This is a genomic window from Pseudomonas danubii, from assembly GCF_042980055.1.
Taxonomy (GTDB): Bacteria; Pseudomonadota; Gammaproteobacteria; order Pseudomonadales; family Pseudomonadaceae; genus Aquipseudomonas; species Aquipseudomonas danubii.
The window spans coordinates 3,881,670-3,937,769 of record NZ_CP116502.1 but is presented as its reverse complement, the minus strand read 5'-3'; the positions used below and the strand labels follow the sequence as shown (position 1 = coordinate 3,937,769).

Below are 56,100 nucleotides of genomic sequence, written 5' to 3'. Positions count from 1 at the left end.
AGGTGGTGGACGACCTGTGGCATGAATTCATCCTGCATACCCGGGACTACCAGGCGTTCTGCAACAAGGCCTTCGGCCAGTTCCTCCATCACACCCCCGCTGCGGTGCTCGGCCAGAATGCCGAGCAAAAGAGCGACAACGGCCTGCGCCGGGTCTGGCGCCAGGCCTGCCTGGAAGAAAACATCAACCCGGCCCAACCCAGCCGCCTGCCGCTGCTGTTCGCCCTGGATGCCAAGCTGAAGATCGCCCGGGGCTTTCACTACGTCGCTGACTGCCAATCCCTGCGGCGCCTGACGGATAACGGCAGCACGGCCGCGGTGGTGCACTGCGGCAGCGACCTGCACAGCAGCTCCTTCGACAGCGATTCCTCCAGCAGCAGCTCTGACAGCGACAACTCGCGTTTGAGCGGCGACGCAGACAGTGGCGGCAGCGATGGCAGCGGTTGTGGGGGTGGCGGTTGCGGCGGCGGGGGTGGTGACTGACGTTCAGTGAAGAGCGGCGCCTTGGCGCCGCTCCCGTCACACAGCGTTGATCAGGCGATGATGTCGGTGACGGCCGCCTGGCCCACGGTGCCCACGGCGAAGTCCACCGCGCCATGGCCGGTCAGGTCGATCATCAGGCTGGTCTGGTTGGTCTCGGCGAAGTAGGTGAGGATCGCATCGCCGGCGTGGCCAGTGAAGCCGCTGACGAAGTTCAGGGTGGCGCCGGTGGAGGCAAACAGGCCGCTGAGGTCGATCTTGTCCTCGCCACTGGCGAAATCCATGATCCAGTCCGGGGCGTCGAAGGTCGAATCCGCAGCCGCGCCGTAGACGAAGGTGTCGGCCCCCGCCCCACCCCACAGGCTATCGCCGCCGCCACCGCCGTAGAGGATGTCGTTGCCGGCACCGCCTTCGAGGATGTTTGCCGCAGCGTTGCCGATCAGCAGGTCATTACCGGAGCCGCCGATGGCGTTTTCCACGGTCACGCCATGGGCGATGGAGACGTTGCCCACCAGGCCGCCGACATCGGAGAAACCACCCTCGTTGAGGTTGATTTTCTGGTTCTGGGTGAAGCCGGAGAAGTCCAGGGTATCGTTGCCGCCACCGTCCCAGACCGCGAACACCAGCTTGTCGGAGGCGCTATGGGCGCTGTAGAAATCCCGCTCGGTGTTGGAGTTGAAGCCATAGACCGTGTTGTCGGCACGGGTCTCGTGGTTGGCGCCATAGAGCTTCTGCACCGCGACGATATCGTCCAGCAACGGCGCCGAGGCGTAGGCACCGCCGCCGTCCTTGCTGAAGTTCTGCCCGGTGTGGCTCTCGCTCCAGTAGCTCATCAGGCTGTAGCCGCGGGTGTCCTGGGCGTAGGTGACGTCGTTGTAGGTCGGGCTGCCGCTGCCGGCGTTGTATACACCCGGATGGGACAGGCCCAGGCTGTGGCCGATCTCGTGGGTCAGGGTCTGGCGACCATAGTTGCCATTGCCCGGAGTTTCGTTGACCCGGTACTGGTCGTTGATCAGGTACCAGGACTGGCCGTCATAGCTGCTGCCGGACGGCAGGTAGGCGAAGGCCGCGCCGCCGGTGCTGACGTTGTAGTTGCCGAAGCTCAGGTGGCCGTCACCGCCCTTGGCGGACTCGCTGAAGGTGATGTTGGCCACGTCCGACCAGGACTGCAGGGCCAGGAAGGCCTGAGCCTTCTGCAGCGCGCTGAACTCGCTGAAACTGCCCAGGGCCGGGTTGTAGTTGGCCGGTTTGTCAGTGAGGAAGCTGTAGCTCAGGTCGATCTTGCCGTCGCCATTCTGGTCGTGCCAGGACAGGCCCTTGCGCAGGATCGAGTCGGCGGCCTGGTCGGCGGTGAACGATGGCTTGCCGTTCACCAGTTCGCTGCCGCCCCGGTCATACAGATGGCTGAAGGCGTGGACCTGCTGGTAGGCATTACTGCCCGCTGCGAGCGGGTCGATCCCGTAACCGATGGTTTCAGGAAGTGCTTTGGATAGTGCGTTTGACATTGTTACGTCCTTGTTCCAGACAAAAAATTTCCGATAGAACAGCCACGACCCCGCCTGCGAGATCGTCCTATCACTCGCCCATTGAGGCCCTGGAAACCTGACACAGTCGTCAACGGCGAGTCCACGGTTTTTTTTGTCCGACAAAAGCCCGAAAACCGCTCTGCCCCGGGGTAAATATTCCACTCGCGCACAGCTCTGGCAGCCGATAGGCTAAGCCCCCATCCGGGGTTGCAAAGGGCCGCTCAGGCCTCTGCCTCCAGGCTGTTCCACGAGGAGTCCGCGATGCGCAAAATCCTGCTGCTGGGCACTTTGATGATGTTCACCGGCGCCGCCCACGCCGAAGCTGTACCGCTGTTCAACGTCTCCTGCCCCGGCAATCTGGCCGTCAGCGCCGACCAGGGCGGTCCGATTTACATCAACGGCAAAGTGGTCAAGAGCCGCGCTGTGGATGACCGGCATTTCCAGGTCAAGACGCCGGAAACGAACCTGACCATCAGCGTCGAGGACGACGACTCAGTGAGCGTGAAGTACAGCGACAAACACGGTGCCAGTGGCCTGTGCGAAGCCGTGGACGACTGAGGCGCCTCAGAACAGGCCCATCTGCCCGCCCACCAGGGTGCTGAAGTCGTCCTGCACGAACGGCAGGATGGCGTCTGCCACCGGCTGCAGTTGCCGGGTCAGGTAGTGCTCGTAGTCGATGGCCGCGCGGCGGTTTTCCAGGGGCTCGGGGCCGGCCAGGGTGATCACGTAGCTGATCCAGCCACCGTTCTGGTACTGCAGGGGCCGGCCCTGCTCGCGGTTGTACTCGTCCGCCAGGCGCGCCGCGCGCACATGGGGTGGCACGTTGCGCTCGTAGTCGTCCAGGGGACGGCGCAGGCGCTTGCGGTAGATCAGCAAATCGTCCAGTTGCCCGGCCAGGGTGCGTTGCACGTAGTCGCGCACATAGTCCTGGTAGGGCTGGCGGTGGAAGATGCGCTGGTACAGCTCCTGCTGGAATTCCCGGGCCAGGGGCGACCAGTCGGTGCGCACGGTCTCCAGGCCCTTGTAGACCATCTCCTGGCTGCCATCGGCGCGCTGCACCAGCCCGGCGTAACGCTTCTTGCTGCCCTCCTCGGCACCGCGGATGGTGGGCATCAGAAAGCGTTTGTAGTGGGTTTCAAACTGCAACTCCAGGGCGCTTTCCAGGCCGTACTCTTGCTGCAGATGCTCGCGCCACCACTGGTTGACGTGGGCCACCAGGCCGCGGCCGATCAGCGCCGCCTGCTCCTCGTCATGCAGGCTGCCGAGCCAGACGAAGGTGGAGTCGGTATCGCCATAGATCACTTGATGGCCCTGGGCTTCGATCAACTGCCGGGTACGGGCCATGATCTCGTGGCCACGCAAGGTGATGGATGACGCCAGGCGTGGATCGAAGAAGCGGCAGCCGCTGGAGCCGAGCACGCCGTAGAAGGCGTTCATGATGATCTTCAGGGCCTGGGACAATGGCGCGTTGTGCTCGCGCTTGGCCACTTCGCGGCCCTCGGCGACCCGGGTCACGATCGAGGGCAGGCAATGTCGGGTACGGGAGAAGCGCGCGCCGCGAAAGCCTGCCACCGAGTGCTGGTCATCCGGTTGACGCAGGCCCTCCACCAGCCCCACCGGGTCGATCAGGAAACTGCGGATGATCGAGGGGTACAGGCTCTTGTAGTCCAGCACCAGCACCGACTCGTAGAACCCGGGCCGCGAATCCATGACAAAACCACCGGGGCTGGCCTGGGGCGGCAGCTCACCGAGATTGGGCGCGACAAAGCCCTGGCGATGCATCAGCGGCATGTACAGGTGAGTGAAGGCCGCCACCGAGCCACCGCTGCGGTCGGCGGGCAGGCCGGTGACCGTGGCCCGCTCCAGGAGAAAGGTCAGCAGCTCGGTCTTGGCGAAGATCCGCGTCACCAGCTCGCAGTCCTTGAGGTTGTAGCGGGCCAGGGCCGGCTTGTCCTCGGCGAACATGCGGTTGATTTCGTCCATGCGCTGGTACGGGTTGTCGATGGACTTGCCCTCCCCCAGCAGCGTCTGGGCCACGTTCTCCAGGCTGAAGGACGGGAAACTCCAGGTCGCCGAACGCAATGCCTCGATACCGTCGATGATCAAGCGCCCGGCGGCCGAGGCAAAGTAATGGGTGCGGCTGCCGTGCTCGCGCCATTGCATTTCCTCGCCACCACGCCCCAGGCGCAGGGGCACGGCCAGGCGCCGGGCATGTTCGTGAAGCACCCGCAGGTCGAACTGCACCAGGTTCCAGCCGATGATTGCGTCAGGGTCGTGCTCGGCCAGCCATTGGTTGAGTTTCTCCAGCAACTGCTCGCGGCTGGCGCAGAACTCCAGGTCGAAGTCCACCGGGCTGTCGTCCTCCCGGGCCTTGCCGAGCATGTACACCTGGCGCTGGCCACACCCCTCCAGCGCAATGGAGTACAACTCACCGCGCTCGCTGGTTTCGATGTCCAGGGACACCAGCTTGAGGGTCGGGCGGTAGTCCGGCGCCGGCTTCATCTGCGCCTCAAGCAACAGGCCGTCGGGCCCTGGCTGGCCGCCAAAGGACACCGGCGCGGTAATGAAACGCTCCATCAGGTAGCGCTCGGGCGGACGAACGTCGCCCTCGAACACCTCGACACCGGCACGGCGCAGGGTCTTGTCCAGGCGCATCAGTTGATTGTGCTGCGGGCAGTACATGCCCAGCACCGGGCGCTGGTGGAAGTCCCGCAACTGCAAGGGGCGCAGCTGGACATCCGGGTCGTCGGCCAGCAAACGCTCGGCCTGGGCCCGCTGGGCCGCCGGAACGAAGGCCACGGACGTTTGCAACGGCAAGCGGATACGGCGCGGCCCCTGATCGGTGGCCAGCCAGAATTCGACTTCCGTGCCCGCCGGCGTGTCGCGCCAGTGCCGGGTCAGGACGAAGCCTTGTTGTACATCCACCGCTGCAACCTCAGAACATTTCAAGGCGCCGATTCTACCTGCCCTGACCGGCATTGGGGGGCCTGGGTGATGGCTTTTCGGCTTTTGTCAGACAATATGTAGTGCCTTAAAATTTTCACTACAAAACCGTTGACGAGAGGATTTCGCCCTTGCATGATGCAGGCGTCCCCCCGATCGGGGGACGAGGCAAAGGTGTTATGAGCAAGCTCGTCTGACCGCCGAGCTGTGACCCGGATGTGTACTGCCCACAAGGCAGATTGATGAAACTGACCTGGCATTGACCGTCCAGTACCAAGACGGGAAGCCGGCGAAAACTCTTCAAGATGCTTGTGGCCGATGGTGGGAATGTCGGCAGCTTCATCCAGGTTTACGCTGCTTCTCTTCGTTGTGACGCTATTGCGTAGCAGTTAATCAAGGCAACTACACGCATCAGGCTCTGGGCCTTATCTGTATCCGACAGACACCCTCTGTCGCCCTGTTTCCGGTATCAGGGTTCAACTTACCGACGTAGCAAGATGAATTAGCGAATCAACTTAGATAGATCGATAAATGGTCAAGGGGGCTACAAATGAATCTTAATAATCAACCCACTATTGATGAATTGGCACGTATGTTCGCCGCACAGAAAGACAGCCACGACAGCCACATCCTGTGGATTGCCAAGTCGGGCCAAGTGCATATCGACTGCCTGTCGCCCCATAGCCATGAAGCAGAGTTCGACCAGAACAACCAGGAACTGGCGGCCCGCCTGAAGATGTACCGCCGCGGCCAGGGCTACGTCGGCAAGAAAGCCGCCGCCGACAAAGACTTCATCGGTCGGGTCCTGGAGACCCTGAAAGCCGAATGGCAATCGCTGCGGGACAAGTCGGAAGTTCGGGTGATTGATCGGTTTTGTTGAGTACCTTGTGTGATCAACGGGTTGAACACCCGTTGATCCACCCTCTTCCTGGAACAACTGCAACACGGCACATAACCAACTACCAACTTCTGCGTGTTGCAGCCACCTCTAGCAACTTTCACTCCCCTCATGACTTGCCACAGCGTTGCAACAAGTGGCTCGGAACTTCCCTGACGCGCCTGTTTCTCGAGCATTCGATCCGGCACCTGGGCATGCTCTTCGAGCACAGCGGCCTTACTTGCCAGTGAGCGACGCCGGAGGGACGAAATACACATCGCGGCGCTTTAGCCCATAGTTGCCCATGCGCAGGTAACGCTCGTTCATGTTCATGAAGGGCTTGATCATCGGCGCGATGATCAATAGAAACGCGATGGTGCCGATGCCGAATGGCCCGCCCATGAACCAGCCGAGGACAAAGACCGAAATCTCCAGAACCATCTTCGCCAGGGTGAAGGACCAACCGAGTTTGTTCATCATGCTGATCACCAGTAAATCGATGACCCGGATGCCGATCCCGCTCATGATGATCAGCGCCGAGGAATAAGCGCACAACCCCAAGCCAATGGCGAGCAGCACATAAGGCCCCAGGGCCGCCGCCAACACCTCGTCAAACTCCAGAAACAGCCAGAGATCGATGAACAGTCCGGTCAGGGTCGTGGTCACAAAGGGACTGATCGGCGGCCACTGCCTGTTCCACAGTGCCCACCAGAGCAACAAGCCCACCGAGAACAATGCAGAACAAGCCCCCAGTCCCACCTGCAGATGATTGTTCAAGGCGATGACAAACACATCCAGTGGATCGGTGCCCAATCGGCTGACAATAAAGAACAGTGCCCCCAGCGAAAAGATCATCACGCCTATCAAGTACATCGCCAGCCGACTCGGCGTCAGCCAGGCACGCACAGAGGCGGCCAGGACTTTCTTGAGGCCCTTGGGCTCGTGGATTGGTTCGTTGATCATATCGTTTGCCTTTTCTCAGAATGGATACATCCGTTGTGTCCTGCCATGCGCCCATTCACCTCGAGCTCATGGAGATAAAACTCATGCCGTTGCTGACATGGCGAATGCTGACCCTGGAGTTGTCGATGCCACCTTCGCAAATCTCGTTCTGCACTTCGTGGCTGGCCTGGGCCAGATACAACCCGCCCAGCACCGAGGCTTCGGTGCCCTGGGGGGAATGCATCACCAGGGGCGGATTCAAGGAGGGCTTCAGGTAGCCCGGCTCGCGCAGCAGCATGCCCACCTGATGGGGGATTTCCGGGAAGCGTCCGAGCATGCCCCCGCCAAGGCAGATCACCTCCACCCGGAACAGCTCCACCAGGTTGGCCGTGGCCAGCGCCAGGGCCTGTACCGCCCGCAAGCGCCAGTGGTTAAGCGTGGCCTCATCGGAAAAGCCCATCGAGGCGACAAACTTGTCCAGTGAACGGAACGACGCATAGGCCTGCAGACAACCCGCCCGTCCACAACTGCAGGGCGCTCCTCCGGGCCAGACCAGCAGGTGTCCCAATTCGCGATCGGGCAACATGCGGCCCTGATAGACCACGCCGCCACCAACCCCGGTGCCCAGGGAAAAATGCACCAGGTTGGAGGCACGCATGACCGTGGCATCGCCGAAAGTCGCCGCCGTTCCGTCATCGCACCAGATCACCCGTTCGACCCCCTCGATGCGAAAAGCCGGGCCGATGGCCAGGCCTTCCCAGTCGGGTCGATTGGGCCAGCGAATGATTGTGCCGTCGGCATTGATCGTCGGCGCGCTGGCAATCACCAGGCAATTGATCGGGCCGTACAGCGCTATTTGCTGGCACAACAGGACCACCGCCTGTTCAAGAATGCTTTGCGGAACACAACCGGCCGGAATCTCGATGCGCTCACGCTGCACAACGCGTCCGGCGATGCTGAAGTGAAGGGCCATCTTGCTGCCGCCCAGGTCGATACTTGCGCAATGCATCAGAAACGCCCTCCGCCATCGACCGCGATCACCGCACCGTTGATATAGGAGGCCCGGGCCGAGGCGAGAAAGCCGACCACTGCCGCCACTTCCTCGGGGCGTCCCAAGCGTCGCAGGCCAATACGCTGGCACACCTGCTGTTCCTCGGCGGCGCTGTAATGGGTCGGTGGTCCGGCCACGGCCCCCGGAGCTACCACATTGACGGTGATGCCGAACCCACCGACCTCAAAGGCCAGTGATCGGGCGTAACCATGCAGCGCCGCCTTGGACGCGGCATAAAGGCTTTGCCCGGGCATCCCGCTCTCGCCGGCCAGTGACCCCAGGAGCACCACGCGCCCGGCTCGCTGCCCCAGCATCGGCCGCACAACCTGACGCACCAGGCGGATCGTGGCCTCGACATTGAGTTCGAACAGCGGGTCGCCATCGAGTTGATTGCTGAGCAGGGCAGACTTGCGCAACATCTTCCCGGCACAACACACCAAGGCATGAATCGGCCTTGAGTCAGCGGCCAGGGTGGCCAGCATCCTTGAGGTATCTTCTGCGCATGTCAGGTCGCAAGCGACCGGAATCAGTGTGCCAGGCAGCTCCGCGGTCTCGGCGACCAGGGCTTGCATACGCTCGATGTTGTGTTGATAGACCCCGAAGACCCAAGCGCCTTCGCGGACCAGCTCTTCACATATCGCAGCGCCCAGCACACCTGAAGCCCCTGTGACAAGGCACACCCGTCCATTCAGTTCCAGCATGATTTTCCCTATCTGCAATCGATTTAAACAGGCAGCTGAACCGCTACCCTGTATGACACCCGGTACTGCGTGGTTCCTGCCGTCGCCACAGGAAGCTGGCGAAAGTACTTGTCTTCGAAGCAGCTCAGGCAGGGAGCTCCGTTGTGGTCGTAGGATTCGACAACGCACAGCCTCAACAGCGCGCCCAGCGGTGACCTGTGCAACGGCCATTGATCACAGACAAGCCCCGCCTGCTGTGACAGCAGGCGGATCATCAAGGGGTCCACGGCAATCCACTCACCACAGATCTGCAGTTCGGCCCAGTAATGGCCGGTGGCATAGGGGGAACTGAGCAGCAGGCCGAATACCTGCCTGGCAGGCAAGCCGAGTGCCTTGGCCCGCTCAACCAGCAGTTTCGAGAAGCCACCGCATTCGGCCAGCTTGTGCCGGCTCATGAATTCAAGGTCCCAACGAACTCCGTCATGCAGCATGTAGAACTGCATGCCGGCACTGACCTCTTCGATCAGCTCCCGAAACGGACTCGGCAGGAGCCGCATTTGGCCCGGTATGACTAGGCATTGGCGATAGAAGTCACCGCCCTGCGGTGCCTCCAGCACACACAGGCGCTCCGCGGCGGTCAGCACCTGGATCGGCCCCTGGGGCGGCTGTTTCTCGTTGAGCGTATACACCAGTTCAACCTGTCGCTGACGATCGGACTGGCGAAACGCCGTGGCCCAACTGCGCATGGCCAGTTTGTGCAACGACGGCAAGCGCAGGTGCAGGGACAGGCTGTACAGATCGTCAGGATCGAAGAACTCGTCGTGCTCCTGAATACGCGACACCAGGCCGATGGACTTCAGTGCCTGCAGGTCACTGTCGACAAAGCCATAGAGCCCCGCCTCCCCTGCCGCCACGCTGAACCGGCGATGGTGATCCTCGACCTTGGCCAGGTTATCGAGAACAGCTTGCGCCAACGGCTGCCGAACAAGCGCCAGGCTGGTCATGCGAAGCTCGTCATTTCACATTGGGCAGCCGCCTGACAACCACTCAGCCCGGCGATTGTCGGGGCGATCTGTTGCAGTTGAAGGGGCCCCGGCGCGGCCTTGATCCTGGCCCCATCCAGCAGCACGAAGCCGCAGTCGCGATGCCATCCCGACTGCGCGGTGCGGCGCACGTGGTTGGCCCAGCGCGGATCGCCCAAAGGTGGGCGCTTGGGGTCCGCCGGAGTCACGATCAGGCTCGGGGCCAGGTGAGTATGGGGCCCCTGGTACACCTCCTCCCGGGCACGGACGCTGGCCAGCGCCGGCTGCCCATCGGCAAAGCGGATGTCACTCAGGCATTGCATCACCGCCTGGCGTTGAGCAGCGCTGGCGTGCCCTTCATTGCACAGGTCGGCGCACAACATCACCCCATGGGAACCCTGCACCGTCTCCAGGGCGACGCTGCGCTTGAGGTCAACCTGCCCCTGCTCGTCGAGCACTTGCAGGCCCGCGGCCCGCAAGTGCTGATCGATGGAGAAGAACCCCGCCAGTTCGCCGAAGCCCATTTCGGAAAACACCAGCATCGACTCTGGAGCCAGGGACTGCAGACGCTCGCAGGCACGGTCGATGAAGTCATAAGCGCGCAGAATCTGCGGGCGCTGCGCGGGCTCGGACTCAAGCATTTCGTACCACATGAAATGTGACAGACGATCGGCCAGGGTCAGGTTGACGATCATCACATCCGCCTCTTGCGCAAGCGCCATGGCGCTGTCGAGCTGATGCTCGGCAATCCGGAAGGCCTGGGCTGCGAACCCGTCGAAGGGCTGCCCGGTGTAGAACAGCGAAACGTCATGGGCGTAGCGCACCCCCTGGGCATTCAGGTCGCGCAGCAGGCTGCGCGGGTGGCTGGTATTCATCGAGTTGTGCATCGGGTAGGTAATCAGCGTGCCATTGAGCGGCCGCGGCGGATGGGTGAGCTGCACATTGACCACCGCAAAACGCTGACCGGCCATTTCCGGCCACTCCCAAAGCCGGGGCGCCATGACATCGGTGGTTTCGAGAATCCGCGGAATCTCCCCCGAGCTGTGGGCGCTCCAGTAGGAAAAGCAGCCGTGCCGACCCGGGTTGACCCCCGAGAAAGCGGTCGCCAGGTTGCTTGGCTCATAGGGCACCGGCCCACAATTCAAATGCCGATAAGAGTGCGCGCCCAAGCGCTGCGAGAACCATGGAAGCCGGCCTTTGGCAACTTCGGACTCCAGTACCAGTGGGTCCATCCCTTCGGCAATGACAATCAATGTCTTCATAATATCAATTAGCCTCTTATCATCCCTGAATCCGGCAAACTTAGTGAATACCGAACCAACACTTAGACATGACCGCAAAGTGACAATCCCTTTGCAATGTCGCGAATACCACCCTGTCAAGAAAGCGAATAAAAGGCAGAAAGACACAAACCACTCCTTTATTTAAAAAGGAGAGCTGCATATAAATTCCCAGATATGAAACGACACTTCCTTGACGTCAGCTATTCTTATAAAGCGCGCCTACGCCCGCCACCAACCCACCTCAAAGCCATTCAGAACGGGGGCTTCAGGACAAATCAGCTATTTCCGATTTTTTAACACAGGGATTAATTCGGACACGACAACTGCAACTCCGAGAGTATTTCACAATATTACAAAGGATTACTAAAAATAACCTTGCACCCAGCTTTTAATCCCATGTTATCTTCACGGCGACTCTGAAAATAACAACTAGGGAAGCACCACCCACGAACTACAAAATCTATAGCGCGACACATTTGGCAGCCCAACTACAACTTCAGGAAAGACACTTTAAACACCGGGACTTCTTCCAAAACATCCCGGTAAACATCTGCTTGCCTGTTTATTTATCAACCTTTCCAAGGGAATGGATGTATGACCCTGGCTATTGATGGCGGTACCCCTGTTCGACAAACCCCTTATCCCGGCTGGCCACAGTTTGGCGCCGAAGAGGAAAGCGCTCTGCTGCGCAGCCTGCACCAGGGCCAGTGGTGGCGCATGCAAGGCTGCGAAAACCTGGACTTCGAACAGGCCTTCGCGCAGATGCACGGTGCCCATTCGGCCTTTGCGGTGAGCAACGGCACAGTGGCGATCGAAATCGCCCTGCAAGCCGCAGGCATCGGTGCCGGTGACGAGGTCATAGTGCCGGCGTTCACCTTCATCTCCACCTCGATGGCCTGCCAGCGTATCGGTGCCACCGCGATTGCCGTGGATGTACTGCCCGACACGCTGTGCATCGACCCGGCCGCCGTGCTGGCGAACATCGGCCCCCGCACCCGAGCCATCATTCCAGTACACATGGCTGGGCACATGTGCGACATGCTCAGCCTGTCGAGAATCGCCGACCAGCATCGGCTGGTGATCATCCAGGACGCCGCCCATGCCCACGGCGCGCGGGGCTACGCAGATACCGGGATCGGCGAGTATGGCTCCCTGGCCTGCTTCAGTTTCCAGAACTTCAAGCTGATGACCGCCGGTGAAGGCGGCCTGGTCCTGTGCCCCAACGAAGAGCTGCGCGAGAAGGTCTTCCTGTATGGCAATTGCGGGCGTCCGCTGGGTGATCGCAGCTATCAGCACACCGTGGTCGGCACCAATGCCCGGTTGAGCGAGTTCAGCGCCGCGGTGCTTGGTGTCCAGCTTTCACGCCTGGAGCAACAGACCCGCGTGCGCCAGCACAATGCCCGGCTCCTGAGTGACACCCTGGCCCGCCAGGGACTGGTCACCGCACAGGTGCGCACCCAAGATGCCCACACCCATCCCTATTACATGTTCCTGTTCACCCTCAACGACCTCCCGGGCCAGCGCGCGCTGGATCGCAACCGGGTGGTGGACTGCCTGGTGGCCGAAGGCATCCCGGCGTTCCGCTCCTACCAGGCGCTGTACCGCATTCCCAGCTTCTGGCAGGCTCCGGCACCGACCCGGCAGGACCTGGCCCAATGCATCGCCTCCTGTCCGGTGACCGAGCACATGGCACAACGAGGTATCTGGATCCATCACCGCGCCCTGCTCGGCAACGAACAGGACACCCTGGACATCGCCACGGCCATCGCCAAGGTCCACCAGCATCTGGCCGGCGAACGATGATCGAGCCCCGTATAGCCCTCGTCGGAGCCGGCTGGGTGGTGCGCAATGTCTGGGCACCACTGCTGGTGCAACACAATGCGCACATTGTCTCGGTGATCGATCCACAGACCGATGCGAGTACGGCCTTCCCTGCCATGTCGCCTGGCCCGCGCTGGCATCGCTGCATGAGTGACCAGGCGTTGCACAATTGCAATCTGGCCCTGATCTGCTCGCCCAACGTGCATCACGTGCAGCAGGCCTTGAGGGCCATGGGCCAGGGATTGCACGTGATCCTGGAAAAACCCGCCTGCCTGTCCTCCGCGGATGCCGAACAGTTGATCCGCTGCAGCCGTGAAACCGGTGCCGAACTCCTGGTCAGCGCCGCGGCGGCCCACCGCAGCGACGTTCGCGCCATGGCCGCGGCCCGGGGCGCGCTGGGCACACTGCACTGCATCGATGTCAGCTGGCGTCGGCGCCGTGGGGTGCCGCGCCCGGGCTCCTGGTTCACCCAGGCCAGCCAGGCCCTGGCCGGCTCGGGCGCGGACCTGGGCTGGCACCTGCTGGAGGTGGCTCTGCATGCACTGGACTATCCGTTGATCGACGCGGCCTTGTGCAACCATGTGCCGGCGACCGCCGATGAAGCTCAACAGCAGGCCACCTGGCGTGGCGACCAGGGCCCGGGAGGCGCGATCGAAGTCGAGTCGCAGTCATTCAGTTGCCTGCAGGCCCGGGGCGGCACGCTGGTGCGCATGAGTACTGCCTGGGCCAGCCACCAGGAGCACGATGAAACCCGTATCACCCTGTACGGCAGCGCTGGTGAGCTGTGTTTGCGCACCACCTTCGGCTTCAGCCAGAACCGCATCCAACAGCCGAGCCTGACCCTGACCGTGGACGGCACCCAGACCTCTCTGGCCTTCGCCGCCGAGGACAACCTCGCGCCCTACCGGGACTTCCTCGGCAGCCGCATCGCCAGCCTGGGCACTTGTGCGCAGACCCGCGAACACGAGTACCGCAAGCTGCGCTCGCTGGCCTCGGCGATGTCCGCCCTCTACCCCCATCTCACGCCATCTTGCACCGCCCGGCCAGGTCACTGACCGGGCGCCGCAGCCAGGAGCCACTCCCATGGCCAGTTCCACACCGCTCAAAGACAAGTTGCTGCAACTCTCCAAACTCTCGGGGCCGATCGTCGTGTCGCGCATCGGCTTCCTGTTGCTGTCCCTGGTGGACACCATCATGGTCGGGCGCTATGCCACCGAGTCGCTGGCGGCGATCTCCATCACCCACGCGATTGCCGACACCTACATGCTGATTGCCGCCGGTTTGCTGTTCGGCATCCTGGTCATGGGCTCGATCGCCATCGGCCAGCAGGACCCGCGCGCCGCCGGCCTGGCCGCCCAGCGCGGAGTGGTCCAGGCCCTCGGTCTCGGGCTGGCCTGCGCCCTGGCCAGTGTCGCCAGTCTGCCCTTGCTCGCGCGGTTCGGGGTGCAGGCGGAGCTGGCCGCGGCCATTGCCGAACTGATGGTCATCGTGGCGCTGGGGTTGCCGGCGATCCTGATCTACATCGCCTACTCGTTTTTCCTCGAAGGCATCTCTCGCCCCATGCCCGCCACCCTGGTCATCCTGGGCGGCAACCTGGTCAACGCAGTGCTGTGCTACGCCATGGTCTACGGCGAGTTCGGCCTGCCGGAAATGGGCGCCCTGGGCTCAGCCTGGTGCACCACCATTGTCCGGCTGTTGATGGCACTGGCGATCGTGCTGTATGTGCACCGGATCATGGCTGACCGTGACGATTTCGCGATCAACCAGCGTTTTCGCTGGGCCTGGCCGCAATGGCAGATGCAGCGCCGCATCGGTTACGGCGGCGGCTTGAGCTTCGGCATCGAAGCCCTGGCCTTCATGCTCATCGCGGTCATGGCCGCAGTGGCCTCGCCGTTAATTGCCGCCGCCTGCGCGGTGCTGGTCAATATCCGCTCGATCCTGTTCATGATTCCCATGGGGGTCGGCTTTGCCACCTCGATCCAGGTGGGCATGGCCCACGGCAACCGCGACCTGCCGGACATCAAGCTGTCGACCCGCGCCGGGCTGCTGCTGGGGGTGTCCCTGAGCACCCTCTGCGCCCTGGTCCTGGCGGCCCTGCCGGAACCGTTGCTGGCGCAATACAGCCATGACTCGCAACTGCTGGCCGTGGCCCTGCCGAGCATGCTGCTACTGGCCCTGGCGCTGCCCTTCGATGCCTGGCAGGGAATCATGTCCAATGCCCTGCGCGGACGCGAAGACGCCATGGCCCCCACCCTGATCCATGCCATTGCCTACCTGCTGCTGATGGTGCCCCTGGGCTGGCTGCTGACCCTGCACTGGCAGCGCGGCCTCAATGGTCTGGTGGAAGCCATGCTGATCGGCAACCTGATCGCTGCGGTGCTCATGACCCAGCGCCACCACCAACTGAACCACCAGCCCGGCCAGGCTGGCCCTGCCAGCGACTTGCGCGACGAAGGTGCCTGATGCAGCTCTCCGTGATCATTCCGGTGCATGCCAAGGCCGAGCGCCTGCGCCTGACCCTGGCCAGCCTGCAGCGCCAACAGGCACGCTGTGAATTCGAGACCGTGATCGTCGCCGACGGCGCCCAGCCCGCCGTACTGGCCCTGGTCGAATCCTTGCCGGACGTACGGCTGCTCAGCTCGCCGGGCCTGGGGCGCGCAGCGGCGAGGAATCTTGGGGCCAGTGTCGCCAGGGGTGAGATCCTGCTGTTTCTCGACGATGACATCCTGGTCCAGGACGGTTTCTTCGAGGCCCACCTGCTGGCCCAGCAGGCACACGGCGGCCTGGTACACGGCCGGCTGCGGGAACTGATTGCCCTGGGTCCGGTGAGCGATCCGGCCCTGGGCACCGTCGGCTGCCCACCGATCCTGGTGGAAGACTTGCTGGCCGGGCGCTGGACACCACAGAGCGCGCGGACCCTGGCCAATCCGCTGGAGCAGGCCGCAGAACATCCACGGGCCAGCCAGTGGCCATGGCTGGCCAGTGCCGGGGCGAACATCTCCCTGTCGCGCAGCGCCTGGCGCCAAGTAGGCGGGTTCGATGCGTCCTATGGCCGACGCTGGGGCATGGAAGACCTGGACCTGGGCTACCGCTTGTGGCGGGCCGGGGTCAGGCTGAGCCTGGAACCCCGCGCCTGCGGTTACCACATGTCCCATCACAATCCCCAGCGCTGGGAGGACCATCGGCATAACCTGCAACTGTTCCAGGCCCAGGCACCAATCGCCGAGGCCCTGGCCCTGGACGAACTGCTCTCGCCCACCGGCTCGGTGCAGCGCTACATCGCCCGGGTCGACCAGATCCGGCAGAACGCCGTGTCCCCCTGTACGCGGCAGTGACGCTGCAGGGCCTGGAGAAAACGGCCCTGACCGGCGAACAGCATCAGCACCTGGGAGCGGTAGCACAGCGCCGCCTCGCGCCACGCCGGCCAGGAACAGGCAATATCCCGGGCTTGCAGCTGCAGGCCCAAGGCCCGCACATGCCCCTGCAGCGCCTGCTGCGACAACTGCTCGGCATAGGGAAACTCACTGTAGAAATACACCCGGTTAGGCAGCTCGCGGGCCAGGCGATGGGTCAGGCAATGGTCGACATGCCCCCCGATGGCCAGCGGCGCGCAGACCACATCCTGCGGCCGTAGAAAACCTTGCAGCGCAGCCACCAGGGCAGCCTCCGGGGCTGGCCAGGAGCCCGGGGCGCTGTCCAGGAACAGCGACTGCAGGCTGGCATGCGCAAAACCTCCGCCCTGATCCAGACGCAATGCACCATCCGCTGCCTCCAGGTTCGAACAGCCGTAGCCGAGGACTGCGGCGGCACGCCGATCCTCGGCGCGACGTTGCCCGGGCGTGGAAAAACAGCGCCAGCGCTGCTCCGGCGCACGGGCCCGGGTCAGCCCCGCCGGGGCGTCGCCGGCAAACAGGCTCAACAGCTCAATCTCCTGCCGCGGCGCCCAGCGTGCCAGGCCGCTGCCCAGGGACCAGACCCCATCGTCCGGGTGCGGCGACAGCACCACCACCCGGCCATTGCCGGCCTCACTGGGCATTGGCGGTGCTGCCTGCGTACAACTGGCCCAAGCGCAGGAACCGGGAGATCTCCCGGTCATTGCGCTCCACCACCCGGCAGCGGCCCATCTTCAGGGGCGAGAGCTGGATGTCCGGGAAGTTGCGCATCTGCACCCAGGACAGGTGGGAAAAGGCCTGGTACAGCGCCTGCAGTTCACGCTCGCACGCCTGCACCCGCAACACCGGCGGCACCTCGGCCAGGCGTTGCGCGCTGGCGCTGAAGGCTTCCTCGAAGGCACTGCACACATGGGTTTCGGGACAGGGCACGCAGTAGTCCAGGTACAGACCAAAGCGCAGCAGCGCCTGATGCATCTCGACTTCCTGCCTGACCTGCTCCACTGACAGCACATCGTGACTGCCGAAGTTGAGGTAGCCGCTGCGCATGGCCGGTGGCGCCTTGAGTGCCTGCAAGGCGCGACAGACGAACATCAGCAAGCCTCCCAGGTCCTTGAAACCATTGACCGCAAAGCAGTCGAACTGCCCGACCAGGCTCTGGGGCAAGGGCTGGAAGACATCGTACTGAACCACCTCGATGTTATTGAAACCCTGCTGCGCCGCGACCCGGGCAATGGTCGCCAGCAACTGCGGGTCGATGTCCGCCACGACGATCCGTCGGCGATAACCATGTACCGCGAGGAACAGCGAGAACAACGCGTCATCCCCCAACAGCAACAGCGCCTCGTGATTCAAGTCGCCCAGGCTCTGCATGATCTTGTAACGACGGATCAAGGTTTCGTAGGTCTCGACGGACTGGCTGTACTGGCTCTGCTTGTCACTGATGAGATCGGTGAGGATCTCGCGAAAATGCGGGTTCAGGCGCAGGCTGTCGTCGCCCACCAGATGCAGGCCGCAGCCCGGCAGCGGAGTCTCATCCGGCCCCTCCCGGACAAAGCGCTGCGGCGAGCCTCCCGGCACCACGCGCAGCTGTCCCTCGGCCAGCAGTTGCGCCAGGCACCAGAGCACCTGGCGCACCGTCAGGCGCGACGACAGCAATTGATAGACCCGTTGGGGGGTGGCGAGTTTGGACAGCAGGTCGTCCAGTGCGGCGGGGTCCGCGGGTAAAGCGCTGGGCAGCATCGCCAGTCCTGTCTGTAGATCCGATCGAGTTGCCGCGAGTGTGCGCATGCAGCCTCCTGTATGCCTGGTTGAAGTGAGATGCCGTCAGAGCACGGCGTGCAGAATGTTCCCGGCACAACGGCCGTGAAAGAAGTTGACCCCGACTTCCAGGGTCGCGCCGCGCCGGTCGGAAAACCCCAGCCCGGTGCCGAACAACCCGCGCACCGCTTGGCCGCCCACCGTCAGTTCGTGGCTCTGCGGGTGCTTGCACAGGTTGCCGTCGCGCTGGTCCAGGCGCAGTTGACGGCCCTGGGCATCCAGCAGCCCGGGCAATCGGGGTCGGTAACCGGTGGCATTGATCAACAGCGCACCGCGGGCGAGCCAGGGTTGCGGATCGGTGGAGCCGATGTGCAAGACGACACTGGCGCGCGCGCCAGCCTCGATCTGCAGCAGGGTGTCCTGGGCGGCGCCGCGCAAGCCGCAGAAGCGGTTGACCTCGCCACTGTCCTCATCCACCCGGTCCTGGGCCCCCAATGGCGCGGCAACCCGGGTCGAGGCCGCCCACAATGCCGGGCGGCGACGGCACAGGACCTGGATCGACCCCAGGCCGAGCAGTCCGGTGAAACGCTCAAGCAGGTAGCCGACCACGGAAAAGGCGCTATGACTGCCCCCCAGCACCACCACTGGCCGCCCTTGCTCCAGGGTCTGGCGCAGGATCGGGTCAACCCGCCCCCGCAGCACCCGGTCGGAGCACAGCACCGAAGTGGCCGGCATCGCCTCCTGCGGTTGCAGCTCACGCACCCGGGCGCCACAAGCCAGCACCAGGTAACGGCTGGAACTGTTACCCCAGCCACCACTGACCGTGAAGCCATCCGCCTCGCATCGGACGTCCTCGACCCCGTGGGCAAAATGGATCGCCGCCCTGGGGTGAGCCTGACAGCGCTCGATGATCACCTGCGCCAGTTGACGCAGAAACGCCGAGACCTGCACCAGGGGCACTACCTGCTCCGGAACCTGCAACCAGCGTTGTACCTGGGGTTGATCCAGGCACTGGGCAAACACCCCGTCGCGGCGAATGCCGCCAAGGAAATCGGCAATCGGCGAATTGGCTTCGATTTCGTAGCCCAGGCCATCCCACTGCTCCAGGGAGGCACTGCGCTCATGCACCTGCAACCCGCAGTCGAGCAATTGCTGCAAACGGCCATTGCGATCTGCAGTAATGAACAGACCCAGGGCCGCGGGCCCGAATCCGATGATCTGTAGCAAGGTATCCATGGCGTTATCCCTTTAAGCAATTGCATGGGATCGGCCCGGCGTGCGCCGGTACGATCAGAATGAATAGGAAAGCTCCAACGCCACGTGGGAATCGCTGGCCAGCGCATCCCAGACCACGTCGCTCGCGGAGCTGTTGATCAGCGCCGCGCTGACACCGGCCCGCACTGCATCGCTGAGCCCCAGGTCGAGGGAGGCGCTGAGCATGTTGTTGCGCAGATCGGACGCCTGCGCGGTGTAGCCCAGGAACACCGAGGACAAATGGGCATCGTTGAGTTCCAGACGCGCCCCCAACAGGAACTTGCGATCAAAGATGCTCACCGGGGCCAGGGGCTGGTCACGGTCGTGGTGGTATTCACCGATCAGGCTCAGGTCGGCATCGCGCCAGGCCCGGGTAATCGCGTATTCGAGCCCCACCGACAGCTTGCGCGAGCTGTAGGCATTGTCGCTAACCCGCTGATCCAGGGCCTCGAGCTTGTACAACCATTGTTCCCTGACCCAGATCGCATCCAGCCCCCATTGCGTGACCTCGGTGTACTGGGCCACCAGGCTGTCACCTTCGGCGCGCAATGCCGGCGACCGATTGGTGCCCTTGAAGTAGCTCAGGCCGATGTCCAGGTCGGCCACCGAGACGAAATAACGCGCCGCCAGATCCAGGGAATCCGGATCGGCACCGTGGATGTACTCGGCCGCTGGCTGGACCCGGTAAGCGGCAAACCGCGCCGGCTCGCTGTAGAACTGCACCGGTTCGAAGCCGTCGAGCAGGTACAGGCTCAGATGCCCAGGCCCCAGGGTGCTGCCCAGCTTGATGGCTTTCTGCGAGAGCTTTTCTTCCGGTTGCAGACCGTCGAGGTTGTCGTAGGTGTTGATCACATCCACCAGTTGGCGGGTCTCCATGACGCCCCAATGCTCCTTGATCCGCCCCACTTTCAGCTCACGGTTGTCCTGCTCGAGGAGCACGAACAGCTCATCCCAATAGAAACTCGGCCGCGGGTCCCCGGACCCGCTCTCCAGGTAGCGCGGGTTGACCACCAGGCGCAGGCGCAGGCTGTCCCAGCTCTGCAGGTACTGGTAGTCCAGGCCCAGTTGCGCGGTGCCGGACAGCTGCCCATCGTCAACGCCCTCGGCCGGCGATGAGCTGAAGAAGTAGCGCTTGAGCGCGATCTTCGCCGACAACCCCTGCTCCGCCTCGGCCTGCACCTGGGTGACGCTCCAGCACAGCCCCAGCATCAACGCCTGGAGCCTGCGGTGGACCTTGCCTGGATTCATTGCGTCAGGTTTCCAAGCCTTGCAGGTTCAAAAGCGTCCTCCCGGATGCCGGTGCGAAACTGCACGTCGGAACTGACCAGCACGGTTTGCCGACCGGTGATGTGATTGACCATGGTCATGTTCAGGGCACGCCAGTAGCGCCCCAGGAACAACTGGTAGTCACCCAGGGTCAGGGTCTTGAACTTGCTGCCCTTGCGGTCGTAGTACTCGGTCTTCATCTGCCGGTAGTCGGTCTTGTTGTACCAGACCCAGATCGACGAATAGCCCGAATACGGATACAGCGGCACCTGCTTGACCACCGCGCACTGGAAGTCGCCGCAGGGTTCGTCGCGCAACCATTGGTAGTCGTAGTTGCCGACTTCCATTGAGCCAATGTCCTCGTAGGAAAACTCGCTGCCCGAGAACGACCCGGAACGGTCGGCCGCCGCCACCCGTTTGACCCGCTTGAGGGCCGGCAGGTACAGCCAGACCTGATCGCCTTCCTTGATCTTGGAGTGGATCAGCACCCGGGAATTCTTGATGTTCTCCGGGGCCTCGAAGGTCAGCAGCACCTTGTCGCCCACCGCCGTGCTGGCGGTTTCGAAGCTGTTCATGCGCATGAAGCGGTCGGTGCTGGCGCCCTCCTTCTCCACCAGGGTCAAGCGGATTCTGGCACTGGTGTCCTGGTAGCCCAGGTCACTGTCGCGCCAGTGATGGGCGTATTGCTGCCCCAGTTCCTGCTCCGGGCTGGCCAGCGATGTCCCCTGGTACAGCAGTGCGCAGAGTGACAGGCAGACGCTCGATACGGCATTGCAGTTCATTGTCGATTCCTTCTCTGAATACGGGTCGGGTTCAGGCTTCGCGCGTGGCCAGTCGCGTGGCGGCGCGGCCCCACAGGAAGCGGTCAAAGGTCAGCAGCACCAGGGGCAGGCACAGAGCGTCGAAGATCAGTCCGAGGAAAATCGCGATGACCGCCAGCAGGCCGAAATCGGCGTTCATCGAAAACGGCGACAAGGTCATCACCATGAAGCCCGAGGCGAGAATCACCGCATTGGCGAACACCGACGGCAGCACATGCTGGTAGGTCAGGCGCAGTGCCTCTCGTGGCGGGTGGCCCTGCACCAGGCGCAGCTCCTTGTAGTGGCTCATGATGTGGATCGTGGCCTCGACGATCAGGCCGTAGACCACCACGCAGACATTGATCGCCGCGGTATTGATCTCACCGCGCCACAGGCCCCAGAGGCCGAACATGATGAAGAACGGAAAGACGTTGGGCAGGATGCTGATCAGCCCCAGGCCGGCGTTGCGCAGGAACAGCGCGACCATCAGGGTGATGGTCACCAGTTCGAACAGCAGGCCATTGACCATGTACTCGATGCTGATGTGCGTGAGGTTGGCAAACACCACCGCCTCGCCGGTGCCCAGGCTCGGCACCAGCGCCGCACGATCGGCATGGGTCTGCCACCAGTCATCGGCCCGCTGCTTGATGTCGCGGATCTGCTGGGTGTCGAGCCGGCTCAGGGTCACCACCAGGCGCGTGGCCGACTTGTCGATGTTGATCTGGCTGCCCAGGTCGAGGCCGAACGGCAGCGACATTTCGTACACCAGCAGCATCTGTGCGGCCAACGCCGGGTCGCTGGGCAAGCGGTATTCCGCGGCCTGCCCGCCGTTCATGGTCTGGTTGAGCTTCTTCAGGGCATCACCGAGGGTGGTGACCGAATCGACTTCCGGCTGAATCCTGAGCCACTGGGCGAAACGGTCCAGTTCGACGAGAAAGCCCGGATCGGAAATATCGCCCCTGGCCGAGGTGGCGACATATTCCAGGCGATAGATCCCGGACAGGTTGTCCATGGCGAACTCGGTGGCGTTGCGCACCGGGATGCTGGTGTCGAAGTTCTCCACGATCCGGTCATTGATCAGGTTGTTGCGCGCCGGCTCGATTGCCAGCACGAACAGCACCACAAACCCCAGCAGCCAAAGCTTCGGGTAGCGCAACAACGGCTCCATGTACAGCGAATAGCGCCGGCTGGCGGCCCCCTCAAGCGGCTTGAGCCGCAGCAGCGGGATCAGCACCGCGGCCACCGAAATGGTCACCAGCAACGCCATGACCGCACCGATGGCCGCCAGCACCCCGAACTCCTTGTAGGGCGGCGACGCGGCGAACACCAGGCTATAGAAACCCACGGCATTGGTCGCCGTGCCAATGGCAATCGGCTTGATGGTGTCCTTGATCGCCGCGCAGGCCAGGTCCACCCGGCGCTGGCCATACTCAGCGCTCATCTGCCGCGCGGCGGACAGCACGTGCATGATTTCCGCCACCGAGGTCGCCAGAACAATGGTCGGCAGCAGGCCGGTCAAGGCCGTCGCCTCAAAGCCCAGCCAGCCGCTGGCGCCCAGGGTCGCGGCGGTGGCCATGCTGATGGCGATCAGCACCACCAGCAGGGCGCCAAGACTGCGCAGCATCAGCACGCTCACCAGCAGAATGATCAGGTACATCAACGGCGTGAGCACCGCCATGTCTTGCTGCGCCGCTGCCGGATAGGCCGCCTCCACGGCCGCCAGCCCGGTCAGGTGCACCTGCAGTTGCGGGTTCTTGCGGGCAAAGTCATCCAGCAGGCGCTGGCCTTCGGCGGTGGCGGCCAGCGCCGCATCCAGGGTCTGTGGCGGAAACTGCAGGGTGACCAGCACCCCCAGCGTCTGGCCATCGCTGGACACCAGGCGCTTGACCAGTTCGATGTCATTGCGTCCCAGGCGCTCCATCAACTCGATGTGGGACGGCGTCAGGTCCGTGGGCTCGCGTACCAGGGCCTCGACATGCACCGTGTCGCCTTCGGCGAACACATGCTGGAAGTTGGTTACCGAGTCCACCCGATAAGCGTGGGGAATGTGCCAGGCCTGTTGCGTCAGCTCATGCAACTGCTCTAGGTACTCCCGGGTAAACACCGTGCCCTTGGGGTTCTTGATCACGAACAGCAGGGTGTCGGACTTGCCAAACTGCCGGTGCAAGGCGTCCAGTTGCTCGACGGTTTTTTCGCCCTCGGGAAAAAACGCCCGGTAGTCGGCGGCGAAGCGGATCGAGGTCATCCCCCAGGACAACCCCGCGACCAGCGCCAGCACCAGGGCAAACAGCCAGAAACGGTAACGCTTGAGCACGCGCTCGAAGGTCGAAGTGGCCATCAATGCTGTCCTCCACCGATGCGCCCAATGACTTCCAGCAACTGCCCGACGCCGTCGTCGACACTGCGCCCTGCCGTCTCGATCAGGCACTCGCAGGCCGTCGGCGGCTGGTAGGCACTGTCAATCCCGGTGAACTCCGGCAACAGGCCACTGCGGGCCCTGGCATACAGGCCCTTGGGGTCGCGCGCTTCGCACAAGGCCAGAGCAGTGGCGACGTGCACCTCGATGAACGACGGCGCGGCAAACAACGCCCGCGCCCGCTCGCGGTCTTCAATGAATGGCGAAATCGCACTGACCAGGACGATGTAGCCACTGTCGTAGAACAGCCGGGCAACCTCCCCCAGGCGTCGGATATTCTCCTTGCGGTCGGCGGCGCTGAATTTCAGATCGCTGTTCAACCCGCCACGCAGGTCGTCGCCATCCAAGACCCGCACTCGTGCGCCCAACTGCCCGAGCCGCGCTTCCAGGGCCCTGGCCAGGGTCGACTTGCCGGCCCCCGAAAGGCCGGTGAACCACACACACAACGGTCCATGGACGAACCGGCCGGCCGCCTCGCCGAGGGAGGCGATAGCGCCGGTGTGGCCCTTGCCTGTGTCATCGATATTCACTGTCACGTCTCTCATAAACAGATCCAGTAGGTTCACTCGTACACCGAGCGGATGATTCGGCAGGGATTACCTGCCGCCAGTACCCCGGCCGGGATCGAGCGTGTCACCACGCTGCCGGCGCCGATGACGCTGCCATCGCCGACCTCCACCCCGCCCAACAGCACCGCCCCCGCGCCGATCCACACATCGTTGCCCAGCACAATCGGTGCCGCCCGCTGCACGCACTTGAGGCGAGCGTCGATGCGCACCGTACGTGCCCGGGGGTCCAGGGGGTGGGCGGTGGTCATCAGCTGTACGCCGGGCGAGAGGTAGGTGCGATCGCCGATGAGGATCCGGTTTGCGTCCAGAAAGGTGCAGTTCATGTTGATAAACACCTCATCGCCAATCTCGATATGCACCCCGTAATCACAATAAAAGTTGGGTTCTATCCAACTGTTCAGGCCCACTCGCTTGAGTAACTTCGCCAGCAGGGCCTGCTGTTCCTTGAACGCCAGAACAGAGCAATCGTTAAAGCGTCGTTGCAATGCCTGGGAGCGAAAACGCATGCGCGCAAGTTCCAGATCAGGCGTACAGAACCACTCTCCCGCGAGCATCAACTCGCGGGCCGAACGACTTTCGTCGATCACAATGCGTGGTGATTGAGAAACGTCCATGTCCAACTCCGAAGTTCTGGAAAGTCAGGCCTGGGGCAACTTTTCATAGGTCGATATATGCTTGAACGAGCCCTCGACGAAAGGCGTCTTGTCCCAACTTGACCAGCGCTGCACCAGGCGCATGCCCGCCAGCTCGGCCATCAGGTCCAGTTCCGCCGGCCAGGCATAGCGCAGCTCCACCGGAATCACTTTCACCCCTTGCTCCTGCATGCGGATAAAGCGGCAGCTGACCCGCTGCGCGACGGCATCCAGGCGCGAAGCTTCCAGCAGCACTTCGTTGCGCTCCAGGCCGCCGACATAGACCGGCTGGTCCTTGCCGTAGCGCGACAGGTCCGGATAAAAGGTCTCGATCACCAGGCGTCCATGGTCCTTGAGCAAGGCGCTGGTGGCCTTGAAGCAACTGACCTGGGCGGCCTGGGACAGCAGCAGGAACAATGAACTGAAGGTGCAGAAGGCCAGGCTGAACGGACCGCCCCCGACCCCTTCCAGGGTGGCGAAATCCGCCTCGGTCAGGGGAATGCCGGCCGCACCGGGCTTGGCTCGCAGCTTCTCCAGCATCGACGGTGATGCATCGACGCCATGCACCTGCACACCGCGTGCATGCATCGGCAAGGCGAAACGCCCGGTGCCGATCCCCAGCTCCAGCACCGGCTCGCGGGTGCCGGCCATTGCCACCAGAACCTCGATGGCATTGGCCGGAGCCTCGCCGTACAGGTCGTCATAGATATCGGCCAGGGTTTCGCCGTAAGTGCTGGCATCGTTCATGTGCTCATTCCACTCTGTGGTTTTTTCAGGGCAATAAGGTCCCGTGCGGGGGATATGATCCCCCGCAGGAAACAACCGTTAGTTAGGTGTTCAGTTCAAAAGACTATTGAGTGATTGCTTGCCTTACATAATCAGCAAGATGCTTCTTTTGAACATCCGATACAGCAAACAACTTGATATGCCTGCGAAACTTTCCAGAGCCTTCGAGCACCCCGTGCGGGTCGTCGAACAGATAGCCCTGACCAAACTCCACCGATACATGGTCGGTATAGGCATAGACCCCGCAGAACGGCGCTGCACGGGAAAACATGATGCCCCCGTACTTGACCATTTCCGCGACGCCGCCGCAGGTTTCCTCCACCACCTGGCGCACACGCTGGACGATGTCCAGCAAGGCTCCGTGGGTGCTGCCGATGTCCTCGAGCAACGCCAGGACCGCATCTTCGGTTTTAACCATGACCGCGTACTCCCTGGCAGCCCGCAACCTCAAGCCCGGTGCTCACTGGCCCACCGGAGTGCACAACTCGACCAGGGTTCCGGCCGGGCAACGCACATAGGAAACCACCTGCCCCCAAGGCTTGTGCTGAATGGCGGCGTGCTCGGTGGCGCCGGCGGCCAGGGCCTTGGCATGGGCCTTGGGCACATCATCGGTGACCAGGGCGATCTCGATGCCCAGAGGTTTGTGCTGAGGGCTGCAGAACTGGTAGCCGCCTTCACAATTGGAGTCCGCCAGGCCGCGGCTGGCGAAGGCCAGGGTCGTGGCGCCACTGTCGAGTTCACCGTAATCACCGGACTCGTCGAGGAAACGACGGGAGAAACCGAAGGCGTCCTCGAAGAAACGGATCGAGGCTTCAACATCGGGAACATAAACAATCGTGTATCCAAACTTCACAGTGTCACTCCTTTAATTACCCTGTTTATGAGGCTCCTGGCGCCTGGGTGGCAGCCTTGGAGCCGAGGCGAATTTTCCCGGTTAGCGGGGCGATCCGCCAGTGCAGAATCAGCCTGGAACAGCACTTTCAGACACTCCACATCATGGCCCGCAGCCACTAGTGAGCCGCCTGCCGGGGTGGCCACTGGGCGCGCACGCCTGTGTTCACCAGCGTTCATGTCCCTGCCTGGCGGTCATCCGCCGCGCTGACTTCGCGCACCGCCGCCGCCAGGCTCAGCAAAATCTGCTCCAGGGCCGCCCCGGAAAGAATGCTGTAGTGGTCACCAGCCAGGGTCAGGCAATGGGCGTCCCGGTCCTGTCCGGCCAAGGGACGCAGCCCGCTGGAAGGCTGCTCGACGCTGGCCTGCAGGTGCCAGGTCGGGCAAGCCGGCGCTCGGTAGCGATAATCGAGCAAGGCGGCGTAGTGCCGACAGAACAAGGCAAAGCGTTCCTGGGTGGCGCTCTCGCAGACTTCGGCTACCGCCTGGCCCGTGGCCTGGATCTGGGCGCAATGCTCCAGGTCGTCCTGAAACAGTTGCTGCAACAGGCTCGGCGGCAATTGCACCACGCTGTCCAGCGGCGCGCCCGCATCGAGGGTCACCAGCGCCAGTTGCTGACGGCCGCGGTCACTGAGCAAGCGGGCCATTTCCACCGCCAGCACGCCACCGAACGACCAACCGGCCAGCACCACCGGACGTGCTGCCTGCAGGCTGTCCTGCAATTGCTCCAGGTACTCCAGAGCCTGATCCTCAAGCGTATCGAAACGCTGGCCGGCGTCGGCACACAGGCCAATCACCTGGAAGTCCTCGCGGGTGGCACGAATCATCGGCCAATAGCACGACAACGCCCCGCCCACCGGGTGCACCAGCACCAGCAAGGGTTGCGGCTCACCGCTGCCGGCGCAGAAATCCACCCGGTTGCGGTGCCGCCGGCCCGTGCCCTGCACATGCCCGAGCAAGGCACTGACCGAGGGATAGGCGTAGATGTCCGCCAGGCTCAGGTCCAGCCCCAGCTCAGTGTTCAACCCCAACAGAATGTGCACCGCGTGCAGTGACGAGGCGCCCATGTCGAACCATGAATCAGCCGCGCCACGTACCGCCGGCAACACCCGCTGGACGCAGCTCAGCAGCAGTTCCTGCCGAGCCGAGAAGCCCACCTCCTGCACCGGCTCGCCGGGCTCGCAAAGCCCTGGCAGCAAGGCCACCAGCGCCCCCCGATCCACCTTGCCGTTGGCGCTCAGCGGCATCTGCGCCAGCGCGAACAACTGCACCGGCAGCATGTAGGGATTGAGGTACTGCGCCGCGAAGGCCAGCAACTGCGGGCCACTGGGTGCCGGCTGACCGGCGACGAAAAACCCGTACAAGGCCCCGGCAGCGTCTACACACACCGCCACCTGTTCAACCCCGGGGGCGCGTCCCAGCACCGCATCGATCTCCGCCAGTTCCACACGCATGCCATTGAGCTTGACCTGCAAGTCCTCGCGGCCGAGAAACTCGATCTCCCCGTCCATTCGCAGCCGTCCCATGTCACCGGTGCGGTAGACCCGCTGCTGCAACCCGGGCTCGATGAAGAAGGCCTGCTCGGTCCGTTGCCGATCATGGATGTAACCCGCTGCCAGGCCGTCGCCGGCGATGTACAGCATGCCCTTGACCCCTGGCGGGCAACGCCGGCCCAGCGCGTCGAGAATGTAGAACCGCTGGTTGCTCAGCGGTCGGCCATAGGGAATGCTCGGCCACTCGGGGTGCACTTGCTGGACCTCGAAGCAGTTGGACCAGATGGCCGCCTCGGTGGCGCCCCCCAGGGCCACGAAGCGCGAGCCCGGTGTAAGCTCCCGCAGGCGCTCGGGCAACCCCAGGGCGATCCAGTCGCCGCTGGCCATCCACAGGCGCACACTCGCCGCCGGCGCCGGCAGGCCCACCGCCCTGGCGTAGCCCAGGGCCATTTCCATGATCGCCGGGACCGAGTTCCAGACAGTCGCCCCATGGGTCCGTGCCGCGTCGAGCCAGGCCTGGGGCTCGGCCCGCTCGCCATTGGCCGGCAGGATCAGCGCACAGCCGCACAATGCCGGCATGAACAGGTCGAACACCGACAGGTCGAAGCTGAACTCACTGACCCCCAGCAGCCGGTCCTGGGCGTCGATGGCAAAGCGCTCGCGACAGTCCAGCAGGGTATTGAACGCGGCGCGATGGCTGACCGCCACCCCCTTGGGCGTGCCCGTGGTGCCGGAGGTGAACATCAGGTAGGCCAGGGAACTGTCCACCGCCGGATAAGCCGGTGCGATAGCGGCGCCCTGCGCCTCCGGCGACGCCAGCCAGTGCCGGTAGTCGAGCGACCAGTTCACCGGCGATGCGAGCACCGCCGCGATGTCCGCAGCATCGTCGCCCAGCACCGTGGTGGCCGCTGCCTGGGTGATGATCGAATGCACCCGGCGCACCGGGGAACTCTTGCTCACCGGAACATAGGTCGCCCCGGCCATCAGTACCGCGTAGATCGCCACCACATTGGCGCTGTCCCGACTGCCGCGCACCACCACATGGTCACTGGGCCCCACGCCGTTTTCATTCAGGTGGCTGGCCAGACGACTGGCCAGGCGCAACAGCTCGGCAAAACTCAGACTGCTGCCAGCGCTCAACAGCGCCGGCGCATCCGGGCGCAGCGCCGCTTGCCTGGACAGGCCCTGATGCAGAGCCTGCCGAGGCAGCGGCCGCGTGCAGTGATTGAAGGCATCGACCCGGGCCAGCAGTGACTCAGGCAAGGCCAGCTCGCTCAGCTCCCAGGTCGACGGCTGGTTGGCCAGGCGCTCCAGGGCGCCATGAAAATGCTCGAAGGCCTGGGCGACAAGCCCGGGCTCGAACAAGCCCTCGCGCTCGTCCCAAGACAGGCACAGGCCCGCCTCGCTTGCGAAGGCCTGGGCGTCGATCCAGATCTGCGGCGTCATCATCGCGTGATCGGTCTGTTGCAGCGGTGGCGCCGGCAGGTCCATTTCCAGCAACGAGGAAAACACATAAGGCATCGGCGGCTCGCTGCTGTCGAGACGCTGGTCGTGTTCGCGAATCCATTCGCGGACCACTGACACGCCATCGTAGGCGGCATGCTGCAGCGCACCGTACAGGTCCTGCTGGACCCGCTGGGCGCAGGCGGCAAAGGCCAGGGGTTGGGATGGCAGATCGAGCAGCAGGGTATCGGCGAAATTGCCGATGGTGCGGGCGAACTCCGGCCCCAGCAGCGTCCGGGTGCTGTACATGACGCTGCAGGTCACCGTGGTCCTGCCCGACCAGCGTGCCAGGGTCTGCAGATACACCGTCAGCAGGACCGCATTGAGCGACACCCGGTGATGCCGTGCCGCCGCACTCAGCGCCTGCTGCAGCGCCGGCGTCAGGACCACCCGATGCTCGATAAAGCGCGCCGGTGTTGCACTCGCCTGCCGACGCCGAGCCAGCGGCAGGTCCGGACCCGCAGCCAGTTGGGGAATTTTTTGCAGCCAGTAGTGCCGGGCCTTGAAACGCGCCAGGCGTTGGGCCCGGCTCCACGCCGCGACTTGCGCCGGGGCATAGCCCTGCGCTTGCAGAGGACTGTCTCCGGCGACCAGTGCCAGCAAGTCACCGATAAAAATCTGCACCGCCGGGGCATCGAACAGCGCCAGCCGATAGACCACATGCAAACAGCGCTCATGGGGACCTGCCACCAGCACCAGGCGAAACAGCGGCTGCTCCGCGGTCAACGGCGCAATCGGCATGGCGCTGTCCGCCAGGGCCGTGCAACGCCGTGGGTCCGTCCCCTCTGCAGCGACCTGCTGCTCGACCATCAGTTGCGGTGCGACCAGCGGCTTGAAGCGCGGGGCCTGGGCGTCCAGGGTGTACGCCAGGATCGGGTGCAAGGCCAGCAGGCGGGGCAATGCCGCTTGCAATTGCGCGGCCGTGGGCACCGCGCCGGCATAGACCAGGTGCAGATAGGCAGCACTGCCCTGGCTGAAAGCCGAATGCTCACCCAGCCAGTAGGCCTGGCGCAGCCCGCCAAGGTGAGACGCCAGTGGGTCCGTCGGGGCCAGGTACGCCAGCAGGCGACTCCTCTCATGACCCACTAAATGGCGGATATCTTCAGGCAGTCCGTCTGCGCCGCAGTAGTAGCGCAGGCGCCCGCCATCTTCATAGAGATGCACACCGCGCTGTTCCCAATGCTCGATCAATGTCGCCATCGCCTGGCTCATAGTTCGCCCTCGCAGATTGCCCCGGCACGCCGGCCGGCCGCCCCCTGCAGCACGGCGGCAACAAACTCGCCGAGGGTCGCGGTGCCGACGATCAGGGTCAGGTCAATCCCGTCCTCGCCGCACAGTTGCGGATGCAGTTGTTCGAGCAGTGCACACAGTTGCAGGGCCTGCAACGAGCTGCCCCCGATGGCGAAGAAGTTCTGCCCGGCATGCAACTGCTCCTGCGCCACCTTCAGCAAACGGGCGCAGAGGCCCAGCACGTCGTCCATCACCTGAGTCTGCAGCGGTACCGCCGTTGCACTACACATGGCGGGCTCCCACCAGTGCCGCGGCGGCCAGGGCATAGCCATCAGTGCCCAGACCGGCAATGAAGCCGTGGCACAGGGGCGCCAGCAACGAACTGTGACGGAAGCTCTCGCGGGCAAACAGGTTGGAAATGTGCACCTCCATCCAGCGCCCCGGGTAGTCCTGCAAGGCATCGCGCAGGGCCCAGCCGGACATCATCAGCGCCCCCGGATTGATAATCATCGCCTCGGCCTGATGCTGGCTCTCGATGAAGTCGATCAACTCGCCCTCATGGTTGCTTTGTCGGGCCAGCACCGTCCAGCCACGGGAGGCGGCGACCGCGGTGACCTCAGCGGTGATCTGGTCCAGGGTCTTGGTGCCATAGACCTGCGGTTCGCGCAGCCCCAGGCGCCCCAGGTTGGGGCCGTTAAGCAGGAGTAATGTCGGCATGGCGAGCCACCTCCAGCAAGGCCAGGATCTGGCCTGGCGCAGTCAGTTGATAGGTGCTGGGATAGCGCCGGATCTCCTCGCCGGGATGATCCCAGAGCGCCAGCGCGGTCTGCATGCCCGACGCCTGGCCGCACTGCAGGTCAGCCAGGGCATCGCCCACGAACAGGCAGCTCGCCGGGTCCAGATGCAACTGTTCGACAATCATCCGGGCCATGTCCGGCGCCGGCTTGGGATTGGCCACGTCGTCGCTGCCGACGATGCAGGAGAAATACTTCAGCAGGCCCAGGTACTCGAGAATCGCCACCGTGCGCCCATGGTCCTTGCCCGTGGCGATCGCCATGGGAATGCCCCTGGCATGCAAGCTCGCCAAGAGTCCCCCGACGCCTTCGAACACGCGGATGCGCTGCATTCGCGCGTTGCTTTCACGCATGAACACCGGGTGCATCTGCGCCGGCAGCCCCATGATCTTCATGATCTGCACAAAGCTGCGTCCCAGGTGCTTGCAGTACTCGCTGAACGGTGGTGGCTCGACGTCCGCCCCTACCACCTGGGCATGGGCCGCGTGGTAGGCCTCGCGAATCACTTGCTTGCTGTCGATCAAGGTTCCGTCGAGGTCGAAGATGACTGCACGGATGGGCAATTCAGACATGGCTCACAGCCTCCATCGCCGCTTGATGATTCAGACCTCGATCCACCGTGGCCGCCATCGACTGCACCGCCAGGGGCAAGGGTGAGAGGAATGCCGCAACCCGGGTGAATTCGCCGTCAGGGTCTTGCAGCACCCGTTGATAATCCAGTTCTAGCAGTTGCATGTTCGGCCGCGAACGGACCCATGCCAGCACCTGGGCCACATGCTCGCGATACAGCCGCGCCAGTTCCTCGACCTCCTGCCCTCCCCAGACCTGACCGCTGTGGTGCTCGGCCATGTCTCGCTGGGAACGGATCACCGCATCGATATCACGGTGCATGAACAACACCCGATACCCGTGGGTCGCTGGCAGGTGCTGGAGAAAGCGCGACACCAGCTTGACCGCACGGCCGCGGGCCTGGTCCATCCACCCCAGGTAGCCGTCGCGGGACTTGACCGCTTCCCATTCGAAATAGCCATGGGGATTGCGTTCATCGCCCTGGCGCAGGTTGTCAGTCAGCGGTGCCAGGCCGGCACTGGCCAGGGCACGCATCATCATCGAGGTGCCGCTGCGCGGCAGCCCGGAGACCACGGACACGAAGCCGCCATCGCCAGCAACGCAGTCCGGTACATTCATGCATTCATATTGCTTAAGCATCCCAGCTCCTTACTCGTTCTTTCCCGGCTGCCCGGTATCCCGGACAGCGGCCTGCGGGCTGCACTGGACCAGGCCCAGGCGGTTGCCGAACGGGTCCTCGATCACCGCCTTGTAACTGCCCCACAGGGTCGGCCCTGGCGCCTCGACAAGGGTCACCTGCGGTGGCATCCGGGCAACCAGCGCATCCAGCTCAGGCACCATCAGGTCAAGCATGCTGGCCGGCGACGGTCGGGCCATCAGCGGGTCTTCGATCAGGCCGAGTCCGGCACCGCCCTGCTCGTCCACATCCAGGCTGATCCAGCGGGTCGGGGCAAAGCGCCGGCTGACCTGCAGACCCAGGACCTGCACATAGAAGGCTTCGGCAGCCGCCAGGTCGGGAACCGCCAGGGTGGCGAAACACAGGGTCGATTGATTCAGCATGGCTGGCACTCGCGGGCATCCTCGGACAGCGGCCGGGCACCGACCTGGAACTCGAAACCCACCCGATGGCGAATCAGGGCACACACCACCGAGGCCTCGATGCTCGCCGCCAGCTGTTGCATCAGCGTCGCCAACTGGGCGGCCGGCCAGCCTTCGACTTGCAGTTCAAGCTCGATGTCCTGCAGGTGAACCGGGGTCGGCGCCACTTCACACATGCCGCGGATGTCCACCATGGCCCGCACGTCCAGGTGCACCGCACCCGGCAACTGCTGGCGACGGTTGAGCTGCGCCAGGACATCGGCGGCAATCGCCATCAGCAGGTATTCCTGGGGGTTGGGGCCCCAGTCGATACCGGCCAGCTGCTTGGGCTGGTCGATAGGAAAGCTGCGCAGGTCCTGAGGGTCCTGGTGGACGAAGTCCGCCCGCAGTTGAGTGCCATAGAGCCACTGGCAATCCAGGGACAGGGCCTGGGTCTTGGTCTGGACCGCCGCAGTATCCGCGGGCGCCTGCTCGAAGGCGCAAAACCTGTGCCAGGGACCAGCGCCCTCGGCATCCACCAGGCGTGCCGAAAGCCCCAGGGGCTGGACGAAAGTCTGGTGATTGGGACTGTGGCTCTTCACCGCCTCGATCACTTCCAGGGCTTCGCTGATCTTCTTGTCGGTGCCCGAACGGATCTCGTAGCGCACCTGGGGAGCAGCAGCGGCCGCTTCCTGCAGGATCGCGCTGGTGGTCATGGACAGATGATCGACCGTGGTCCGTCGCGCGGAAAATCCCGACACCGCGGACACCAGGAAACAGCCGGAGAGCGCCGCCAGGGCCAATTCCTGGGGCCAGGCCGGGTCCAGCAGCCCCTGGCATTGCAACGCCGGGCTGGGGCGGATCGGTACTTCGAAATGCCGCGGCGCGCGCAACAGGCCGATCAAGGCCGGAGCCACGCCGGCCAGCATGCCGCCGGCCGGCGAACAGTGCGCATAGGCGGCGTAACGGAAGATCGCCTGGGCCGGCTCTTGCTGGATCTCGTGGACAATCTCACTGAAGCCCGAGATGTTCATTCCGTTTCTCATGGCTGACTCCTTCCTTGGTAGACCTGACGCAACGCCTGCTCGAGATCGGCACACAGGTCATCAGGGTCCTCGATTCCCACCGACAGCCGGACCAGCCCGGGGTTGAGCCCGATCTTTTTCTGCTGCTCGCGAGTCAGGCCGCTGTGGGAGGTGTTGAACGGCAGGCTCACCAGGGACTCGACACCGCCCAGGCTGGTGGCACAGGTGATCAGCTTGAGGTGTTCCAGCAGTTGCAGGGCCGCCGGATCGCCGCCCCGCAGCTCAAAACCGAGCATGCCGCAGGTGGCCTGGGCGGCGTACTGGTACAGATGGGGGTGGGCATACTCCTCGGCGTAGACCGAATGCACCGCGGTCACCTGCGGATGGCGTTCGAGAAAACGCGTCACCTGCCGGGCCCCTGCGGCATGAGCCTGCATGCGCACCGCCAGGGTCTTCATGCCCCGTTCCAGAAGGAAGCACACGAAGGGGTCCAGGTTACCGCCAAAGCGCAACAGCTGTGCCCAGACCCGGTCCACCAGCTTGCGACTGCCCGCAACCGCGCCACAGGTGGCGTCACTGTGCCCGTTGAGGTACTTGGTCGCCGAGTGGATGACGATATCGGCCCCCCACTCCAGGGGACGGCAACTGATGGGTGAAAGGAAGGTGTTGTCCACCACCAGGAGAATGTTCTCCTGCTTGCACAAGGCAGCGATGGCCAGCAGATCGATGGCCTTCATCAGCGGGTTGGACAGCAGCTCGAAAAACATGATCTGGGTCTGCGGGCGGATCGCCCGGCGAATCGCCTGCAGATCCAGCGGGTCGACATAGCTCACCGAGCGCCCGGCCTGGCTGATGTCGGCGTGCAGCAGGCTGTAGCTGCCACCGTAGAGATCGTAGGAAGAGATGATGTGGCCATTGCGGTTGGTCAGGGCGAACAGGGTCGAGGCGATCGCCGCCATGCCCGATGACAGAACCAAGGCACTTTGCGCCCCCTCCATGGCCGCCACCTTCAACTGCACCGACCACTGCCCCGGGTTGCCGTAGCGGCTGTAGGTGGGAATGTCACGCACGTAGCCTTCCAGGAACGACTCGTAGGTGGACTGGCTGAAGCGAAAGGTGGTGCTGGGAAATATCGGCGTGCCCACGGCCCCGGTCACCGGGTCCTCGTAGGTGCCGGCGTGCACGCAGAGTGTCGCCGGGGCCTCGCCTTCGGTCAGCCAGCGATTGTTCTCCATCGCCGGCCCGGCCAGACGCTGGCGGTTGAGCTGGTTGAGCCAGGGCAACTGGGCATCGGTGCCGGGACGATTGGCAAACATTGCCTCAGTCTTTTTTGCATCGTTCACACGAATTCCCTCGTCGTTCGGTTCTTCCGGGCGGCCCGGCGGGCGCCGGGCCGCCCAGGTCGGCGCGCACTGCAAAGCGCGCGGCCGACGTTGGCAAAGAGACACATGCCGTCATCGTCCTCAGACGACCCGGGCCTGGGTCTTGTCGGCGACGAAGGCTTCCAGGCGCTCCAGCGAGTTGACCAGTTCAATGGACAGCTCGTTGTCCTCGATGGAAAAGCCGAACTCGGTTTCCACCTGGATCAGCAACTGCAAGGCGTCGATCGAGTTCAGGCCCAGGGTGCCGATCAGGTCGCCCCCCGAAAGGTCTTCGCGGCTCAGCTCACGGCCCACGGTGCTGGAGAACACTTTGATCAAGCGGTCGGTATCGGTCATTTTCTAGCTCCTGCTGAATAACATCGTGCATTGATAAATCATCGATTCGCGGCGCCAGATTTGCTCGCCGACGAACCCCAGGCGCGCCAGCGCCGCAACCACCTCGTCCTGCCTCGGGTACTGGCAGCCGCCATGGGTCAGCCAATCCACGCCGACAGCTGCCGAGGCCGTGTCGCAAAAGAAAATCTCGTCAATGATCAGCCGGCCACCTGCCCCCAGGCGCTCCAGCAAGGCAGGCAGGGCCTGGGCTACGCTGGGCTGGTGCAAGGTGTTGTCGAGCACGATGACGTCGAACTGGCACTCATCGAGCTCGGCCAATGTCTCCCGGCTGTGCACCGGAATATCCGCCGCCACAGGGTTGAGCCCCCCCAGTGGCACGATCCGGCTGGCGTTGCAGTCAAGGCGTCGGCGACCGAGCAACGCCTGGGTGTACACCGCGCCGGTGGCACAGACATCGAGCAGGCGAATGGCGCCCGTCGTGTGGAGCAAGGCCTTACGCCAGGTCAGTTGCGCGGCCAGTTGCTTGTCCGCCCCGGACACTGCGCGCTGGTAGCGCCGAAGCAATTGCGGATGCTTGGGACTCTGCTCGAAAGCGCGCCGGTCGAGGCCGTCATGCAGCACCGCCAGCAACTCGTCCAGGCGGTTCCAGTGGCGGTTGTTGAAGGCTTCCAGATCGAGCACCGGAGCCAGGGCCTCAAGGTCCTGCGCATGCGCCTCGGCGCCTGCGGCTTCCTGCACCAATCCGTTGGCCTGGGCGGTGTCGAAGGCCACCGCCAGAGTCTGCGCATGCAGCCCGGTACGCTGGGCAATCTGATCGACGCTCAAGCCCTGGGCACTGAGTTGCAAGGCGCCGCAATCCCACAATGCCAACAGCAATTGCGAACGCTTGTAAGCGTGGGCCGCGTCGAGCAATACCCGGCTGGCAGCCGGGCGGTAGCGGCGACTGAGCAGCGGCTTGCCATTACTGCTACGAGCAATCAATGCCGTGCGCTCGAAGCGGTCGGGGACCTTGGCCGACGCCAGGTTCGCCTGACAGTATTCGCGCAGCAGTCCCGGGTTCCAGGGCCGCTCGGCACTCCAGACCACGAAGGCGAAAATATGGTCGTTGCCTGCCCGGGCCGACTTCACTGCCCGCACCGAGCAATCCAGTACGTCGGGGTGGCTGGTCAGTACCGATTCAATCTCAAACGGCGAAATCCAGCGTTCGCCCCGACGGATCGCACTGCTTTCACGACCGACAATGCTGTAGCCGGCCGGACTCTGTTCGGCGATGTCGCCGGTGTCGTAAAGGCGGCCATCCTCCAGTCGCACCTTGAGGGCAAACGGCTGACCCGCCGCCGGCTCCACGACTTCGATCCCCGGCATGGGAAAGCCGATGGACAACGGCGGCAATGGCGCGACGCCGGCAAACACGGCACCGCTTTCGGTACTGCCATAGTTGCGCGACAGTCCGATGCCGAAGGCCTGCTGGAACTGCTGGTCGAGCTGTCCGTCCACCGGGCCGGCGCCGGACATCACCACCTTGAGCTGGGGCGGACGCTCACCCTGGCCAACCCGCTGGGCCATCAGGGTCGCCAGCATCGGCGTGACCACGCAATGGCTGGCGCGCAGACGCAGCGCCTGCAGCGCCGCCCCCAGTTCCGTGGGCTTGCAGATTTCCACCTGGGACCCGGCCAGCAACGCGCCCCACAACCAGCCCAGTGCATAGGCGTGATACACCGGGGCAATGAACAGTACCCGGTCCTCGTGGCTCAGTTGCAACAGCCGGCAATAGCGCAAGCCTTCGTCGCGCCAGCTGTGCAGGTCGCGAAAAACCAGCGAGGGTTCCCCCGTGGTGCCCGACGTCAGCAGATAGATGCCACGCCGGTGTGGCTGCACTGCCGGATCGCCAGGCAGCGCAGCGCCAGGCTCAAGCGATGTCACCCGCAGTTCGCCCTGCTCCAGATGGACGCTGTGGCTGATCGCCCCCTGGGCGGCATAGCGCTGCAGTTCCTGGGGCTTGGCATCGCTGGCCACCAGCAGCGGCGACAAGCCCTGCTCCAGCAGCACCAGCAACAGCGCGGCATGCTCAAGCGTACTGTCGAACACCAGCAGCAGGCGCTGCTGGCCGCTGCTGGCCAGTTCACCAAGCTGCCGGGCCCACTCACTGCGCCGGGTTGCCGGCAGCGAAGCCAGTACCGGCCCCGCGCTCAGTTGGGCAAACCAGCGGTCATCGGTCCGTGACTCAGGCGCCATGTTGATACGCTTCCTTGGCTTGTTCGAGCAGGTTCCTGACGGCCTGGGGCGCGTAGGAAGGCGCACGGCACAACTCGTCCAGGCTGATAGCGTCTTCGAAATACAGGCTCAGGGTGTCCCAGGGCGTGAAGCACCCCTTGCAGGCATCCAGCCGTGGTCGTTCAGCCAGCAGCAACTGATAGAACGGTGAGCGGTTCACCGGCGCCAGAGCCTTGTTCCAGTCCTGTTCCAGCACGTTGCCCATGTTGTGGAACCAGATGTTCGGACAGGGCGTGGCCACGCCGTCGCTGAAGGTCGACAGCACCAGGCGCGGCAGGTGACAGCGCCAGGTGCGCCGCCCCTGGTGATAGAACGAACTGAGGCGGTCCAGGTAGGCCTTGGGTGGCAGGATCTGCGGGTAACGCTCGCGCAGCTCGAACAACGCGTCGATGAACGGATACTGCTCGGGGCGCACCTTGAACTTCTCGCTGTCCGGGCCGCGGACGGGGAACGGAAACAGCTGCGGCGGGTTGTCTGCAAACCCGGAGCACCACTCCACGAACTCGCGCAGATACGGCGCACTGCGGTCATTGAGCACGCCGTAGATTTCCAGCGGCAGGCCGGCCTCCAGGACCATCGCGATACGCTCCATGATCATCTCGTGGATGCGTGGCGACAGGACCCGATAGCTGTTGCCCTGATAGTTGCTGCTGTCGAGTGAAATCTGCACCACGACATTGCCCAGTTGGGCCAGGCGCCGCACTTTGTCCCGGGTCAACGGCAGGCCGTTGGTCTGTACGATCAGCACTTCATGCAGGGGCGACATGCTCTCGATGAAGCTCATGATGCCCTTGATGATGAAAATCTCGCCGCCGGTGAGTTTCAGCAGCGGTGGCTTGAAGGTGCGATTGACCCGCTCGACGATGGTCTGCAGACGCCGGCCCAGGTCACTGTCTTGGCTGTAGACGTCGTGCACCGGCGGCTGGAAGATCAGCTTGCCTTCGTGGGACGACTTCATGTTGCTCTGCCCGGTCAGGCAGTAGGTGCACCCCAGGTTGCAGGAGTCCTCGTTGATGACCAGGTCATTGCCCAGCAACTGGCTGTGACCGAGAAAGTTCACCGGTTCGGCGTTCGTCATGGCTCAAGCCCCTTTGCTGAACTGGATGTCGCGCAGGCTCAGCCCGGCGCGGTGGAGTTGCATGCTGATTCCCAACTGGACCTGGCGCAGCTCGCCGAGCTTGACCCGGTAGAACTGCTCGACCTGGGGTCGCCGTTCATGGGCATAGGCCTCGTCGAGGGTCCCCTGCTCGGCCAGGTCGGTCATCTCGGAAATCAGCGCATAGTTGAAATCGCTCATGAGCCGGCGCAATTCGGCGGCCTTGGCTTCGCCGGCTTCGAGAATCGCCATGCCCCGGGCGTCGCCGAGCACCGCACGCCGCAAGCGCGACATGAAGGTGTGCATGACAATGTCGTAGGTCTCGAACTCGAACACCGCCGGTTCCTTTTCGATGACCATTTCCGAGGCGTACTTCTCGCCGTAGAGCAAGGCACTGATGGTCGACAACTGACGCACTCGCGGGTCTTCGAAGTCGTAGCTCAGGGCATTGAGCGACACATCAAAGTCGTCATGCAGCTTGCCCTCGGCGCGCAGGGTCTCGACCGCCTCCGCCCCGGGATAGAGCTCCAGGCGCACGGTGTAGCGGCGCAGGTTGTAGCCCATGTATTCGCGCAGGAAGAGGTTGTTGTCACGGATCTCCTGGAAGGTCGACCAGGGGTGATAGGCAATGAATCCGAAGGCCACGTAGATGCCGGCACCACGCACCAGCTCGATGGCCCGCTTGTTGTCCTCGACCGTGGACTTCTTCTTCCAGCGGTCCAGGCCGATCTGTGAACCCGACTCGATGCCGATCAGCACCTTCTCCAGGCCGGAGCGGTACAGCAGGTCCAGCAGCGGCTGGTCTTCGGGGTGCCAGTTCTTGGCCTGCATGCAGCAGTTGTAATAGATCTTCAGCCCACGATCGAGCACGCCCTGGGCGATGTCGGCAATCCGCTGCTTGGCGAACGGCGCACCGCCCGGGTCTTCGAAGGTCGAGTCGACGAAGTCGAAGGTGTTGAAGTTGTACTTGTGATAAAGCCGCTCGATTTCATCGACGATATTGTCCGGGGTCCTGGCCCGCCAGAGCTTGCCGGGGTTGATCTTGTTGCCGGCGTGAGGCGCGTTGCAGAAGGTGCAGCGCGCAGTGCAGCCACGGGTGGTGGCCAGGCGCAGGTAGGGCAGCTTGCCGCTGTTGAGCTCGAACTGATCCCGCGCCGGCTCAGGCAGCATGTCCAGCTCCGGCACCGGCTTGCCAATGGGGTTGTCGATGACGAACCCGCCCTCCTCGCGCCAGCTCAGGCTCGGCACCCGGGCGTAGTCGCCGTGATCCCAGAAGGCCTCGACGTAGCGCACCAGCGGCACGTCGCCCTCACCGCGCACCAGGGCGTCAAGGAAGCTCCAGTTGGGGTTGCTCAGCAACTTGGAGCCCAGGAAGGTGGCCAGCGGGCCACCAGCCAGAAACGCCACCTGCTCGGGCAGGGCCGCACGCAATGCCGAACCGAAAGCGGTGGCATGACTGACGGTGACCGTGGTCAGGGAGAAACCAATGAGGTCGGGCTTGAAGGCCACCACTTCAGCAATGGCAATCTCGTCGCCGTGCTGGATCGACTTGACCTCGACCACCTGGCACTCGGCTCCCAGGTCCCGCAGGATCGACACCAGGTAACTGACGCCCAGGTGTTCGGAACTCATCACCAGGTCGCCATCGAGCAACACCGGAAAGCACACGCGCATCGGCTGCGGCTTGCGGAAGTCGACAGTGGAATGCAGCGGATTGGTCGGTGGCGCATCGATCGGCTCAGCCAGGTTGGCGAGCCGAATCAACCCGTCGGCGGCGTTGGTGAACTGCACGGTTTCCATTAAAAATACCCAATTTGTTGTAATTGGCTGTCCATGAAGCGCTGTTCTTCTTCACTCATTCGTTGCCCGCCACAGCCTTTGCGGCCGGGCTCGCGCTGCGGCTCGTGGGCCGGTTCCAGCAACCAGTGGCCTTCCAGCCCTTCAGGGACCGGCAGCCCCAGATGGGCCAGGATCGTCGGGTAGATGTCTTCGATCCGCGCTTGCAGCGCGGCGTTCTCGGGAAAGGTCGAGCCACGGATAAACACGATGCCGTCGGGCCGATGCACGCCACGCTGGGCCGGTGTGCTCCAGACCCGGCCGGTGAGTGCCGGCGTCGGCATGACGCTGAAATCCCTGGGGATCAGCAGGTAGTCGGGAGCGTCCTGCAGGCGTGCGCCGGCATACACCTGATCGGCCTTGACCAGCGTGAACCAGGGGCGCCCCTGTTCGTCGAGCACCTGCGCCAGGGCTTGCTGCAAACGCGCTTCGGCCTCCGGCAACTGCTCGGCGCGCAGCCCCCCCTGGGCCTCGCGCCCCATCAGATTGGCATTGACACCGAAGCAGCCAGGGGTGGGCATGTAGAACTCGGTGCGCGACCAATCCACCACACGTCGGTAGCTTCCGGGGGCGTCGAACCAGGAACGCGCCCCCGGGTCGTCGTGGGAGGCCTCGGCGCCCGAGTCCTGGAGTTCATAGCGGGTCGCCAGCAGGCCCTGTTGTTCGAGGAACTCGTGCACGCTGAAGTCCGCTTCACACAGGCCAAAGCCATGGTCGGAAGCCACCACCACCAGGGTGTCGTCATCGGCCAGGGTCAATACCGTGCCCAGCGCCTGATCGATATCGATATAACACTGTTCCACTACTGAACTTGGCGCCGAGTGATCGCCCCAATAATAGTGACTGACACGATCAACTTCGGTGAAGACTACAAACAGTGCATCCACTGGTCGGGTCCGCTGCAGAAAACAGCAAGTATCGGCACGTCCCTTGATAAACTTTCGCGCCTGCTCACAGTAGTCTTCCTGACCGCGATACATAGTGACAATGTCTGAATGATAGTGCAGTCCCGCCTGCATCAACTCATGCATCAAGTTGGCGGGCGAGGTATATCTCAGGGTTTTGGCCAATGGCCAGCTGATCATATAGCCGCCCTGAAGATCTGCCGGCGGATGAGTCATGGGGATGTTGTAGGCACCGACTTTCAGCCCCTGGCGTTCCAGGGTCAGCCAGCAGGGTTCACGCCCATAGTCGGCAGCGTTCATTGCCCGGAAACGATAGTCCGCAGACTGGGTCGACCAGAACTGGTAGATCCCGTGTTCACCCGGAGAAACCCCGGTAAACATGGAGGCCCAGCCCGGTGCCGTGTGCGGTGGGAAGGTCGATTGCAGTACCCCGTGGGAGGCGCGCCGGCGCAGTGCGCTGAAGTTCGGCAGCAATCCCCGAGCCATCAGTTGCTGGAGGACAGCATGGGACGCCCCGTCGATACCGAAGACCAACAACTTCAACTTCTGATCTTCCATGATCACCCACCTCCGACACTAAAGTTCAACCAGATAAACTTTCATCAACATTGCAGAACAACATTTCAAACAGCAGCGACGTATAAGAAGCGCTATTGCGACGCCATTCGAAAACCAACCGATAAAGTTAGAGACTCACAACTACCAGGCACAGCCGGAACAGCAGCGAAAACAAGCTAACACCGACATCAAACAAAGAACTCCGAAAATAATTTCAGACTTGTAACAAAATCAATCCGAGTATGAATCGATATTTCCAGCAACTAATAAAGGAACAGATTCGCCCCCGGACAGCACGGCGACGCCTGCCGATGGCGATAGCTGAACCGATGAGTGAGTTGATCAAGGCCCATGAATCATTGCCGGTGCCGTGCGCCGCTTTGCTTCGGGGGCCTGCGCGCCAGGTGCTGATCGCTCCGCCAGGGCCTGCGAAACAATTGGTATCAACCTCTTACATACTCAAATAACCCGCCGGCAATTTGCCTGGAAATCGAGTACCGGCTATCCCATCATCGGCGCCTGCAATCAGGCCTGCGCAGCCTGTCACTCACCGACCCGCGCCATCCGTACTGGTGTCGAAACAGGGAAGTCCTATGAACCCGAACGCCAATGCTTTTTTTGGCAGGCACACGCTGGGCGAGCTCTATCAGATCGCCCCCGAAAAGCTCAATGACCTGGATGCCTTGACCCAACTGCTGTGTGCCGCTTCCGCCGAAGCCGGCGCGACGGTCTGTGGCACGCTGACAAAACGCTTCGAGCCACAAGGCGCAACGGTCCTGGTGATGCTGGAGGAGTCCCATGCCTCCTTCCACACCTACCCCGAGCATGGCGCGCTGTTTCTCGACATCTTTACCTGCGGCACAACCTGCGACCCGGTCAAGGCATTCGACTACATCTGTTCGAACCTGGGCTGCGATGTACGGGCGATGAAGATCGTTGAGCGGGGAGCGACGCAAGCATCCCCTAACCTGCCAGCCAGCCATGCAGCGCCGGTGGTACGGCACCAGGCAGAGTCGGTCGATCCCTAGGCTTTGTACGAAGAGCCTTGATACTCGGTGATGCTGCGTGGAAGTTGCCCGGTGTCTGCTGGGGCTCTGTAAAAAAAATCAGACACTTCTGGCAACCAGAAAGCACCGCTCTAGCTCGCACCTCTCCCCGTGGGTGCAGGGCACCCGCCAGGGGACTGGAGCCGTTTACCCCCCTTACATTGGCGGACGGATTCTTGCAGTATTGATCCGCCCTGGGACAACGGCTCCATTGCTCTGCCCCAGCAGCGCCCGGTTCCCATAACCAATAACTACAACGAACTCGACAGCGAGATCACCCGGCGATGTACCCCCTGAGCCCGTTTCACGGATTCGACAGATCAGCTCCCGCGCCCCTGCACAGTGGCCGCGGTGCTGACGTCGACGCTGGGTTCTCGCTGCCCCGCTCGCTCCCCGCCACGCCCCATGAGGTCCATGAGGACCGCGCCGCCGTCATCGGCTTGTACTTGCTGGACAGGCCCTGCCCATGAAACTCCTGGTCAACCTGCCCATGGCCCTGTGCCGCTCCCGTCTGCGCCACTCCTCACGTCCTCCGGATCACTCGCTTCTGGCCTGATCGCGCCCTCCTGCGCGTGCCGCTCCCAGACCTGATTTCTACCCTTGCAACCGCACCGTGCGCGGCGTTGTTGCAGGGCCTGAAAACCTGCGCGCCCCAATGGCGCAAGCGAGAACCCTGATGAAATTTGCCGCCCTCGACGAAGCCCGTGACTTCCTGGCCGCCAACCCCGACATCGACATGATCGAGCTGTTCATCCTCGACGCCAACGGCGTGCCCCGAGGCAAGCTGCTGCACCGCGAAGAACTGCTGGCGGTGTATGAAAGCGGCCGGCCCCTGCCCAGCACCATCCTCGGCCTGACCCTCAACGGCGACGACGTGGAGAACTCCGGCCTGGTGTGGGACGTCGGTGATATCGACTGCCGTGCCTACCCGCTGGCCGGCAGCCTGGTGCGCCTGCCCTGGCGGCAGATCCCCACGGCCGCCGTACAAGTCAGCATGCATCCGCAGGAGGGCATGCCCGCCAGCATCGCCGATCCGCGCCACCTGCTGATCAAGGTGATCGACGGGCTCAAGGCCGAGGGTTACCACCCGGTGATGGCCTGCGAGTTGGAGTTCTACCTGCTGGACGCCAAGCGTGACGGCAACGGCCGACCGCAACCGGCCCTGGACGCCGACGGCGGTCGTCCGCGCAGCACCCAGGTCTACGGTCTGCGCGAGCTGGAGCAGATCGAGCCGTTCCTCGCCGATCTCTACGCCGCCTGCAAACTGCAAGGCATTCCGGCGCGCACGGCGATCTCCGAGTACGCCCCGGGCCAGGTGGAAATCACCCTGGAACACGGCGATGCCCTGGAGGCCATGGACCAGGCGGTGCGCTACAAGCGCCTGGTCAAGGCCGTGGCTCACAAGCACGGGATGCAGGCCACCTTCATGGCCAAGCCCTTCGACCACCTGGCCGGCACCGGCATGCACATGCACGTGAGCATTGCCGACGCTGCGGGCCGCAACCTGTTCGCCTCCGAGGACCCGGCCGGCACCCCGCTGCTGCGCCAGGCGGTGGGCGGCATGCTCGCGTCCCTGCTGGAATCGCTGCTGCTGTTCTGCCCCAACGCCAACTCCTACCGCCGCTTCCAGGCCAACAGCTACGCGCCCCTGGCGCCGACCTGGGGCGTCGACAATCGCACCGTGAGCCTGCGGGTGCCCGGTGGCCCGGCCAACAGTCGGCACATCGAACACCGCATCTGCGGCGCCGACGCCAACCCTTATCTCGCGGCGGCGGCGATCCTCGCCGGCGTCCATCGTGGCCTGCGCGAACAGCTCGATCCGGGCGATCCAGTGCAGGGCAATGGCTACGCCCAGGCCACCGAACTGCTGCCCACCGACTGGCTGACCTCGCTGATCGCCCTGGAGCAATCGGCCTGGGCCCGGGACGCCCTGGGCCGTGAGTTCCTCGGCGTGTACCTGGCGGTCAAGCGTGCCGAATACCGCCAGTTCATGGCCGAAGTCGGCGAGCAGGACTGGCGCTGGTACCTGACCCAGGCCTGAGCCGCAGAAACGATCTGCGGTGCTGGACTCATGGGCAAGGCGGCCTGAAACCGCTTTGCCGGACCTGAGCTGCGCCCGGCAGATCATCGACAGTTGCTGAAGCGCTGGCCGCTGCCCCCACGCAGCAGCCGGTTGTTTTTTCCACGAGGATTTTTCAATGACAGCCGCCTTCGATCCGCGGACCCCGGCAGCCGAGCGCTGCCCCAGCTACTACAGCGCCACCCTGAATCAGGAAACCCACTACCCGACCCTGCAAGGCAGCCATCAGGTGGATGTGGTGATCATCGGCGGCGGCTTCACCGGCGTTGCCAGCGCGGTGGAATTGGCCGAGCGCGGCCTGAAAGTCGCCATCGTCGAAAGCCACAAGATCGGCTGGGGCGCCACCGGGCGCAACGGTGGCCAGGTCACCGGCAGCCTTTCCGGCGATGCGGCCATGCGCAAGCAGATGCGCCGCGAACTGGGCGACGAGGTCGACGATTTCATCTGGAACCTGCGCTGGCGCGGGCACCGGATCATCCAGCAACGGGTGGAGAAATACGCCATCGCCTGCGACCTCAAGCACGGCCACCTGCACGCCGCCTACAAGCCCAGCCACCTGCCCGACCTGCGCGCCGACTATGAAGAAGCGCTGCGCCGCGGCATGGGCGACGAAGTCAGCCTGCTGGACCGAGCCCAGGTGCGCGGCCTGCTGGAAAGCGACCTCTACCACGGCGCCATCAAGAACACCCGCAACCTGCACCTGCACCCGCTGAATCTGTGCCTCGGCGAAGCCCGGGCCGCCGAAAGCCTGGGGGCACTGATTTTCGAGCACAGCGAAGTGCTGCAGATCGTCCACGGCGAACACCCGGCAGTGATCACCGCCCAAGGCCGGATCAACGCCAAGCAAGTGCTGCTGGCCGGCGACGTCTACCACAAGCTGGAGCCGAAGAAGCTCAAGGGCAAGATCTTCCCGGCCATGGGCGGCATCGTCACCACCGAGCCGTTGGGCGACCTGGCCAAGCGCCTGAACCCCGAGGACCTGGCGGTCTACGACTGCCGCTTCGTCCTCGACTACTACCGCATGACCGCCGACGGCCGCCTGCTGTTCGGCGGCGGCGCCAACTACAGCGGCAAGGACTCGCGAGACATCGCCGGCGAACTGCGCCCGTGCATCGAACGCACCTTCCCGGCGATCAAGGGCGTGGGCATCGACTTCCAGTGGAGTTGCGCCATGGGCATCGTGATCAACCGCATCCCGCAACTGGGCAAGCTCTCGGACAACGTCTGGTACTGCCAGGGCTACTCCGGGCACGGCGTGGCCACCAGCCACATCATGGGCGAGATCATGGCCGAAGCCCTGACCGGCCACCTCGGCCACTACGACACCTTCGCCGCCTGCCAACACATCCGCGTGCCCTTTGGCGACCAGTTGGGCAACCCGATGCTGGCGGCGGGCATGTGGTACTACCAGATGCTGGAGAAACTGCGCTGAGGGTTCGGTCAATAGGCCCCCTCTGGTAATTGTCACTGGCCGCAACTACCCAAAGCCCAACCGATTCCGTACCATCGGCGCCGCTCATGAGCAGCGCCAGGGAGGGCTTACGCACAGACATACATGCACCCTGCCCGCGCCTTGTCCAAAGTCACTTTCAGGGTTCCCCATGTTCCGCGTACTCAAGGCTTCGTCCTTGCTGCTGGCCACCAGCATAGTTTCTGGCTGCATCAGCCAACCCGCCGCCATCGTCAGCGCCCCTCTGCAACCCGCAGCCAACGAACCCACGACCTATCTGGTGGGCGCTATTGGCCCGCAGTACCTGGGCGGCGGCGGTGCCGCCACCAACCTGCGCCTGCTGATTCGCAAGCGCGGCTCAATCAATGGCGCCGCGGCACTCTGGGAGGGCGACCCACGGCCAACGCCTGAGGACATCCATGAACCCCGCGCTGCCGGCAGTGTATTTGTCATGCCGCTCAAACCGGGTGATTACGAGTTCTACAACTTCCAGTTCTGGTCCATGGTCTACACCCCGGGGCTCGGCTCACGCCTGCAATCCCAGGAAGCGCGCGAAGAGTTCGTACTGCCGCTGCGCCTGGAGGCGGGCAAGGCGTATTACATCGGCGAGTTTCGCTCGGTCTGCAGCCAAGTGACCCAGTGCTTCTTTGCCTGGAGCAATCAGATGCCCCGTGACGCAGTGATTGCCCAGCGCCAGGTGCCGGGGCTGCCGGACCTGCAATGGATGCCGCTGGATCTGGACAAGGCCAAGCCCTTCATCCTTCCCGTCGACAAGCAAACCAGCCCAGCCAACGCCACTGCGGAGATTCATCCATGAAATCCTGCCTGACCCTTTGCGCCCTTCTGCTGCTCGCGGGCTGCGCGGCAACCGACACCTTGCCGGACCGTCCGCTGACGGATGGCCAAGCCTATTTGATGCCCCTGCATGTGATGGTCGATGACCCATTGCGCGCCGCTGAGTTACGTAACGCCTTGCGTGCCACCGGGGTGTTCGCAGATGTCCAGACCGGCGCCGGACAAGCTGGCGACTACAGCGCCCGCATTCAATTCAAGTCCGAGCGGGACATGCCGCCAATGCCGTTGATCTTCCTCAGTGCCGCCACTCTGTTCCTGATGCCGCTCTCCAATGGCATCGACACCCACACCGACATCAGCCTGCTGCACGAGGGCAAGCTCCTCAAGCGCTACAGCTATCGCAACCTGACGCATAAATACACCTGGCTGCTGGATCAGGGCGGTGAAATGCAAGAGCAGAATATCCAGCGCATCGCCCGCGCCTTTGCTGGCGATCTGCGTCAGGATCAACTGTTGCCAACCGCGAGTCAGGCCCAATGAACCCCATAGGTTTGACCACCCTGCTGTGCAGCGCACTGATCATCACCGGTTGTGGCACCCGAATGGCGCCGCTGGACTACCGCAGTCAACATCCCTATGTACCGCTGACCCTGGACCTGGGCCCGGTGAAAAGTCGCTTCGACGAACAGGAGCAACGGGAAACCATCGCCGCCCTGCGTCAAACCGGAGCCTTCTCCTTTCTCGATGGTGGCTACAGTCGCAGCGGCTACAGCCTCCTGATCAGCGAGCCTGGAGGCAAGAGTGCCGGACTGCTTGGCGCGTTGAATGCCATCACCCTGCTGACCTTCCCCATGCCCTACTCCTACCAGAGCAACTTGCGCGGCAGCCTGCTCAAGGACGGCCAACTGCTCAAGACCTACGACTACCGTCGTGAAGGCTATAGTGTAGCGGCCTGGTATGTTCCGCCAGTGCAGGTCGAAAGCCGCAGAGAGATGCTCGATGAACTGCTGCATGACTTGGAAAAGGACCGTTTGATTCCTCAGGAGAACCCACGCTGATGACTGCCAGCCTGTACCGGGGCGGCTGCCTGTGCGGGCAGATTCGCTTCGAGGCCCGGGGGCCTGCTGCCAATCCCCATACCTGCTCGTGCAAACTGTGCCAGCGCCACAGTGGCGCGCTGACACTGGCGTGGGTCGAGTTCCCCCGGGAACGGGTGACCTGGACCGGCCCTGGCGGCGCACCGGCGACCTTCAGGTCGTCGGACTATTCGAGCCGGGCCTTTTGCCGGGAATGCGGCAGCACGCTGGGGGCTGTCGATGACGAGCCGACCCTTGCCCTGCTGCTGGGCTGCTTCGATGACAACCGCGACCCAGCCCTGATGCCGGCCAGCCATTCGTTCAGCGACCGCTGGCCCGAGGGCTGGCAGCCCGCGCCGACAACGCAGGATAAAGGCGGACAGCATGAGTGAAGCACCTTCGCACTGCAGCTCCCCCCTCGCCTCGAACGTCTGGACCTGGTACGGCCAGGACGAATACCGAAGGATCATCCTGTTGGGCGAACTGGGCATGGCCCTGGAGTTTCTCGCCCTGGACGCCAAGCGACAACGGATGGAGGTCGGTTGCTGTGCCGAGTGCAATCTGTGGTCTGGCTATCTGGATTATCTCGCTGGTTTTGTGAAGCATTTTCCGCTGTATCTGGCGCCGCATTTGCTGTCGCGCTTGCAAGCACTGTTAAGCGGCTGTGAAGCACTGTGCCGGGAGGCCTATGGAATGACCCTGGAAGACAATGGCTTCGAACACCCACAATGGCGACCGCTGCGAGAAGGCGCCCGCGAGGCACTGGAGATATTGGGTTGGCCGCAGGTACGGGAGCATATGCCGGAGCTGACCGAAGAATGCCGTGTGGCCTTGAAGAAATGGCCGGATTGACCGGCCCTGTCGACAAAGGCCACAGGACCTTGCCTGGCGATTTCCCGACGGACCTCTGGCGGCGTTCAGCTCGCCGCGTCTCCTGCGGAGCCGATCGCAGCCTGCGGCAGCGGCTACAGGACGCTGGGCAGGACCGGCTGGGAGAGGTCATTCGACGCATGCCGATAAGGCGGGGTGCGGGGCAAGGCGCGTTTGTGGGCCGTTCGCAGGTAGGCACGTTCGATCAGGTGGCGCACTGCGTCGGTGACGGGCTCGCCCATCAGGTAGGCATCGATTTCTTCGTAGCTGCAACCATAAGCCGTTTCATCCAGCTTGCCCGGGGCCAGTTCTTCCAGGTCCGCGGTGGGCGCCTTGTGCACCAGTTGGCCAGGAGCGCCAAGGGCGTCGGCCAGCAGTCGTACCTGGGTCTTGGTCAACCCCGACAGCGGGGCCAGGTCGCAGGCGCCGTCGCCGTACTTGGTGAAGAAGCCCATCAGCGCCTCGGCGCCGTGGTCGGTGCCCACCACCAGGCCGTTGCTGAAGTTGGCCACGGCGTACTGCGCGATCATCCGCGCTCGGGCCTTGACGTTGCCCTTGGCAAAGTCCGTGAGGGCCGCCGAGGGTTGCAAGCCTTCGATCTGTAGCTGATTCATCATTCCATCGACGCTGTCGGCAATGTTGCAGGTACTGACGCTGTCCGGGCGAATGAAGTCCAGGGACGCCTGGGCATCGCGTTCATCCGCCTGGCTTTTATAGGGCAGGCGCATGGCGATAAAGCGCGCCTCCTGCCCTGCCCCGCGCAGTTGCTCCACCGCCAGCTGGCACAGGCGGCCGGCCGTCAGGGAGTCGACTCCGCCACTGATGCCCAACACCAGGGTCGTGCAGCCGGACTCGCGCAGCACGTGCTGAATGAAGTCCACGCGCCGGGCGATTTCCAGGGCCTCGCCACCACGCACCAGTTGCCGGTCGATGCCCAGTTCCCGGGCAATGCGTTCCTGAGTTTGGTTGTTCATGTCAGGCCTCCAAGGGCGAGTGGGCAAGATCGACGTTGAACACCTGGGCGGCGTAGCGCAGGAACGACGGGTCTTCACAAACGTTCTTGATCGGGTCGTCGGAGAACTTCACCACCGGTTCACCATGCACCCGCACCAGTTTCATCACGATGCTCAGTGGCTCCACGCCTTCGACATCGCAGGCCAGGCTGGTGCCCATGCCAAACCCGAACCTGGCCTGGCCACGCACGTGGCGCAGGATCGGCAGGCATTTCTCGAAGTTCAGGCCATCGGAGAACATCAGGTCCTTGGTCCGTGGGTCGATGCCCAGTTCGCGGTAGCGGGCCAGGACCTTGTCGGCCCAGAGCAGCGGGTCCCCGGAATCCTGGCGCAGGCCGTCGTAGAGCTTGGCGAAGTACAGGTCGAAGTCCTTGAGGAAAAAGTCGGTGCTGATGCAGTCGGTCAGGGCGATGCCGAGGCGTCCGCGATACTCGTGCACCCAATTCTCCAGGGCCGCATTCTGGCTCTCCCGCAACCGCCCCAGTTGCTGGTGCACCATCAACCACTGGTGGGCCATGGTGCCGATCAGCGGCAGGTCGAACTCGTAGGCCAAGTGCGCATTGCTGGTGCCGACAAAGACCCCAGGGAAATCACTGCGCATGATCTTCACCACTTCGCGCTGGGCCTTGAACGACAGGCGCCGGCGGGTGGAAAAATCCGAAACGCGGAACTCGGCGAGTTCGTCGCGGCTGGCGTTTTTCTCCAGCCATTCGAACTTCTGATAGAGCCGGCGAGTGACATCCTCAAGCTCCACCTCGGGGTACTTATCGCGGTTGCGCAACTCGCTGACCATGGCCAGCACCGGCTGCTCGAACATGATGCAGTGCAGCATCGGACCACGGACGCGGATGCTCAGTTGGCCGTCGACCGCCGCCACGTGGATGTAGCGCAGGTTGAAGCGGAACAGGCCGAGGAACTGTTCGAAGTCCGGGGTCAGGTACTCACGAAAGCGCTTGTTGAACAAAAAGCGCTGTTCGCCTTCGCGCATCTGCAGGCCGGCGAGCTTTTCCAGTTCCTGGCGGATCTCGGGGATCAGGTGCACCAGGGACTCTTTGGAGCGGACGATGAACTGGTATTCCACATCGACATTGGGGTGCTGGTGCAGCACCGCCTGCATCATGGTGAAGGTGTAGTAGTCGGTGTCCAGCAGGCTCTGAATCACGCCGTTGTTACGGTCGAATGCACTTTCCATGATGACTCCTCAGGCCTTGGCCAGTCTGGCGGTTGCTTCGCGGGTCGCGGCAACCGCGATGCCCGCTCGTTGCATGTCGTCGATCGCCTGGGTAGCACCCTCGGCGCTGATGGCGCGACAGGCCGGCAGGTGAATGATCACCTTGAAGCCGGCGGCGGCCAGTTGCAGGGCGGTGGTCTTGACGCAGAAATCCAGGGCCAGGCCGCCGACGATGACTTGTTGCACGCCCTGGCTGTTGAGGTACTCGATGACCCCGGTGGAGAGCTTGCCGTGCAGGTCGTGATAGCAGGCGCCATAGGGGTGCAGGTCCGGCTCCACGCCCTTCCACACGAAGTAGTCGTAGTCGTACGGCGTGGGCAACTCGTCCAGCAGGGTGAAGCCTGCGGTGCCCGGTACGCAGTGGCTGACCCAGGTCAGGTCGGCGTGTTCCAGGCCGGTGGGCTGGAGCATCTGTGCGTGCTCGGCCACCACCCAGGGAGCCTGGGGGCTGTGGGCGTCCTTGCTGCCGATGCGCAGGCTGGCCAGGGTCGCCATGAAATTCAGCTCGCCGCCGATGCGATCGCCTTCGGCCACGGGCAACTCGTTCGGGCACAGCGGGGTAAAGCTCTTTTGTGCATCGACATCGAAGGAAGCGGTCTTCATCGTTTGGCTGTTCATGCTGGGTCTCTCCTCTGCATGGAGCACAAAGTACATGTCATGTACTTTCATGGCAAGCCCCTATGGATTTTATTTTTATCAATCGATCTTCAATCAATCTGCAAGAACAAGGTGCAAAAGGAGATTCTCCGCCGACAAAAGCGATGCTAAGGTACACGTCATGTACCAAACGAGGAAAAGCAGATGTTTGAACTGGCCCTCTATGGCGGCGCCTTCAACCCGCCCCACGCCGGACACGCCCGGGTGATGCTCGAAGCCGCTCGCCACGCCCGCCGGGTACTGGTAGTCCCGAGCTTTCGCCACCCGGACGGCAAGCGCATGGCCGATTTCGAGCAACGGGCCAACTGGTTGCAGGCGATCACCACGCACTTGCAGCCCGAGTGCCAGGCCGAGTTGGCGGTCAGCCGCCTGGAGCGGCAGCTGGCCCTGGCCGATCCGGGTCCGGTCTACAGCTTCACTCTGCTGCAACGCCTGGCCGACGACCTGGCCCTGGACGGCAAGCGCATCGCCCTGGTGGTGGGTGAAGACGTGGCGCGGCAGTTGCCCAGGTTCCATCGCGGCGAAGAATTGCTGCAACGCTTTTCCATCCTCTGCATCGAGGAACAGCCCGGGGTCCGCAGCAGCGTATTGCGCCAGTGCCTGGCCCGCGGCGAAACACCGCCCAGCCAATGGCTGGCACCGGGCATGAATCCGCTAAACTACGGCCTCTACGCCGTCCACGGAAGTTGATATGCACGATCGCACCACCCTCCCCAGCGCCTACCTGCACACCATCGACCTGTGCCTGCTGCGCTACAACCGCGAGCGCTGCGAGCTGGAAATTCTCCTTCACCAACGGGACAGCGAGCCATTCGCCGGACACTGGGCACTGCCGGGCATCGTGGTCAACGGCGATGTCGAGGACCGCAGCCTGAATGACGCGGTGGAACGCCTGCGCCGTTCAAGCAAAGTGGACATGCCCCTGGCCTGGCTGGAACAGGTGGGCACCGTCGGCGACGCCTTCCGCGATCCGCGCTGCTGGTCGTCCTCGACCTTTTACCTGGGAATCGTCAGCGACCCGGTGCAGCCCGGCCCGCAGCAGGGTTTCTTTGCCCTCGCGGACGTAGCCAGCGGCGCCTTCAAACTGCCTTTCGACCACAACAGCCTGGTAGCCCAGACACGGGAGCGACTGTTTTCCAAATCCCTGTACAGCAGCCTGCCGCTGATGTTTCTCGGCCAGGAATTCAGCGCCCCCGAGGCGGTGAGCATCTTCTCCCTGGTGCTGCAGCGGCCAGTGCTCAAGACCAGCATCCGCCAGCGCCTGCTGAAGATGAGCGAGGCCGGTTACCTGCAGGAAACCGGGCGCAAGAAAAGCGGCGATGGCGGCCGCCCTCAGGCCACAGTGGAAAGCCTCAAACCCACCGAGTTGTACCTGTTCGATCGTTGTTTTCTGGAGTAATGCCGCCCATGAGTTCCGTCACCGAAAGCCAGTGCCTGCTGCAAACCCCGTACTTCAAGGTGGTCCGCGAAAACGGCTACTTCATCATCAAGGAAGCCCAGGCGGTAAACGGCGTGGTGGCCGTGCCGACCCTGGCCGATGGCCGGCTGATGCTGGTTGACCTCAAACGCCGGGCCATTGGCGGCCAGTCCATCGAGTTTCCCCGGGGCGCCATCGATGCCGGGGAAAGCGCCTGTGACGCCGCAGCCCGGGAACTGCTGGAAGAGACTGGCTGGCAGGCATCGCAGGTCCGCCAACTGGGCTTGCTGCACAGCAACACTTCGCTGATCGCCAGCGCGGTGGCGGTGTGTCAGGTCGAGATCGCCGACCAGCAGAGCGCCGCCACCGATGGCGAGGTGGACCATGTACTGTGGGTCAGCCGCCAGGAGTTGCTGGCGATGATCGCCGCCGGCCAGATCACCGACGGTCACACCCTGTCGGCAGCAATGATGTTGCTGGCCGCCGAGTCGGCCTGACGCCCCCACTTCTCTAGGGCGAAGTCGACAAAGCTGCGCAGCTTGGGCAGACGATAGCGGTCCTGGGCATACAGCAGGTGCATCGTCCGAAACGGCAACTGATAATCCTGCAGCACCGGCACCAGCCGGCCCTGCTGCAGGTCCTCCTCCACCAGCGCATCGGGCATCATCACCAGCCCCAGCCCACCCCGCGCCGCCCGGTGCAACCCGGACGAGGTGTTGGTCAGCAACGAGCCGGACACCGGAATCAGCACATCCCCCTCGGGCCCGCGCAACGGCCATTGGGTGGCGGTGGAGCTCCACTCGTCACCGGCCGGGTAGGCAAATGCCAGGCAGTTGTGCTGCTGCAGATCTTCGGGAACCTGCGGGGTGCCGCAACGCTCCAGGTACTCCGGAGCGGCGCAGATGGTCAGGGTGTAATCCTGCAGCGGCCGGGCAATCAGCGCTGAGTTGTCCAGGTTGCCCAGGCGCACGGCCACATCGAAGGCGCCGTCGCTCAAGTCGAAACGCTGATTGGCCAGGGTCAGTTCCACCTTGACCTGCGGACAGCGCTCCCGGAACTCGCTCAGGGCCGGAGCCAGGCGCTCGGTGCCGAAGGTCAGCGGCGCGGTGATGCGCAAGGTGCCGGAGGGCTCGCCTTGAGCCTGCTCCGCCAGGCGCTCGGAGTCCGCTACCAGGCCCAGAACCGCCAGACAACGCTGGTAGTACTCGGTGCCGAATTCGGTAAGGCGCTGGCGTCGCGTCGTGCGGTTGAGCAGGCGCACCCCAAGGCGCTGCTCCAGGGCCCGCAGGTGATTGCCCACCATGGTGGTGGACATTGCGCATTCCCGGGCGGCGGCCGTCATGTTTCCCGCCTCCACCACCTTGACGTACACCGACATCGCCTGGAACAGATCCATTATCAACCCTGACTTCAAGATGATTAAAGAAATGGCGAGTTTATCTAGCCTGAATGGCTAACGATACTGGCAGCACACCCCCTGAGATGGAGTCGCCCGCCATGACCGCCGCCTGCCTGATGAGCACCTACCAGCCCCTCGCCCTGAGCTTCTGCAAGGGCCTGGGCAGCCGCCTCTGGGACCAGACCGGGCGTGAGTACCTGGACGCCATCGCCGGAGTCGCGGTGACCGGTATCGGCCACTCTCATCCACGCCTGGTCAGCGCCATCCGCGAACAGGCCGGCCTGCTGCTGCACAGTTCCAACCTCTATGACATCCACTGGCAGCAGCAACTGGCCGCCAAACTGACCCAACTGAGTGGCATGGAACGGGTGTTCTTCAACAATTCCGGGGCCGAAGCCAATGAAACCGCCCTCAAGCTGGCGCGCCTGCACGCCTGGCACAAAGGCATCGAGCAGCCCCTGGTGGTGGTCATGGAAAACGCCTTTCATGGCCGGACCCTGGCCACCCTGGCCGCCAGCGACGGCCCGGCAGTGCGCCTGGGCTACGGCCAGCTACCGGACGGTTTTCTCAAGGTGCCGTTCGGCGATCTGGCCGCCCTG

General features: G+C 63.6%; 54 protein-coding genes (2 of these 54 running past the window's edge). 19 read left to right on the top strand and 35 right to left on the bottom strand.

Going from position 1 to position 56,100, the window contains the following annotated elements:
* Positions 1–482, top strand: the 3' portion of a protein-coding gene (locus PFZ56_RS18280) for a hypothetical protein (RefSeq protein WP_170003089.1). It extends 253 nt beyond the left edge of the window; the window shows 482 of its 735 coding nt (coding positions 254–735); the start codon falls outside the window, past its left edge; its stop codon occupies positions 480–482.
* A gap of 50 nt (positions 483–532) precedes the next feature.
* On the opposite strand, the gene PFZ56_RS18275 is transcribed toward PFZ56_RS18280, so the two are convergent.
* Complete coding sequence (locus PFZ56_RS18275; RefSeq protein ID WP_222933760.1) at positions 533–1,984, bottom strand: serralysin family metalloprotease; 1,452 nt, start codon at positions 1,982–1,984, stop codon at positions 533–535.
* A 282-nt stretch (positions 1,985–2,266) separates the two neighbouring features.
* On the opposite strand from PFZ56_RS18275, the gene PFZ56_RS18270 reads away from it, so the two are divergent.
* Positions 2,267–2,563 carry a hypothetical protein gene (locus PFZ56_RS18270; RefSeq protein ID WP_102879838.1) on the top strand — a complete coding sequence of 99 codons (297 nt, stop codon included), beginning with the start codon at positions 2,267–2,269 and terminating at the stop codon, positions 2,561–2,563.
* A gap of 6 nt (positions 2,564–2,569) precedes the next feature.
* Here the strand turns inward: PFZ56_RS18270 and PFZ56_RS18265 are convergent, their stop codons facing one another.
* Positions 2,570–4,930 carry a DNA polymerase II gene (locus PFZ56_RS18265; protein ID WP_300240234.1) on the bottom strand — a complete coding sequence of 787 codons (2,361 nt, stop codon included), beginning with the start codon at positions 4,928–4,930 and terminating at the stop codon, positions 2,570–2,572.
* A 568-nt stretch (positions 4,931–5,498) separates the two neighbouring features.
* Between PFZ56_RS18265 and PFZ56_RS18260 the strand changes: the two genes are divergently transcribed.
* Complete coding sequence (locus PFZ56_RS18260) at positions 5,499–5,828, top strand: hypothetical protein (RefSeq protein WP_016968704.1); 330 nt, start codon at positions 5,499–5,501, stop codon at positions 5,826–5,828.
* 234 nt (positions 5,829–6,062) lie between these two features.
* Here the strand turns inward: PFZ56_RS18260 and PFZ56_RS18255 are convergent, their stop codons facing one another.
* From PFZ56_RS18255 to PFZ56_RS18235, 5 genes are read right to left on the bottom strand one after another with little or no spacing between them, the layout of a single operon-like run.
* A complete protein-coding gene (locus PFZ56_RS18255) occupies positions 6,063–6,788 on the bottom strand; it encodes a YitT family protein (RefSeq protein WP_102879840.1) in 726 nt (241 codons plus the stop codon).
* Between the two features lie 55 nt (positions 6,789–6,843).
* On the bottom strand, positions 6,844–7,776 hold the full coding sequence (locus PFZ56_RS18250) for an ROK family protein (protein WP_102864356.1): 933 nt from the start codon (positions 7,774–7,776) through the stop codon (positions 6,844–6,846).
* Positions 7,776–8,519: an SDR family NAD(P)-dependent oxidoreductase gene (locus PFZ56_RS18245; RefSeq protein WP_170004919.1), complete on the bottom strand. Its 744-nt coding sequence runs from the start codon at positions 8,517–8,519 to the stop codon at positions 7,776–7,778. Before PFZ56_RS18245 ends, PFZ56_RS18250 begins: the two co-directional genes overlap by 1 nt.
* A gap of 23 nt (positions 8,520–8,542) precedes the next feature.
* Positions 8,543–9,502 carry a transglutaminase domain-containing protein gene (locus tag PFZ56_RS18240; protein ID WP_170004917.1) on the bottom strand — a complete coding sequence of 320 codons (960 nt, stop codon included), beginning with the start codon at positions 9,500–9,502 and terminating at the stop codon, positions 8,543–8,545.
* Positions 9,499–10,782 carry an alkaline phosphatase family protein gene (locus PFZ56_RS18235; RefSeq protein WP_170004915.1) on the bottom strand — a complete coding sequence of 428 codons (1,284 nt, stop codon included), beginning with the start codon at positions 10,780–10,782 and terminating at the stop codon, positions 9,499–9,501. Before PFZ56_RS18235 ends, PFZ56_RS18240 begins: the two co-directional genes overlap by 4 nt.
* A gap of 615 nt (positions 10,783–11,397) precedes the next feature.
* Here PFZ56_RS18235 and PFZ56_RS18230 point away from each other — a divergent pair.
* From PFZ56_RS18230 to PFZ56_RS18215, 4 genes are read left to right on the top strand one after another with little or no spacing between them, the layout of a single operon-like run.
* Entirely contained in the window at positions 11,398–12,606 is a 1,209-nt protein-coding gene (locus PFZ56_RS18230; protein WP_102864352.1) for a DegT/DnrJ/EryC1/StrS aminotransferase family protein, read from the top strand.
* On the top strand, positions 12,603–13,679 hold the full coding sequence (locus PFZ56_RS18225) for a Gfo/Idh/MocA family protein (protein WP_102879845.1): 1,077 nt from the start codon (positions 12,603–12,605) through the stop codon (positions 13,677–13,679). The genes PFZ56_RS18230 and PFZ56_RS18225 overlap by 4 nt, the downstream gene beginning before the upstream one ends.
* A gap of 28 nt (positions 13,680–13,707) precedes the next feature.
* Positions 13,708–15,087, top strand: a complete 1,380-nt coding sequence (locus PFZ56_RS18220; protein WP_102879846.1) for an MATE family efflux transporter — start codon at positions 13,708–13,710, stop codon at positions 15,085–15,087.
* The gene (locus PFZ56_RS18215; RefSeq protein ID WP_170004786.1) at positions 15,087–15,959 is read left to right on the top strand and encodes a glycosyltransferase family 2 protein; all 873 of its coding nucleotides are present in this window, start codon (positions 15,087–15,089) and stop codon (positions 15,957–15,959) included. Before PFZ56_RS18220 ends, PFZ56_RS18215 begins: the two co-directional genes overlap by 1 nt.
* Here PFZ56_RS18215 and PFZ56_RS18210 read toward each other — a convergent pair.
* From PFZ56_RS18210 to PFZ56_RS18095, 24 genes are all read right to left on the bottom strand, one after another.
* The gene (locus PFZ56_RS18210) at positions 15,899–16,660 is read right to left on the bottom strand and encodes a PIG-L deacetylase family protein (protein ID WP_170004784.1); all 762 of its coding nucleotides are present in this window, start codon (positions 16,658–16,660) and stop codon (positions 15,899–15,901) included. The genes PFZ56_RS18215 and PFZ56_RS18210 overlap by 61 nt on opposite strands.
* The gene (locus PFZ56_RS18205) at positions 16,650–17,756 is read right to left on the bottom strand and encodes a bis-aminopropyl spermidine synthase family protein (RefSeq protein WP_162884138.1); all 1,107 of its coding nucleotides are present in this window, start codon (positions 17,754–17,756) and stop codon (positions 16,650–16,652) included. Before PFZ56_RS18205 ends, PFZ56_RS18210 begins: the two co-directional genes overlap by 11 nt.
* Before the next feature lie 84 nt (positions 17,757–17,840).
* Positions 17,841–19,010, bottom strand: coding sequence for a hypothetical protein (locus tag PFZ56_RS18200; RefSeq protein WP_110653501.1), 1,170 nt, complete (start codon positions 19,008–19,010; stop codon positions 17,841–17,843).
* 54 nt (positions 19,011–19,064) lie between these two features.
* Positions 19,065–20,276 carry a hypothetical protein gene (locus tag PFZ56_RS18195; RefSeq protein WP_123573250.1) on the bottom strand — a complete coding sequence of 404 codons (1,212 nt, stop codon included), beginning with the start codon at positions 20,274–20,276 and terminating at the stop codon, positions 19,065–19,067.
* The gene (locus PFZ56_RS18190) at positions 20,273–21,076 is read right to left on the bottom strand and encodes an outer membrane lipoprotein-sorting protein (protein ID WP_102864344.1); all 804 of its coding nucleotides are present in this window, start codon (positions 21,074–21,076) and stop codon (positions 20,273–20,275) included. Before PFZ56_RS18190 ends, PFZ56_RS18195 begins: the two co-directional genes overlap by 4 nt.
* Before the next feature lie 31 nt (positions 21,077–21,107).
* Entirely contained in the window at positions 21,108–23,432 is a 2,325-nt protein-coding gene (locus PFZ56_RS18185; protein WP_170004780.1) for an RND family transporter, read from the bottom strand.
* The gene (gene cysC / locus PFZ56_RS18180) at positions 23,432–24,055 is read right to left on the bottom strand and encodes an adenylyl-sulfate kinase (RefSeq protein ID WP_110595800.1); all 624 of its coding nucleotides are present in this window, start codon (positions 24,053–24,055) and stop codon (positions 23,432–23,434) included. The genes PFZ56_RS18185 and cysC overlap by 1 nt, the downstream gene beginning before the upstream one ends.
* Before the next feature lie 17 nt (positions 24,056–24,072).
* Positions 24,073–24,693, bottom strand: coding sequence for a sugar O-acetyltransferase (locus PFZ56_RS18175; protein WP_102864341.1), 621 nt, complete (start codon positions 24,691–24,693; stop codon positions 24,073–24,075).
* Positions 24,694–24,717: 24 nt separating this feature from the next.
* Positions 24,718–25,458: a class I SAM-dependent methyltransferase gene (locus PFZ56_RS18170; RefSeq protein ID WP_102864340.1), complete on the bottom strand. Its 741-nt coding sequence runs from the start codon at positions 25,456–25,458 to the stop codon at positions 24,718–24,720.
* A 103-nt stretch (positions 25,459–25,561) separates the two neighbouring features.
* On the bottom strand, positions 25,562–25,915 hold the full coding sequence (locus PFZ56_RS18165) for a DUF1801 domain-containing protein (protein WP_102879855.1): 354 nt from the start codon (positions 25,913–25,915) through the stop codon (positions 25,562–25,564).
* 42 nt (positions 25,916–25,957) lie between these two features.
* Entirely contained in the window at positions 25,958–26,350 is a 393-nt protein-coding gene (locus PFZ56_RS18160) for a VOC family protein (protein WP_102864339.1), read from the bottom strand.
* Between the two features lie 214 nt (positions 26,351–26,564).
* Entirely contained in the window at positions 26,565–30,584 is a 4,020-nt protein-coding gene (locus PFZ56_RS18155; protein WP_170004778.1) for a non-ribosomal peptide synthetase, read from the bottom strand.
* A gap of 8 nt (positions 30,585–30,592) precedes the next feature.
* Positions 30,593–30,904, bottom strand: a complete 312-nt coding sequence (locus PFZ56_RS18150; RefSeq protein WP_162884136.1) for a phosphopantetheine-binding protein — start codon at positions 30,902–30,904, stop codon at positions 30,593–30,595.
* Positions 30,897–31,331: a type II 3-dehydroquinate dehydratase gene (locus tag PFZ56_RS18145; protein WP_102864336.1), complete on the bottom strand. Its 435-nt coding sequence runs from the start codon at positions 31,329–31,331 to the stop codon at positions 30,897–30,899. The genes PFZ56_RS18150 and PFZ56_RS18145 overlap by 8 nt, the downstream gene beginning before the upstream one ends.
* On the bottom strand, positions 31,309–31,980 hold the full coding sequence (locus PFZ56_RS18140) for an HAD-IA family hydrolase (protein ID WP_102879858.1): 672 nt from the start codon (positions 31,978–31,980) through the stop codon (positions 31,309–31,311). Before PFZ56_RS18140 ends, PFZ56_RS18145 begins: the two co-directional genes overlap by 23 nt.
* Positions 31,973–32,617 (bottom strand): sulfotransferase, encoded by a 645-nt coding sequence (locus tag PFZ56_RS18135; protein WP_170004776.1) that lies wholly within the window; start codon positions 32,615–32,617, stop codon positions 31,973–31,975. Before PFZ56_RS18135 ends, PFZ56_RS18140 begins: the two co-directional genes overlap by 8 nt.
* A gap of 9 nt (positions 32,618–32,626) precedes the next feature.
* The gene (locus tag PFZ56_RS18130) at positions 32,627–33,037 is read right to left on the bottom strand and encodes a VOC family protein (RefSeq protein WP_102864333.1); all 411 of its coding nucleotides are present in this window, start codon (positions 33,035–33,037) and stop codon (positions 32,627–32,629) included.
* On the bottom strand, positions 33,031–34,101 hold the full coding sequence (locus PFZ56_RS18125; protein WP_123393220.1) for an OsmC family protein: 1,071 nt from the start codon (positions 34,099–34,101) through the stop codon (positions 33,031–33,033). Before PFZ56_RS18125 ends, PFZ56_RS18130 begins: the two co-directional genes overlap by 7 nt.
* Positions 34,098–35,396, bottom strand: coding sequence for a PLP-dependent aspartate aminotransferase family protein (locus PFZ56_RS18120; RefSeq protein WP_102879861.1), 1,299 nt, complete (start codon positions 35,394–35,396; stop codon positions 34,098–34,100). Before PFZ56_RS18120 ends, PFZ56_RS18125 begins: the two co-directional genes overlap by 4 nt.
* A gap of 147 nt (positions 35,397–35,543) precedes the next feature.
* Positions 35,544–35,798 (bottom strand): acyl carrier protein, encoded by a 255-nt coding sequence (locus PFZ56_RS18115; protein ID WP_102879862.1) that lies wholly within the window; start codon positions 35,796–35,798, stop codon positions 35,544–35,546.
* Positions 35,799–35,801: 3 nt separating this feature from the next.
* Complete coding sequence (locus PFZ56_RS18110; protein ID WP_170004774.1) at positions 35,802–38,033, bottom strand: fatty acid--CoA ligase family protein; 2,232 nt, start codon at positions 38,031–38,033, stop codon at positions 35,802–35,804.
* Positions 38,023–39,150 carry a radical SAM protein gene (locus PFZ56_RS18105; protein WP_102864328.1) on the bottom strand — a complete coding sequence of 376 codons (1,128 nt, stop codon included), beginning with the start codon at positions 39,148–39,150 and terminating at the stop codon, positions 38,023–38,025. Before PFZ56_RS18105 ends, PFZ56_RS18110 begins: the two co-directional genes overlap by 11 nt.
* Before the next feature lie 3 nt (positions 39,151–39,153).
* On the bottom strand, positions 39,154–40,968 hold the full coding sequence (locus tag PFZ56_RS18100; RefSeq protein ID WP_170004461.1) for a B12-binding domain-containing radical SAM protein: 1,815 nt from the start codon (positions 40,966–40,968) through the stop codon (positions 39,154–39,156).
* Positions 40,968–42,467, bottom strand: a complete 1,500-nt coding sequence (locus PFZ56_RS18095; RefSeq protein WP_170004459.1) for an alkaline phosphatase family protein — start codon at positions 42,465–42,467, stop codon at positions 40,968–40,970. Before PFZ56_RS18095 ends, PFZ56_RS18100 begins: the two co-directional genes overlap by 1 nt.
* 593 nt (positions 42,468–43,060) lie before the next feature.
* Between PFZ56_RS18095 and speD the strand changes: the two genes are divergently transcribed.
* From speD to PFZ56_RS18055, 8 genes are all read left to right on the top strand, one after another.
* Positions 43,061–43,495: an adenosylmethionine decarboxylase gene (gene speD, locus PFZ56_RS18090; protein ID WP_170004457.1), complete on the top strand. Its 435-nt coding sequence runs from the start codon at positions 43,061–43,063 to the stop codon at positions 43,493–43,495.
* Between the two features lie 694 nt (positions 43,496–44,189).
* Positions 44,190–45,554, top strand: a complete 1,365-nt coding sequence (locus PFZ56_RS18085) for a glutamine synthetase family protein (RefSeq protein WP_102879866.1) — start codon at positions 44,190–44,192, stop codon at positions 45,552–45,554.
* Between the two features lie 157 nt (positions 45,555–45,711).
* Positions 45,712–47,025 carry an FAD-binding oxidoreductase gene (locus PFZ56_RS18080; RefSeq protein ID WP_170004455.1) on the top strand — a complete coding sequence of 438 codons (1,314 nt, stop codon included), beginning with the start codon at positions 45,712–45,714 and terminating at the stop codon, positions 47,023–47,025.
* 169 nt (positions 47,026–47,194) lie between these two features.
* Complete coding sequence (locus PFZ56_RS18075) at positions 47,195–47,860, top strand: hypothetical protein (protein ID WP_110595808.1); 666 nt, start codon at positions 47,195–47,197, stop codon at positions 47,858–47,860.
* Entirely contained in the window at positions 47,857–48,378 is a 522-nt protein-coding gene (locus PFZ56_RS18070) for a hypothetical protein (protein ID WP_110595809.1), read from the top strand. Before PFZ56_RS18075 ends, PFZ56_RS18070 begins: the two co-directional genes overlap by 4 nt.
* A complete protein-coding gene (locus PFZ56_RS18065; protein WP_110595810.1) occupies positions 48,375–48,896 on the top strand; it encodes a hypothetical protein in 522 nt (173 codons plus the stop codon). Before PFZ56_RS18070 ends, PFZ56_RS18065 begins: the two co-directional genes overlap by 4 nt.
* Positions 48,896–49,306, top strand: coding sequence for a GFA family protein (locus PFZ56_RS18060; protein WP_170004453.1), 411 nt, complete (start codon positions 48,896–48,898; stop codon positions 49,304–49,306). The genes PFZ56_RS18065 and PFZ56_RS18060 overlap by 1 nt, the downstream gene beginning before the upstream one ends.
* The gene (locus tag PFZ56_RS18055; protein WP_110653514.1) at positions 49,299–49,766 is read left to right on the top strand and encodes a hypothetical protein; all 468 of its coding nucleotides are present in this window, start codon (positions 49,299–49,301) and stop codon (positions 49,764–49,766) included. Before PFZ56_RS18060 ends, PFZ56_RS18055 begins: the two co-directional genes overlap by 8 nt.
* Positions 49,767–49,879: 113 nt before the next feature.
* Here PFZ56_RS18055 and nadE read toward each other — a convergent pair whose 3' ends face one another.
* From nadE to PFZ56_RS18040, 3 genes are read right to left on the bottom strand one after another with little or no spacing between them, the layout of a single operon-like run.
* Positions 49,880–50,758 (bottom strand): ammonia-dependent NAD(+) synthetase, encoded by an 879-nt coding sequence (gene nadE / locus PFZ56_RS18050; RefSeq protein WP_170004451.1) that lies wholly within the window; start codon positions 50,756–50,758, stop codon positions 49,880–49,882.
* A 1-nt stretch (position 50,759) separates the two neighbouring features.
* Complete coding sequence (gene pncB, locus PFZ56_RS18045; RefSeq protein WP_060838784.1) at positions 50,760–51,989, bottom strand: nicotinate phosphoribosyltransferase; 1,230 nt, start codon at positions 51,987–51,989, stop codon at positions 50,760–50,762.
* A gap of 9 nt (positions 51,990–51,998) precedes the next feature.
* Positions 51,999–52,646 carry an isochorismatase family protein gene (locus tag PFZ56_RS18040; protein WP_110595813.1) on the bottom strand — a complete coding sequence of 216 codons (648 nt, stop codon included), beginning with the start codon at positions 52,644–52,646 and terminating at the stop codon, positions 51,999–52,001.
* A 183-nt stretch (positions 52,647–52,829) separates the two neighbouring features.
* On the opposite strand from PFZ56_RS18040, the gene PFZ56_RS18035 reads away from it, so the two are divergent.
* Genes PFZ56_RS18035 through PFZ56_RS18025 form a run of 3 tightly spaced genes read left to right on the top strand, consistent with a single transcriptional unit; the run spans position 52,830 to position 54,599 of the window.
* Positions 52,830–53,375, top strand: coding sequence for an adenylyltransferase/cytidyltransferase family protein (locus PFZ56_RS18035; RefSeq protein WP_170004448.1), 546 nt, complete (start codon positions 52,830–52,832; stop codon positions 53,373–53,375).
* A gap of 1 nt (position 53,376) precedes the next feature.
* Positions 53,377–54,084, top strand: coding sequence for an NUDIX hydrolase (locus PFZ56_RS18030; protein WP_110595815.1), 708 nt, complete (start codon positions 53,377–53,379; stop codon positions 54,082–54,084).
* Positions 54,085–54,092: 8 nt separating this feature from the next.
* Positions 54,093–54,599 (top strand): NUDIX hydrolase, encoded by a 507-nt coding sequence (locus tag PFZ56_RS18025; RefSeq protein WP_102879876.1) that lies wholly within the window; start codon positions 54,093–54,095, stop codon positions 54,597–54,599.
* Here the strand turns inward: PFZ56_RS18025 and PFZ56_RS18020 are convergent.
* Positions 54,551–55,498: a LysR family transcriptional regulator gene (locus PFZ56_RS18020; protein WP_102864313.1), complete on the bottom strand. Its 948-nt coding sequence runs from the start codon at positions 55,496–55,498 to the stop codon at positions 54,551–54,553. The genes PFZ56_RS18025 and PFZ56_RS18020 overlap by 49 nt on opposite strands.
* Before the next feature lie 101 nt (positions 55,499–55,599).
* Between PFZ56_RS18020 and PFZ56_RS18015 the strand changes: the two genes are divergently transcribed.
* Positions 55,600–56,100, top strand: partial view of an aspartate aminotransferase family protein gene (locus PFZ56_RS18015; protein WP_110595817.1) — the 5' portion only. Its footprint extends 690 nt past the window's final position; 501 of the gene's 1,191 nt are visible here — the first part of the coding sequence; its start codon is at positions 55,600–55,602; its stop codon lies beyond the right edge, outside the window.

Bases quoted from the DNA above. Each gene is read 5' to 3' on its own strand.
- PFZ56_RS18145 (WP_102864336.1), bottom strand. From the start codon at position 31,331: ATGCCGACATTACTCCTGCTTAACGGCCCCAACCTGGGGCGCCTGGGG.
- PFZ56_RS18110 (WP_170004774.1), bottom strand. From the start codon at position 38,033: ATGGCGCCTGAGTCACGGACCGATGACCGCTGGTTTGCCCAACTGAGC.
- PFZ56_RS18255 (WP_102879840.1), bottom strand. From the start codon at position 6,788: ATGATCAACGAACCAATCCACGAGCCCAAGGGCCTCAAGAAAGTCCTG.
- PFZ56_RS18125 (WP_123393220.1), bottom strand. From the start codon at position 34,101: ATGAGAAACGGAATGAACATCTCGGGCTTCAGTGAGATTGTCCACGAG.
- PFZ56_RS18250 (WP_102864356.1), bottom strand. From the start codon at position 7,776: ATGCATTGCGCAAGTATCGACCTGGGCGGCAGCAAGATGGCCCTTCAC.
- PFZ56_RS18185 (WP_170004780.1), bottom strand. From the start codon at position 23,432: ATGGCCACTTCGACCTTCGAGCGCGTGCTCAAGCGTTACCGTTTCTGG.
- PFZ56_RS18170 (WP_102864340.1), bottom strand. From the start codon at position 25,458: ATGAACGATGCCAGCACTTACGGCGAAACCCTGGCCGATATCTATGAC.
- PFZ56_RS18245 (WP_170004919.1), bottom strand. From the start codon at position 8,519: ATGCTGGAACTGAATGGACGGGTGTGCCTTGTCACAGGGGCTTCAGGT.
- PFZ56_RS18135 (WP_170004776.1), bottom strand. From the start codon at position 32,617: ATGCTTAAGCAATATGAATGCATGAATGTACCGGACTGCGTTGCTGGC.
- PFZ56_RS18070 (WP_110595809.1), top strand. From the start codon at position 47,857: ATGAAATCCTGCCTGACCCTTTGCGCCCTTCTGCTGCTCGCGGGCTGC.
- PFZ56_RS18155 (WP_170004778.1), bottom strand. From the start codon at position 30,584: ATGGCGACATTGATCGAGCATTGGGAACAGCGCGGTGTGCATCTCTAT.
- PFZ56_RS18105 (WP_102864328.1), bottom strand. From the start codon at position 39,150: ATGACGAACGCCGAACCGGTGAACTTTCTCGGTCACAGCCAGTTGCTG.
- PFZ56_RS18260 (WP_016968704.1), top strand. From the start codon at position 5,499: ATGAATCTTAATAATCAACCCACTATTGATGAATTGGCACGTATGTTC.
- PFZ56_RS18130 (WP_102864333.1), bottom strand. From the start codon at position 33,037: ATGCTGAATCAATCGACCCTGTGTTTCGCCACCCTGGCGGTTCCCGAC.
- PFZ56_RS18040 (WP_110595813.1), bottom strand. From the start codon at position 52,646: ATGAACAGCCAAACGATGAAGACCGCTTCCTTCGATGTCGATGCACAA.
- cysC (WP_110595800.1), bottom strand. From the start codon at position 24,055: ATGAGAGACGTGACAGTGAATATCGATGACACAGGCAAGGGCCACACC.
- PFZ56_RS18060 (WP_170004453.1), top strand. From the start codon at position 48,896: ATGACTGCCAGCCTGTACCGGGGCGGCTGCCTGTGCGGGCAGATTCGC.
- PFZ56_RS18065 (WP_110595810.1), top strand. From the start codon at position 48,375: ATGAACCCCATAGGTTTGACCACCCTGCTGTGCAGCGCACTGATCATC.
- PFZ56_RS18230 (WP_102864352.1), top strand. From the start codon at position 11,398: ATGACCCTGGCTATTGATGGCGGTACCCCTGTTCGACAAACCCCTTAT.
- PFZ56_RS18215 (WP_170004786.1), top strand. From the start codon at position 15,087: ATGCAGCTCTCCGTGATCATTCCGGTGCATGCCAAGGCCGAGCGCCTG.
- PFZ56_RS18270 (WP_102879838.1), top strand. From the start codon at position 2,267: ATGCGCAAAATCCTGCTGCTGGGCACTTTGATGATGTTCACCGGCGCC.
- PFZ56_RS18210 (WP_170004784.1), bottom strand. From the start codon at position 16,660: ATGCCCAGTGAGGCCGGCAATGGCCGGGTGGTGGTGCTGTCGCCGCAC.
- pncB (WP_060838784.1), bottom strand. From the start codon at position 51,989: ATGGAAAGTGCATTCGACCGTAACAACGGCGTGATTCAGAGCCTGCTG.
- PFZ56_RS18175 (WP_102864341.1), bottom strand. From the start codon at position 24,693: ATGGACGTTTCTCAATCACCACGCATTGTGATCGACGAAAGTCGTTCG.
- PFZ56_RS18275 (WP_222933760.1), bottom strand. From the start codon at position 1,984: ATGTCAAACGCACTATCCAAAGCACTTCCTGAAACCATCGGTTACGGG.
- PFZ56_RS18080 (WP_170004455.1), top strand. From the start codon at position 45,712: ATGACAGCCGCCTTCGATCCGCGGACCCCGGCAGCCGAGCGCTGCCCC.
- PFZ56_RS18195 (WP_123573250.1), bottom strand. From the start codon at position 20,276: ATGAATCCAGGCAAGGTCCACCGCAGGCTCCAGGCGTTGATGCTGGGG.
- PFZ56_RS18075 (WP_110595808.1), top strand. From the start codon at position 47,195: ATGTTCCGCGTACTCAAGGCTTCGTCCTTGCTGCTGGCCACCAGCATA.
- speD (WP_170004457.1), top strand. From the start codon at position 43,061: ATGAACCCGAACGCCAATGCTTTTTTTGGCAGGCACACGCTGGGCGAG.
- PFZ56_RS18235 (WP_170004915.1), bottom strand. From the start codon at position 10,782: ATGAAGACATTGATTGTCATTGCCGAAGGGATGGACCCACTGGTACTG.
- nadE (WP_170004451.1), bottom strand. From the start codon at position 50,758: ATGAACAACCAAACTCAGGAACGCATTGCCCGGGAACTGGGCATCGAC.
- PFZ56_RS18240 (WP_170004917.1), bottom strand. From the start codon at position 9,502: ATGACCAGCCTGGCGCTTGTTCGGCAGCCGTTGGCGCAAGCTGTTCTC.
- PFZ56_RS18165 (WP_102879855.1), bottom strand. From the start codon at position 25,915: ATGGTTAAAACCGAAGATGCGGTCCTGGCGTTGCTCGAGGACATCGGC.
- PFZ56_RS18085 (WP_102879866.1), top strand. From the start codon at position 44,190: ATGAAATTTGCCGCCCTCGACGAAGCCCGTGACTTCCTGGCCGCCAAC.
- PFZ56_RS18140 (WP_102879858.1), bottom strand. From the start codon at position 31,980: ATGTCTGAATTGCCCATCCGTGCAGTCATCTTCGACCTCGACGGAACC.
- PFZ56_RS18095 (WP_170004459.1), bottom strand. From the start codon at position 42,467: ATGGAAGATCAGAAGTTGAAGTTGTTGGTCTTCGGTATCGACGGGGCG.
- PFZ56_RS18120 (WP_102879861.1), bottom strand. From the start codon at position 35,396: ATGTTTGCCAATCGTCCCGGCACCGATGCCCAGTTGCCCTGGCTCAAC.
- PFZ56_RS18205 (WP_162884138.1), bottom strand. From the start codon at position 17,756: ATGCTGCCCAGCGCTTTACCCGCGGACCCCGCCGCACTGGACGACCTG.
- PFZ56_RS18200 (WP_110653501.1), bottom strand. From the start codon at position 19,010: ATGGATACCTTGCTACAGATCATCGGATTCGGGCCCGCGGCCCTGGGT.
- PFZ56_RS18100 (WP_170004461.1), bottom strand. From the start codon at position 40,968: ATGGAAACCGTGCAGTTCACCAACGCCGCCGACGGGTTGATTCGGCTC.
- PFZ56_RS18025 (WP_102879876.1), top strand. From the start codon at position 54,093: ATGAGTTCCGTCACCGAAAGCCAGTGCCTGCTGCAAACCCCGTACTTC.
- PFZ56_RS18115 (WP_102879862.1), bottom strand. From the start codon at position 35,798: ATGACCGATACCGACCGCTTGATCAAAGTGTTCTCCAGCACCGTGGGC.
- PFZ56_RS18190 (WP_102864344.1), bottom strand. From the start codon at position 21,076: ATGAACTGCAATGCCGTATCGAGCGTCTGCCTGTCACTCTGCGCACTG.
- PFZ56_RS18225 (WP_102879845.1), top strand. From the start codon at position 12,603: ATGATCGAGCCCCGTATAGCCCTCGTCGGAGCCGGCTGGGTGGTGCGC.
- PFZ56_RS18220 (WP_102879846.1), top strand. From the start codon at position 13,708: ATGGCCAGTTCCACACCGCTCAAAGACAAGTTGCTGCAACTCTCCAAA.
- PFZ56_RS18055 (WP_110653514.1), top strand. From the start codon at position 49,299: ATGAGTGAAGCACCTTCGCACTGCAGCTCCCCCCTCGCCTCGAACGTC.
- PFZ56_RS18030 (WP_110595815.1), top strand. From the start codon at position 53,377: ATGCACGATCGCACCACCCTCCCCAGCGCCTACCTGCACACCATCGAC.
- PFZ56_RS18150 (WP_162884136.1), bottom strand. From the start codon at position 30,904: ATGTGTAGTGCAACGGCGGTACCGCTGCAGACTCAGGTGATGGACGAC.
- PFZ56_RS18035 (WP_170004448.1), top strand. From the start codon at position 52,830: ATGTTTGAACTGGCCCTCTATGGCGGCGCCTTCAACCCGCCCCACGCC.
- PFZ56_RS18020 (WP_102864313.1), bottom strand. From the start codon at position 55,498: ATGGATCTGTTCCAGGCGATGTCGGTGTACGTCAAGGTGGTGGAGGCG.